The organism is Pseudocolwellia antarctica (genome assembly GCF_049933045.1).
Lineage (GTDB): Bacteria > Pseudomonadota > Gammaproteobacteria > Enterobacterales > Alteromonadaceae > Pseudocolwellia.
The window spans coordinates 230,686-288,356 of record NZ_CP187926.1 but is presented as its reverse complement, the minus strand read 5'-3'; the positions used below and the strand labels follow the sequence as shown (position 1 = coordinate 288,356).

Genomic DNA, 57,671 nt, shown 5'->3' with positions numbered 1-57,671 from the left:
TCAAACGTGTTGGTACGCCAGCACCAAAGTTGTTAACCACTACATCTGACTTTTTAACTAAATCATAAAACACTTCAAGTCCTTCAGGAGACTTAAGATCGATACATATACTCTGTTTATTACGGTTAAGGGTTATAAAATAAGCGCCCATACCGTTAACCGAGTTATTAGGATCGTTCGCTAACAATTTACGTGTACCTTCACCTTGTAAAGGCTCAACTTTAATTGTTTCAGCCCCTAAATCAGCTAGGATCATTCCACAGTATGGACCTGACAACATATGCGTTAAATCGATAATACGCAGTCCAGCTAAGGGTTTGTTTTTCATCTTGTGTACTCCAAATCATTAAAAGCCAAGTGGCTTTGAAAATTAAAAACGGTAAGAAAAGTCAACACCGTATGATCTAAGTGCTGATGGATGTAGGAACGATCCACCAAACTCAGGAGTCGGTATAACTTCTTGTAAATATTTTTCGTCTGTAAGGTTTTTAGACCAAAGAGCAACAGTCCAGTTTTCACTGTCCAAGCTAATACGAAGGTTCAATGTATCGTAGGCATCACGAGTTGCGTTTGTGAAATCAACAGGATGAGGTCCAGCAGGTACGCCGCCACCTAATGTGCCAAAGAAATCCCAGATCGTTGGTGTTTGCTCGCCTTGTAACGAATGGAAGTAAGTTTCTCCTATGTATTGCCAATCAAGACGAGTAGTTAGAACTAAATCTTGGTTGATTGAGTAATCCCAATTGATCCCTAAAGTAAAAGTTTCGTCTGGTGATTGTGGTGCCGTATTACCTTCTGAAAGCGGACGGTTTTTGTTCTCAATAATTTCACTATCAAGAAGACCAACACCTGCAAATACACTAATATCTTCAGTTAATTGCGCATTAACATCCATTTCAAAACCTCTAATTTGAAGTTCATCAATGGTGGTTACCGCACGGATCAAACCGAATGGTCCGGCAAAGAATTCGAAGAATTGATTGTCTTCAACTGTGGTATCGAAAATAGCAGCATTCAATTTAACTTTGTTATCAAGAAAACTTGCTTTAAAGCCTAGCTCAATATTGGTTGTTACTTCTTTTTCGTACTCATCGCTAACCAGTAATTGTGCATTAACTGAATCACCTGGATTACCTTCGCCTGTAGCGTTAAACCAAAAATCAAGTGTTGCTTCAGTACCTATAGGATTAAAACCACCGCTTCTGAAACCTACGCCATAACTTGCGTACCAGTTCCATGTTTCACTAGCTGCATAAGCTAAAGTAACTTTAGGCTGCCAGTGGCTGAATGAACGACTACGATCAGGTATTCCATCAGGATTTTTAATAAATGCTGGGTTTATTGGTCCTACTTCACCATTAACAATCGTATTAACATTTAACCCTGAAGCACTTACATTAGGTACGTTGTTACTTACATCTCGTGCTTCATGATCGTAACGTAAGGCAACTGACAGCTCCCATTGATCATTTAAGTCATATTCTATTTGACCAAACACAGACATAACTGAGGTGTCGTAAGTATCATCAAAGAGTAAATCGGTAGGATTTGGACCTGTTGGTGGAATGTAAGCTTGATTAAGGAAACCTTGACCTGTATCAGCGCCGTAAGCCACTACAACATCACGCTCAATTTCAGCGAAATAAAGACCTGCGATCCAACGTAAAGCATCGGTATCAGAATCTGACGTGAAGCGTAATTCACCACTAAAGTCTGATTGGCTTCGCTCTTGGTATTGATAACCATCACAAGATGTTGGTGTAAATGGTCCATATACACCAGTAAATTCAACACCGGGAGCAAACACACCAAAAGGAGCAAAAAACTCACCAAATAAATCTGTTCTATCGGCACCACCAATTGCTGCTGGTGCATTATTTAAAGTCGCACGGTCTGTTTGACACTGTTCAGTCAGCTCATAACCATAGAAAGATGCACTTGTGCCATCAGCTAATAGTGTTTCTTCTAAGTCGTTATATGCAAGTACAGCGGTAACATCAAAACCCTCTAAATCAAGCTCAGCTTTAATCGAGGTTTCAACTGTTTTTTGTTCGTTAATGCTTGGAATATTAGATACAAAATTAAATTCATGATCATTTACATCAGGGTTGTAAGCCGGTTCATTAAAAGCATCAACAAACGATGGTAAGGCAAAGGTTGCATTGTAGTTAATTGCTCCACCTTTAACATCACTCACACTTGCTCTAAAATCAAGCTTAAGAATATCGCTTGCATCCCACACTAAACGAACACGAATATTGCTATCTTCTAAATAATCAATTGAGTCATCAGCACCTGTGAAGGTATTACTATAATGTCCGTCGGTGCTGCTGTGACTAGCAGATAAACGAGCACGAACTGTTTCAGATAATGGTCCGCTTATAACACCACTTATTTTATTGGTATTGTTATTAGCTAAGCCTGCTTTGAAAGTTCCTTCAAACTCATCAGAAGGTTCTTTTGTGGTTACAATAATAGCTCCAGCAACCGCATTGCGACCATATAAGGCACCTTGAGGACCTTTTAACACTTCAATTTGGGCGACATCAAATAACTCTTCATTGAAGCTATTCGGGTTTGTCATCAATACGCCATCAACAACATAAGCGAATGTTGATTCGGCATCACGAGTAGAAACAATACCTCGAATCGTTACTTGCGTATCGCCTACATTTGACGCATCAACCATTGTAATATTCGGGATCAGACCAATAGCATCACCTGTTCGCTCAATACCTGCGCTTTCAATCACTTTTTCAGATAACGCGGTAATAGCGATTGGTACTTCTTGTAAGGTTTCAGGACGTTTACGAGAGATACTGATAATTTCAATCTTTTCATCAGTAGATGCAGCTTCTTCTGCATAAGCCGGGGCAGCTGAATATAATCCGCCACTAAGAGCTAACACGATACTTGTTGTGATTGTGTTCTTACGTAGATTTACCATGGTCTATTCTCCGTTTATTGTATTTTTTAGTTCACTGTTTGTTTAAAGCTTGATGCTTTTATTGTTTTAATTATTATTTATATTTTTAAGTCGTCGCCACAAAGTGGTTTGGCTTAATCCGAGATAACTTGCTACTCGACGTTTATCTCCATTGAAGCGAGTCATTGCTTCAACAACTAGTTCAAGCTCTTTGGCTTTTACTAATCCGTTATTTGCATCAAAACTTTCGTGCTCTACCATTTCAGGGGCAATTCGTTTTAATACTTGTTTAATATCGGTGCCTTTGTCTGCCATTTGTAAATAAGCGACTAAACGTTCCAATACATTTTCTAATTCTCGAACATTTCCAGGCCATGAATAATTGCAAAGATCATTAAGTATGGGAGGTAAAATATCTTCCACTAAAAAAGATAAACGGTAGCTTGATATAAATGCTGTAAGCTTTTGCTCTGCTATTCGATGAATATCTTCAGGACGTTCACTAAGTGTTGGAATGTGTATATTGAAAACATTAAGTCTGAAGAATAGATCCTCTCTAAATAAACCTTCTTCAACTAATTCACGCAAGGGCTTATTTGATGCCGCAACTAACTTAAGGTTAACGGGTTTTTCTTCATTAGAGCCTAACGGGCGGTAATGCCTTTCTTGCATAAAACGTAATAACTTTGATTGCTGATCTAAAGCTAGTTCACTTATTTCATCTAAAAAAAGCACTCCATTTTGCGCTTCTTCAATAAGACCTTTTCGACCACCACGTTTTGAACCTGTAAATGCGCCATCACGATATCCGAACAACTCCCCTTCAAATAACTCTGTAGGTATTGCAGAACAGTTTAATGCAACAAAGCGACCATTAGCGTAAGGGCTATGTTGATGAACAGCTCTGGCTATAAGCTCTTTACCCGTACCTGATTCACCATAAATTAAGACGTTACTGGGTGAAGTTGAAAATGACTTAACTTGCTGAACAACGTCAGCTAACGCAGGAGATGAATAAACTAAATCATGCCTATTTGATATGATCTGCTTTTCATTTTTGGGTTGCTTACGATAAAGCTGATATACATAAGAAGCAGTTCCTTTGGTTACAACACGATCTTGATGAAACCACCACTCGGTCCCGTGAATTTCACATTCACCATCGGTTTGGCGTTGCTGTTCACTAGGATGTATAAGGTTTTCAAGTTCCTCGTAATTATTGTTATTTATACCAAGGTCTTTATGTGCTGCATGGTTAATAATAACTGAATCGCCTTGCTCATCAGTCATAAATATAGGAGTTTTAGACTGATGAATAAGCCAATCGGTTAATGCCGTTTTTTGTAAAGTATTAACATGATTACGCCCAGCATCTATTGCTTTAGTTAAGGTTTTTCTACATGAATCTGATGTATAAAGTAAAAAAGCCGGAAAACCATACTTAGTTGCTAAACCACACACCAAACTAGCACCGACATAAACAATATGTTTTCGTTGACGCGTTAACTGAAGGATCTCCCTCGCTTCTTCTGAGGTTGTATATATCTCTTCTTGGATAGAAACGTTTAACGCTGTTTCAAGTAAAGGTACAACAGGAGAAGGTTGACCAAAATTTATTAAAACAATTTCTTTTGAAACTTGAGCTGCTCTTCTAACAGCTAAAATAATATCGTCTGTTGAGCTATTAAGAGAAATAACTGGGATTTCTAAATATGTTTTAAGATAGGCTGCATTGGCGCCAGCACTAACTATTGCATCAGGTCTGAATTCTTTAATGTGCTGTTCAACTTCACTTATGCTATCAACAATAGTGTCGAGTATATTAAAATGTGCTTTCTCGCTAAATTCAGACATGACACTGCTCATAAGCTGGCTGAATTCTTTATGTCCAAAAACTAAAATACGAACATGCTCAGAAGGTGAATGCGTTGTTTTCATTTCGCCCCCTCCTTTGCCGTTTCAATTAATGAAACGGTATTAGCTGCATTGTTAGTAAATAATGTATTTAGTTTCATCAAGCTAATTATCTGATTATTCATTTTTATCTCATATTGATTTAGTTACTGCATCAGTCGTGCCACATAGATATAACTTTATAACAAAGCTTTATTTTAAAAGGTACATAAGTTAATAATGGTTAAACTTTATTAAAAAGCTATTACCTGATTTAAGTAGATTCTTATTTCAATATGAACTAAACATTTCAAGTTGAAATTGATATAAGTCATAAATGATAAAATTTAATTTAAGCGTTTTGGCACAATTGCAATACAGAAGCTAATCCAAGCGGGCAATCTAAATCTTGAATTAACCAAGTATCTAAACCTTTCCGAGGCCCCTTTGAGTCAGGTTGAACACCCTGCTGTGCTAATTTACTTAACGAGCTATCTAAGTTATCAACACCTAAAGACAGTAAAAATAGCCCTTCCCCGCGCTCAGCAAGAATACGAGCAACTTCCCCTTCTTCACTTAAAGGTTGCACAAGAACAATCCAGGCATCACCAATAGGGAAGCGTGCCGTTTTAACATTTCGCCCTTCAAGTCCTTCTGTTATGGGCTTACACCCTAGTACTTTTTCTAAATATGTTATGTGTGGTGATAAGTCTTTAACGACATAATTGATATGGTGAATTGAATTAATGTGACTCATATTCTTTCGACACCTTGATAGTTAACTTAAATGTTCATGCTTAATGCTTAATGCTTAAAAGCATAGAGTGTGCCAGAGTCATGGATACCTAAAATGGTGTATTACTTAAATCTCTGCATTTCAAAATGAGTATTAAATAAACTCTTTGAATAAAGTTTTCTCAATATTTAACCGACCGACTGGTTTGTTACATTGATTTTAGGTTATAATCGATCCTATTAGTGTTGAACTTTAATTATTAGTGAGGTTGTTTTATGAGAGATGCAGAGCAAACAAGACAAAAAATATTAGACATCAGCGCTGACGAAATTCATAAACATGGTTATACAGCAACCAGCTTATCCGTCATTCTTAAAAGGTGTGAGATTTCTAAAGGTGCTTTATATCACCATTTCACCAACAAAATTGAACTGGGTTATGCCGTATTTGAAGAAATATACACACCTATGTTTTTGTCTACATGGCTTGCAGCAATAGAACATGACGATCCTATTGAAGGTTTATGTGACTATTTCAGCCAGATGAGTGTGAATATGACATGTGATGAATTGATATGTGGTTGCCCATTAAACAATTTATGCCAAGAAATGGCGAGTGTTGATGAAGGCTTTAGATTACGTATTTTAGATTTACAACTGCAACTGAATAAACTGATATCTGATGGCTTAGAAAAAATACAACATCAACTTAGAAATGATATTAACTTTAGCCAGGTCTCTTATTTTATCGTATCTACTTTTCATGGTTCTACAACATTAAGTAAAAGCTCGAAGAACGTAGAATTATTTGAACAAGTAATGAATGAGTTATGTAAATACCTGAGAAACCTAAAACAGGCTTAACATTTCTTAAACTAAAAAAAAAACCAATAATTGATAACATTATGTATATATTAATTACAATTTATTATACTTAATGACTAGCAAACCGAGCGGTCGGTATGGTAGCATTCACCTATTGCAAACACACTGAATTTTTAAGGTACACACATGAAGAACATTTTTTCTCTTTTCTCTTTTATCACAGCGCTATTTATGAGTGTTTCTGCTTATTCAGTAGAAGTAGTAGAAGTTTCTCCTTATAAAGTTATTGAAACTGTGGGCCATAACTTGTTCGAACGTATTGCTAATAATCAGCAAGAAATTGAGAAGTTTCCTGATTTAATGAGAAATATTGTTGATGAAGAATTAATGCCATACATTGATTACAGATATGCTGCATATAAAATTTTAGGTAAGAATTTACAAACAAGCACTAAAGAACAAAGAGAAAATTTCGTTCTTTCTATGCGTCAATACTTAATACGTACTTACGCTAATGCATTAACGCAATATAAAGATCAAAAAGTGACTTATGAACCTGAAAAAGACACGAATGGAAAAAATATTGTTTCTGTAACAACCCAAATCATTGACGGACAGCGTCCAACAATTGACATTGATTTTAAATTGCGTAAAAACAGAAAAACGCTTGAATGGAAAGCATTCGATATGGTGGTAGAAGGTATTTCTCTTCTTTCTAGTAAGCAAGCTGAATTAAGTACGCGTATAGCTAAAGAAGGTATTGAAACGGTAACACTAGAGTTAGCGTCTATTACTAAGTAATGAATTGCGCTAATACTTAATTAGCGTAAATGATGTAAAAAATCCCTTGTTAAGAATTCATGTTCGCTGTAATTCTTGTTCCCCATTAAAGCTTTTTAATGGGGATTTTTTTTGCCAGAAATTTCACTTACCCAAACTAAAGGCTAACTATACTGCGGAACATGTGGAGAGGTAGTTACCTGGGTTGAAAGTTTTAGACAAAGTTAATGATTTGAGAAATCATCCCCTTTTGCCATTCTATCGTACAAAATAACATTCACTGTAGCTGCCAAATTCATACATCCGTTCGTTGGAATATAAATAGTTTCTCGACAAAAATCAGTTATATGTTTTTTTAAAGTGCCATCTTCTGGGCCAAAAATATAAAAGGCTCTAGGCGGATGTTTATAGTCAACTAATGATTTAGCTCCATCTACCAATTCAACAGCTACCGGCACACAACCTAAAGGCACTGTATTTTTAAGATCTTCAACACCAATTAAAGGGATATCTAAATGCACTTTGTTTTTATCTGTGTAAAAAGCTTTAGCTAAATCATATCTTTTACCTGTGTAATATACAGAATGCACACCATAACAACCTGATGCTCGCATAACTGAACCTACATTTTCTGGTGATTTAGGATTAAATAATCCTATACATGCATATCCCTTTTTACTCATTTTATACAACTCGTTTATTGATTATTCATACTAACTGGTCTTGCTAGCAACGTTATAAGGCCGAGATTATACCTATTTTTAGTCTTGATAACAGTTAGGTATTTTGTAAATTACACTTAAGTTTATTAGAAAGTATTAGTGATAAAACATATAATAAACTCAGTTTATTTTTATTTATCGATACTATGAGTTCATCTTTAAAATACCTATCTGCTTACTCAACTGAGATCACTGATAAAATTCAGTTGATGCTTAACGCAGACACGCTTAAAACCTTTCTTATTAATAAATACCCTACTCCGCATAATATCTATAATGATAAAGCCTTACGTGAATATACAATGGGTATTAAAAATCAATACCTAAAAAAGTCTAATCCACTAAGCCAAATTAAATACGATGATAAAATTCACGTTATTAATAATGCACTAGGATTACACACTTACGTGTCTAGAGTTCAAGGTAGTAAACTGAAAAGTAAAAATGAGCTACGTGTGGGTAGTATGTTTAAAGTGGCTCCTGAGCCATTTTTGAATATGATTGTGGTACATGAGTTGGCTCATCTAAAAGAAAAAGAATCATAATAAAGTTTTTTATAAGTTGTGCGAACACATGCTGCCAAACTATCATCAATTAGAGTTTGAATTAAGAGTTTACCTCACTCAACTTGAACTGAAAGGTCCTATTTACTCAAATTAATATATGACTTTAGACGGAACTGAAAGTTTGATACCACTAAAGTTAACTAAATAACCTGAACTCTGGATAAGCAGTTATGCCTAATATTGTTATTTAAACAAATGGTGTTGCAATAACTTACTTATAAAGCATTTAAAATCAATGTATTACAAAACCCATCATCCAGAGTTCAGGTTAAATATATTTTCTACTTCATCAGCAGTTAACTCACGGCTTTCACCAGCTTTTAAGTTTATGTCTAAATCTAAGCTGCCAATTTTACTTCGATGTAATTGCATCACTTGGTTGCTAAAGCGACCAAACATGCGCTTAATTTGATGATATTTACCTTCCATTAATATCACTTTAGCTACGTAGTCTGACATTATTTCAAGTATTGCTGGCGCTGTAGTTATATCTTCATATTCGAAATACATCCCCTGCTTAAAAGCTGCGATGTAATCTTGGGTAAGTTGTTCTTTTAAGGTTACTTGATAGACTTTAGGGACTTTACTTTGAGGTAAGGTTAATCGTTCAGACCATCGACTATCATTAGTTAATAACATTAAGCCGGAAGTATTTAAGTCTAAACGCCCGACAATATGTAAGGTTTCTTTATTAGGAAAATGCAGTAAATCAATAACAGTTTTATGTATTTCATCTTTAGTAGCACTTACGACTCCAACAGGTTTATGCAACATAATATATATAGGCTGTTCTTTCTGTAATATTTTATTGTTAACTGCAATAACCGAAAACTTATTAATTTGAAACGCAGCATCTGTAATAACAATCTCATCAACCATTACTTTCTTACGCGCTAACAATAACTTAACTTCTCGTTTATTAACCGAAAGTGCAGTGCTTATAAATTTATCAATTCTACTTTTCTGCATTATTTGGAGTGTTCTCGTTACTACTATTAAGGTGTATTCTACAGAATATTTACATTACCTCTAAATCACATCGTATTATATTTTACTTCTAGATAATTGAGCCTTGACAAATTTTAGTAACTGTAAGATTATATAGACGTCTAAACGTCCATTAAAGAATTTAACTTGTGAAAAATGAATCTGAATTAAAAGCTCGATATAACGATATACACCGTGGTGTTTATTTTATTGGTACCACACCACCTAAAAGTGATACCCCGCTTGATCAAGTAGATAGCATTGCAAGTAAGTTATTAGAGCGTGTAAGCGATATAGACTTTGATGGTTTAATTGTTTACGACATTCAGGATGAAAATTCTCGCACCAGTAAACCTAGACCATTTCCGTTTAAATCGACTCACGATACTCGCTTATATTCGTCACTTTTAAATAAAAAATCTAAGCGTCCAGTTATCACTTATAAAAGTGTTATTCAATCAGATGCTGAAGCGTTTGACGATTGGGCAAATGAAGCTTGGGAAACTTATGGCGTTAAAGATGTTGTATTAGTAGGTAGCCCTTCTAAAAAAAATAACATATCTCTTTCTTTAGAAAACGCATATAAAACCTTAGTTGATAATAAGCATGACTTTTTTATTGGTGGTGTAACAATTGCTGAACGTCATGCAAGCAAAGGTAATGAACACGAAAGGCTGATTGAAAAGCATAAACAAGGCTGTAATTTCTTTATCTCTCAAGCTATCTATAACCCACAAGCAACCATTGATATGCTGACTCGTTATGCTATTGAATGTAAGCAACAAGGTTTAAAACCACAACGCTTAATTCTTACATTTTCTCCTTGTGGCAGTAAGAAAACCTTAGAATTTATAGACTGGTTAGGTGTTAGTGTTCCTGAAGCGACAAGCTTGCGTATACTTAATGCAAATAACTCGTTATATGAATCTATCCGCATTTGTGTGAACAGCTTACAACAGATTTTAGATGCAGTTTTACCTTACGATTTACCATTAGGTTTGAACATAGAAAGCTTAACAAACCGTAAAGAAGAGATAGATGGCTCTATTCTTTTGTATAAGCTATTACGTTCAAAGATGGAAAACTATTTAGCTAAAAAAGAATTAGACTTATTAATCAGTAAACATTAATCGTATTTACAGACATAGGATCTACTATGAATAAAACCCTTATTTATGTTCACGACCCTATGTGTAGTTGGTGTTGGGGATTTGAACCCGTTAGAAGCAAACTATTCAATAGTATTGATAGTTCCGTTAGTATTAAACGCTTTGTAGGTGGTTTAGCGCCAGATTCAAATGAGCCTATGCCACAAGACCTACAAAACATGTTGAAAGATACTTGGCGAAGAATAGAGCAAAATATTCCAGGTACTGTATTTAATTTTGATTTTTGGACTAAGTGCCAACCAAGACGTTCAACCTACCCGTCTAATCGCGCCATTATTGCAGCTCGTCAGCAAGGAGTTGAATATGATGAGCAAATGACTCACCTCATACAAAGCGCTTATTACAGTCAAGCTAAAAACCCGTCTGACGAAAGCTTACTTATCGAGCTAGCCTCTGAATTATCTAAAACATCTAACTTCAATTGCGAACAATTCATCAACGATTTAGGTTCTAAAGAGATTCAAGCGTTGTTTGAACAAGAGTTAGATTATACTCGCAGCTTAGGTGTTAATGGTTTTCCTAGCTTAGTTTATCAGTCAGGAAATAAGCTTTACTCGATAGGTCTCGACTATAACAACGCTGACAATATGTTAGCTCAAATTAAACAAGTTGATGGGCTGAGCTAGAGGAGTTAACTTTGAAGCTAATAATGAAAACTGAATTTGATAATTTGAGATTAAATTCGGCTCACCAATATGAAGTTGATAACAATGGCGATAAGCAGGTAGTGAAAATATACTGTAATAATCAGCTTATCGCTAAAAAGCTTAAGCAGAAAAAGTCTATCCGTTTTTTTGGTGCTGACGGCTATGAAAAACATCTTACGGCTGAATGAGTGCTAAATAAGTTAAGCTCGTTTCAAAGTTACTTTTTATAAAATAAAGACTTATCTGATCACTCCTAAATAAGTCTATTTATTCAAAAATCACATTAAAAATTTTCCATTCAAAAAGTTCATTTTCCAACTAACGCGACTACCTAAAGTATCATTACACTACTATTAGAATATTACTTTATTACTCTATTACTCTATTACTTTTTCAGAAGCGACTTTAAATCAGCAAACGGATTGTAGGTTGCTTGCTCTTGATTAGTATCGCCCGCCTTTACTTCAGTGCTGTAGTTAGCATGATCTGTGTATTTCGCATGTTCGTTGTCGTGGCAGTAGATGCACAATAGCTCCCAATTAGAACCGTCATTAGGGTTGTTAGTGTGATCATGGTCGATATGATGAACCGTTAACTCTCTAATATTAGAATATTCAAATTCTCGAGCACATCGTCCACAAACCCAAGGGTATAATTTTAATGCTCTATCTCTGTAGCCTTTTTCTTGGCTTTTATAATTGGCACTAGTGCCATATCTATCTGAAGACATTATCTACTCTCTTATTTCTATTCATACCTATTAATCCAAGGTAATCATTTTTATAAATCTTTAAAAGGATTATATAACGACCTAGTGAAAAACAAACAATTAATTTAGTGTTAATCAACCTAATAAATATAGAGAACCTTCAAGTTATACAGATAAAAAAGCCCGCTTAACGTTAATTAAGCAGGCTGTTATTCATAAAGCTAGCAGTTTAAAATAGCTACACCACAATGATATTACACATTGATGAAATTACATATTTGGATAATTTGGTCCACCTGTACCTTCAGGTGTTACCCATGTAATGTTTTGACTCGGGTCTTTAATATCACAGGTTTTACAGTGAATACAGTTTTGCGAATTAATAACAAACTTATCACCTTCTGGTGTTGCTTCAACTTCGTATACACCTGCAGGACAATAAAGTTGAGCGGGTTCAGCATACTTAGGTAAGTTAACACTAATAGGAATACTCGCATCTGCTAGTTTTAAGTGACAAGGCTGCTCTTCTGCGTGATTAGTATTTGATATAAATACAGAAGATAACTTATCAAAACTTAACACGTTGTCTGGCTTAGCGTAATTTATTTTAGGTGCATTAGCCGCAAGCTTAAGCTGAGCATGATCTAAAGAGTCATCTTTAAAGTTAAATGGTAATTTACCACCAAAAACATTCTGATCGAGCGTGTTATAAGCTCCACCAATAAAAGTACCAAACTTATGCATGGCTGGACCAAAATTACGCGTACTGTAAAGTTCGTCGTATAACCATGAGTTTTTATATTTTTCAGTAAAAGACGTTAGATCTTTCCCGCCTTCATTACCAGCAACTACCGCTTCAAAAATAGCTTCGGCTGCAAGCATGCCTGATTTCATCGCCGTATGATTACCTTTAATTTTAGCGTAGTTAATTGTGCCTGCATCACAGCCAACCAATATCCCACCAGGCATGGTCATTTTAGGTAATGAATTAAATCCTCCTTTTGCCATAGCACGAGCGCCATAAGAAACACGTTTGCCTCCTGCTAAATATTGGCTAATGGTTGGATGATGTTTATAACGTTGAAATTCATCAAATGGGCTTAAATGTGGGTTGCTGTAATTTAAGTCGATAATAAGTCCAACGAATACTTGGTTATTCTCAGCATGATATAAGTAACCGCCGCCATTAGTGTCCGACTCTAAAGGCCAACCCGCACTATGTACAACTAAGCCTTCTTGGTGTTTCTCAGGATCTATGTCCCAAATTTCTTTAAAGCCAATACCATAATGTTGCGGTGATGAAGCTGAATCTAAGCCGAACTTAGCAATAAGTTCTTTACCTAAATGACCTCGGCAACCTTCTGCAAAAACAGTATATTTAGCACGTAATTCCATACCTGGCTCAAACGAGTCTTTAGGTTTACCTTCCGCGTCTAATCCCATGTCACCTGTTATAATACCGCCTACGCTATTATCTTCATTGTAGATAACTTCTTGTGCGGGAAAACCAGGAAAAATCTCAACGCCAAGCTGCTCTGCTTGTTCAGCTAACCAACGGCACACATTGCCCATACTAACAATATAGTTACCTTCGTTATGCATGGTCTTAGGTACTGAAAAGTGAGGTAACTTAGTGGCTTTTTCTTCACTATTAAAATAGAAAATATCATCGCCTGTTACGGCAGTATTTAATGGTGCACCTTTTTCTTTCCAATCAGGAAATAATTCATTCATGGCTGTGGGTTCAAATACAGCACCAGATAAAATATGCGCACCAACCTCTGAGCCTTTTTCTACAACACACACCATTAATTCTTTTTCATTTTTTTGTGCGAGTTGCATTAATTGACATGCAGTAGCTAAGCCTGAAGGCCCTGCACCAACGATTACAACATCAAACTCCATCGATTCACGTTCCATAATATCTCCCACTGACAATCTACTTACAAATAAATTCAAACACTCGTTTGATTTTCAAACACCTGTTTGATAATATCAACAAATAAAGATAATTGGTATGTAAATACTAGCTTGAAATAAATATTTTACTCAGAAAGTTATTAATGTTTATTTTTAATGGTGAGATTTAAACAATATAACTAAGCTAAATTTACTCTACAGTTACTTTTACAACACTCTTTGCATTAACAGCTAAGATTAAAGTGAAGGTTTATCATAAATTAACTTGTACCATCAGAGGCTACGATGAAAATATTAGTACCTATAAAGCGTGTAATTGATTACAACGTAAAAGTTCGTGTTAAAGCAGACAATACCGATGTAGATCTTGCTAACGTAAAAATGTCGATCAATCCATTTTGTGAAATAGCAGTAGAAGAAGCTGTACGTCTTAAAGAATCAGGCGTAGCAACTGAAATAGTAGTTGTATCTATTGGTAATAAATCTTGCCAAGAACAACTAAGAACAGCCCTAGCTTTGGGTGCTGACCGTGCTATTCAAATTGATACTGAAGAAAAGCTTGAATCAATTAACATTGCTAAATTACTTCAAAAAGTTGTTGAAGAAGAACAACCACAACTAGTGATTTTAGGTAAACAATCTATCGATAGCGATAATAATCAAACAGGTCAAATGCTTGCTGCATTAACAGGTATGCCTCAAGGTACTTTTGCTTCAAAAGTAAGTGTTGATGGCGATAAAGTCAATGTAACTCGTGAAGTTGATAGCGGTTTACAAACAGTATCACTTACCTTGCCAGCAATAGTAACTACTGACTTACGTTTGAACGAGCCACGTTATGCTAAATTGCCAGACATTATGAAAGCTAAACGTAAGCCTTTAGATGTTAAACCAGCTGCAGACTTTGGTATAGATTTGTCACCACGTAGTAACGTTATTAAAGTAACGGCTCCAGCACAACGCCAAGCAGGTATTATTGTTAGTAATGTTGATGAATTAGTTGAAAAATTGAAAAATGAAGCGAAGGTGATCTCATGAGTATTTTAGTATTTGCTGAACATGATAACAAAAGCTTAAAAGCTGATACGTTAAAAACAGTTGCAGCGGCTCAAGCAATTGGTGGTGATATACATATCCTTGTAGCAGGTTCGAACTGTAGTGATGTTGTAAATGAAGCAGCTAAAGTTAATGGTGTAAGTAAAGTTTTAGTGGCAGACAATGCGGCTTATGAGCATCAATTGGCTGAAAATATTAGTTTATTAGTAACAGAGCTTGCGGCTGATTATGACCATATTTTAGCAACGGCACTAACAACAGGTAAAAACTTTATGCCTCGCGTTGCTGCATTATTAGATGTTGCTCAAATATCTGACATTATTGGTGTTGAAAGTGCCGACACTTTTGTTCGCCCTATCTATGCAGGTAATGCAATTGCGACAGTACAAAGCTTAGATAGTAAAAAAGTTATCACGGTTAGATCAACAGGTTTTGATGCTATTGCAACTGACGGTAGTGCTGAAGTTGTAGCTTTAGATTCAGTACAAGATGCTGGTACTTCTGCCCATGTTAATGATGAAGTTTCTGAATCAGAACGTCCTGACTTAGGTGCTGCTGGTGTTGTAATATCCGGTGGTAGAGGTATGCAAAATGGTGAGAACTTTGCGTTATTAGATGGTATTGCCGATAAACTTGGTGCTGCTATTGGTGCTTCTCGTGCTGCAGTAGATGCTGGCTTTGTACCTAACGACATGCAAGTAGGTCAAACAGGTAAAATTGTTGCTCCTGATTTGTATATCGCCGTAGGTATTTCTGGTGCTATTCAACATTTAGCAGGTATGAAAGATTCAAAAGTGATTGTAGCGATCAATAAAGATCCTGATGCTCCTATATTCCAAGTCGCTGATTATGGTTTAGTTGCTGACTTATTTGATGCTTTACCTGAATTAGAAAGTAAACTATAAAACTTTCTTTACTCACAGTATAATAAAGCCACTTTTGAGTGGCTTTTTTTATAACTAAAATTCGATAATTAGGTATTTATGAACGACAATAACTCAACACTTGTTTATTCAACGGGTACAGGAAGAATAAAAGAACAAGATAAAAGCGAAGCAATTACTCCTTCTGATGGTTTCGCAAGAGTAAGACGCGAAACAAAAGGTCGTAAAGGAAAAGGCGTTATTACTATTTCTGGTCTAGGCTTAGATAGTGCAGGCTTAAAGGAATTAGCTAAAAAACTAAAGAAAACCTGTGGTAGTGGTGGAAGTGTTGTAGGTGAAGTCATTGAAGTACAAGGCGACAAAAGAGATACTATAAAACAAGTACTTGAGAAGAATGGCTTTAAAGTGAAGTTTGTTGGGGGATAAAACCAATAGACTGACTATATTCAAAGGAAAAAAATGATAACAATAAATCCTAGTGATATCTCTATCTTAGTTGTAGAGCCTTCGGATACCCAAAGAAAAATAATCACCCAAGAATTGAAAAAACAGGGTGTTACACAATTATCTGAAGCAAAAAGTGTAAATGAAGCATTACAAATTGTAGAACGTAATCCTTATGACTTAATTACCAGTGCTATGTATTTTGAAGATGGTACAGCTTTAGATTTACTCAAGAAAATTCGTTCAAACGATAAAATTTCAGATACCGCTTTCATGCTTGTAAGCAGTGAACATAAAAGAGAAAACCTAGAAGAGTTTAAACAATCAGGTGTTATTGCCCTACTTCCTAAACCTTTCACACACGATCATCTAGCTGCAGCAATTAACACAACTATTGATTTGTTATCGGTTGACGAATTAGAGCTAGAACATTTTGATGTTCATGAAATAAGAGTATTGCTCGTAGATGATAGCCGTTTAGCACGTAATCATATTAAACGAGTGTTAAATAATTTAGGTTTAATGAAAGTAACTGAAGCTATAGATGGGCAACAAGCTATCAATTTACTGCAAGACAATATGTTTGACCTTATAGTAACTGACTATAATATGCCTGAAGTAGATGGTAGAGAACTGACACGCTACGTTAGAGAGCAAAGCCAACAATCACACTTACCTATTCTTATGGTGACCAGTGAAAGTAACGATACTCATCTCGCTAATATAGAACAAGATGGCGTAAATGCCCTTTGTGATAAGCCTTTCGAGCCTCAAGTTGTTAAACAAATTCTATTCAAATTGCTTGAGCATTAACTTAGTAGAATGTCGCTAAATAAAGAAACTGAATTAGGTGTTCTATTCAGTTTCTTAAATTAACTTTCCATCGAAATAAAAATTTAAACCTCAATCTTGTGAACCCGAGATTCCTAGTTTTACAGCCTTACTAACAAACTTCATAAACATACTAACTAATCATAACCTAGCATTCACGAGAGTATAAAGAGCCATGGTATCAAATACCTACAAGTAGACTAACTTGTTACTTTATCAAGCGCTGCTTTTACATCAGATATTATTTTATCTAAATGCTTATGATCGTAAGGGATTGCAGGAAATTCTCCCCATACAGGCTTTGGCCATGCAATATCGTTTTTGAATCTAACAATATGATGAACATGTAACTGTGGACACATGTTTCCTAATGCCGCTACGTTGAGCTTAGTGCCTTTAAATAACTCTATGAGTATTTCACTGAGTAAACTCGATTCATTTAAAAACTGTACCTGTTGTTCCCAATCAAGCTGATACAAATCTAAAACATCGTTCACTTTAGGTACTAAAATAAACCACGGATATTGACTGTCGTTCATTAAAAGAACTTTACATAATGGAAGTTCAAAGACTTCAATACAATCCTTTACCAACATATCATGCAGTTGAAATTCATTACTCATAAGAATAGTCCTATCTTTTATTTTTACGTCCACGACCACGTGCTAATTTCTTAGCTTCACGCGCAGCCACTTTATCTGACTCTACTTTATCAAAATGGATAATTTCTTTTTCAACCATTTCAGGTGTTTCAAAAGTTATGGCACCGAGTGTTTTATCACGTATTTCATTAATTAAAATTGCAGATGCTTTATGAAGATCTACACGTCCACCGCTTTTAACACAACCTCTAACACGGCCAATATCTTCTAAGACTTCAATCTCGGTTGTTGGTAAAGTATCAAGCTTATAACGGTCTTTTAATCGTTCAGGGTATTCGAGAAGTAAATAGTCTGCGGCAAAACAAGCAATATCATCATGATCAAATGCCGTATCTTTTACTGCACTAGTAATCGCTAAACGGTAACCGCTATTTTCGTTTACAATTTTAGGCCACAACATACCTGGCGTATCATAAAGATATAAACCTTCTTCAAGTTTAATTCTTTGCTGACCTTTTGTTACAGCAGGTTCATTCCCTACTTTAGCCTTAGCTTTACCCACTAAGGTATTTAATAATGTAGATTTACCTACATTAGGGATACCCATAATAACAGCGTTAATTTGCTTACCCGTTTCATCTTTATTTGGCGCTAATTTACGGATCAAAGCAGGTAATGTTTTAGCAATACTTGGGTTATCCGTAGTTAACGCAATAGCTTTTACATTCTGTTGGTCTTCTAAATAATCTAACCACATTTGAGTTTTAACAGGATCAGCAAGATCTGATTTATTTAATATTTTGATTAATGGCTTATCACCTCTTATTTCAGTGATCATAGGATTTTCACTACTGAAAGGTAAACGTGCATCACATACCTCAATCACTACATCAATCTGAGGAAGGATGTCTTTTATTTCTCTTTGAGCTTTATGCATATGCCCAGGAAACCAATTAATAGCCATTTTTATTAAATTTTCGTGAAGTATAATTATTTATATTTTAACAAAATTCACGCAATACAGCATTACTTTTAGAGTTATCACATCACAAAATCAGTTGGCTATAAATCAAACTATAGACTTACGACATCCTTCGTACTATATTTATAGTACAAATATAAGAAGGGATCTATTATGAGTAAAAGAAATAATAAACATCAAATAGAAGAAAGCGAAGTAGATATGACTCCTATGCTAGATATTGTGTTCATAATGCTTATATTTTTTATCGTCACAACCTCATTTGTTAAAGAAGAAGGCATATTAGTCAATAGACCTGAAGCAAGTAAGTCCCCCCAAAATAATGACCCTATAATATTAGTTAAAATAAGTGAAACAGGACTCATCACATTTAACGGAAAACTTGTCGACATAGAAAGGTTACCTGCACGTATAGAAAGTTTTCTAGCCAAAAGCCAAACACAAAGTGCTGTGGTAATACCTAGTTATGAAACTTCCCATAACGATGTTGTTAAAGTACTTGATCAAATAAAAACCTTCGACCATTTAACAATATCTATAGGTAAATAATAACGTCCAAAGAAGTACTAATACCATAAGAGCATAGATGAGCGGGAGTAGTGTCCCACCGATGCGCTAGAATATATTTACTTATAAACGAAGAACAACAATCAGTGATAACTAACCACGTCATTGGCTGCACTTTATTTGAAATAGAAGCCTAGCAATGGCGTGTAGTTCCTATATGGATGTATCTAGTTAGGGTAATGAAGGAGAAATTACCTAGATGCACTAATACAGTCGGTGCTGGATTTACATGGATGTAAAGAATGAGAATAACGCAGGAGCAGTTATCGAGATGTGCAAGAGCGGCGACCTGTTAACGCGCACGAATATGCTTATGTATACATGAAGAACAATAATCACTTATGACCAACCAAGTCATTGGCTGCACTTTATTTTACCCACAAAAAAGGCTATCCGTTAGGATAGCCTTTTCTTTGAATTAGAAGCCTAGCAATGACGTGTAGTCCCTACATGGATGTAGCTAGTTAGGCTAATGCAGGAGTAATTACCGAGATGCACTAATGCCGTGAGCACAGGATTTACATGGATATAAAGGATGAGAATAACGCAGGAGCAGTTGTCGAGATGTGCAGGAGCGGCGACCTGTTAACGCACACGAATATGCTTATGTATACATGAAGAACAATAATCACTTATGACCAACCAAGTCATTAGGTCCACTTTATTTTACCCACAAAAAAAGGCTATCCGTTAGGATAGCCTTTTCTTTGAAATAGAAGCCTAGCAATGTCCTACTCTCACATGGGAACTCCCACACTACCATCGGCGCTAACACGTTTCACTTCTGAGTTCGGAATGGGATCAGGTGGGGCCATGTCGCTATTGTCGCTAGACAAAAATTGTACTTGTTAAATGCCATACTGACTTCATTGCTGCAATCTCTGCGATGCTCATTGAGTAAACTCAACTCCACTTCTCGCTCTATTGCTGCTTTGTCATTATGTTATTTACCTACGTAAATAATTAACAAGATTTAAAATCTTAGAAAGCTGACGTACAGGATGTACTAATATCGCAATGCCATGGATGGCAAGGAGCGATGGACGTCCTATACAATGTTCAATATAAATACATTTTAATCTCTTATTCGCACATTTTATATACGCGATGGTGTATTCCTACACCTACCTCTCGGTAATTTTGTCAAACTTCATACAATTCACTTCATAGCCAAAACTATTTAGGTGTTGTATGGTTAAGCCTCACGGGCAATTAGTATCAGTTAGCTCAAGACCTCGCAGTCCTTACACACCTGACCTATCAACGTTGTAGTCTCCAACGACCCTTTAGGGAGCTTAAAGCTCCAGTGAGAACTCATCTCAAAGCCTGTTTCCCGCTTAGATGCTTTCAGCGGTTATCAGTTCCGAACGTAGCTACCGGGCAATGCTATTGGCATAACAACCCGAACACCAGCGGTTCGTCCACTCCGGTCCTCTCGTACTAGGAGCAGCCCTCTTCAATTCTCAAACGCCCACGGCAGATAGGGACCGAACTGTCTCACGACGTTCTAAACCCAGCTCGCGTACCACTTTAAATGGCGAACAGCCATACCCTTGGGACCGACTTCAGCCCCAGGATGTGATGAGCCGACATCGAGGTGCCAAACACCGCCGTCGATATGAACTCTTGGGCGGTATCAGCCTGTTATCCCCGGAGTACCTTTTATCCGTTGAGCGATGGCCCTTCCATACAGAACCACCGGATCACTATGACCTACTTTCGTACCTGCTCGACGTGTCTGTCTCGCAGTTAAGCTGGCTTATGCCATTGCACTAACCGTATGATGTCCGACCATACTTAGCCAACCTTCGTGCTCCTCCGTTACTCTTTGGGAGGAGACCGCCCCAGTCAAACTACCCACCAGACAGTGTCCCCAAGCCCGATTAGGGCCCTAGGTTAGAACATCACGCATACAAGGGTGGTATTTCAAGGTTGGCTCCAATGTATCTGGCGACACATCTTCAAAGCCTCCCACCTATCCTACACATGTAGGAGCAATGTTCACTGTCAAGCTATAGTAAAGGTTCACGGGGTCTTTCCGTCTAGCCGCGGGTATACGGCATCTTAACCGCAATTTCAATTTCACTGAGTCTCGGGTGGAGACAGTGTGGCCATGATTACGCCATTCGTGCAGGTCGGAACTTACCCGACAAGGAATTTCGCTACCTTAGGACCGTTATAGTTACGGCCGCCGTTTACCGGGGCTTCGATCATCAGCTTCGTCCGAGGACTAACCGAATCAATTAACCTTCCGGCACCGGGCAGGCGTCACACCGTATACGTCATCTTTCGATTTTGCACAGTGCTGTGTTTTTAATAAACAGTTCCAGCCACCTGGTTACTTCGACTCTCCTGTGCTTACACCGCAAGGGTTTCACACGAGAGAGCGTACCTTCTCCCGAAGTTACGGTACTATTTTGCCTAGTTCCTTCACCCGAGTTCTCTCAAGCGCCTTAGTATTCTCTACCTAACCACCTGTGTCGGTTTGGGGTACGGTTCCTATATATCTGAAGCTTAGAAGCTTTTCCTGGAAGCATGGCATCAACAACTTCAACTCCGTAGAGTCTCGTCTCGTATCTCAGTGTTTAAATGAAGTCCCGGATTTACCTAAGACAACCACCTACTTACTTTCACACGGACTACCAACGCCGTGCTTGTTTAGCCTACTCCGTCCCTCCTTCGCAATATATAGAAGTACAGAAATATTAATCTGTTTCCCATCGACTACGCGTTTCCGCCTCGCCTTAGGGGCCGACTTACCCTGCCCTGATTAACATGGGACAGGAAACCTTGGTCTTTCGGCGGGGGAGTTTTTCACTCCCCTTATCGTTACTCATGTCAGCATTCGCACTTCTGATACCTCCAGCATGCTTTACAACACACCTTCAACGGCTTACAGAACGCTCCCCTACCACTTGAACCTAAGTTCAAATCCGCAGCTTCGGTGACTAGTTTAGCCCCGTTACATCTTCCGCGCAGACCGACTCGACTAGTGAGCTATTACGCTTTCTTTAAAGGATGGCTGCTTCTAAGCCAACCTCCTAGCTGTCTATGCCTTTCCACATCGTTTCCCACTTAACTAGTACTTTGGGACCTTAGCTGGCGGTCTGGGTTGTTTCCCTCTTCACAACGGACGTTAGCACCCGTAGTGTGTCTCCCGCATATCACTCATTGGTATTCGGAGTTTGCAAAGGGTTGGTAAGTCGGGATGACCCCCTAGCCTTAACAGTGCTCTACCCCCAATGGTGTTCGTGCGAGGCTCTACCTAAATAGATTTCGGGGAGAACCAGCTATCTCCCGGCTTGATTAGCCTTTCACTCCGACCCACAAGTCATCACCGCATTTTTCAACATACGTGTGTTCGGTCCTCCAGTTGATGTTACTCAACCTTCAACCTGCCCATGGGTAGATCGCCTGGTTTCGGGTCTATACCTTGCAACTAAACGCGCAGTTAACACTCGCTTTCGCTACGGCTCCCCTATTCGGTTAACCTTGCTACAAAATATAAGTCGCTGACCCATTATACAAAAGGTACGCAATCACTAGACTAAATCTAGCTCTCACTGCTTGTACGTATGCGGTTTCAGGTTCTATTTCACTCCCCTCACAGGGGTTCTTTTCGCCTTTCCCTCACGGTACTGGTTCACTATCGGTCAGTTAGGAGTATTTAGCCTTGGAGGATGGTCCCCCCATGTTCAGTCAACGTTTCACGTGTGCCGACCTACTCGATTTCATGGTAAGTTTATTTTCGTGTACGGGGCTATCACCCTGTATCGCTCTACTTTCCAGTAGATTCCACTAACTTACAAACCACTTAAGGGCTAATTCGCGTTCGCTCGCCGCTACTAACGAAATCTCGGTTGATTTCTTTTCCTCGGGGTACTTAGATGTTTCAGTTCTCCCGGTTCGCCTCGTTAAGCTATGTATTCACTTAACGATACCCGCCTTACGACGGGTGGGTTTCCCCATTCGGACATCTCAGACTATAACGGTTTTTATCACCTTATCTGAGCTTTTCGCAGATTAACACGTCCTTCATCGCCTCTAACTGCCAAGGCATCCACCACATACGCTTAGTCACTTAACCATACAACCCTAAATAGTCTCGAAAGATATTCAGTACAAGAAGGTGACAAAACCTTCCCAATTGTAAAGTCTGACATTTTCACGCACACAAAGTGTGTCTTGAATAAGAGTTGATAAAACCTTACGGTTTTATCGGGTTGATTACATTTCCGAGGAGGAAACATAATCACCATTATTACTTCCCGATAAAAGAAGTAACAACAGCTTGGTATTTATAACGTACAAACAACAGCGCGACACCGTTGAGTGCTATATAAATACCGGTATTTATATCAGCTTTCCAGATTGTTAAAGAATCAATTTCCAGTACGCATTCGACTGAAAAATTTGGTTTAAAAAACCAAATTTAAACCATCTCATTTTACACGTTGAGATACGTTAAATTTGGTCTCTTTCTTTAAAGAAGAAGTGGTGGAGCTAAGCAGGATCGAACTGCTGACCTCCTGCGTGCAAGGCAGGCGCTCTCCCAGCTGAGCTATAGCCCCTTATATTGCTATAAGAGCTGTGCACTTCTTCAATTTCGTTATCAGGCAATTTGTGTGAACACTCAGAAAGTACATTTGCATGTAAATTCCATTAAAACGTTTTACTTCAAGATAAGGAGGTGATCCAACCCCAGGTTCCCCTAGGGTTACCTTGTTACGACTTCACCCCAGTCATGAATCACAAAGTGGTGACCGTCCTCCCCGAAGGGTTAAACTAGCCACTTCTTTTGCAACCCACTCCCATGGTGTGACGGGCGGTGTGTACAAGGCCCGGGAACGTATTCACCGTAGCATTCTGATCTACGATTACTAGCGATTCCGACTTCATGGAGTCGAGTTGCAGACTCCAATCCGGACTACGACAAGCTTTGTGGGATTCGCTCCACCTCGCGGTATTGCTGCCCTCTGTACTTGCCATTGTAGCACGTGTGTAGCCCATCCCGTAAGGGCCATGATGACTTGACGTCGTCCCCACCTTCCTCCGGTTTATCACCGGCAGTCTCCTTAGAGTTCTCGCCATTACGCGCTAGCAAATAAGGATAGGGGTTGCGCTCGTTGCGGGACTTAACCCAACATTTCACAACACGAGCTGACGACAGCCATGCAGCACCTGTCACTACTTTCCCGAAGGCACGAAACTATCTCTAGTAACTTAGTAGGATGTCAAGGGATGGTAAGGTTCTTCGCGTTGCATCGAATTAAACCACATGCTCCACCGCTTGTGCGGGCCCCCGTCAATTCATTTGAGTTTTAACCTTGCGGCCGTACTCCCCAGGCGGTCAACTTAGCGCGTTAGCTACGCCACCCACAGATCAAGTCTACAGACGGCTAGTTGACATCGTTTACGGCGTGGACTACCAGGGTATCTAATCCTGTTTGCTCCCCACGCTTTCGTGCCTCAGTGTCAGTCTCTGTCCAGGTAGCCGCCTTCGCCACTGATGTTCCTTCCAATCTCTACGCATTTCACCGCTACACTGGAAATTCCACTACCCTCTACAAAACTCTAGTTTGCCAGTTCAAAATGCAGTTCCCAGGTTGAGCCCGGGGCTTTCACATCTTGCTTAACAAACCACCTACGCACGCTTTACGCCCAGTAATTCCGATTAACGCTTGCACCCCTCGTATTACCGCGGCTGCTGGCACGAAGTTAGCCGGTGCTTCTTCTGCGAGTAACGTCACAGATATAAGTTATTAGCTTATACCCTTTCCTCCTCGCTGAAAGTGCTTTACAACCCGAAGGCCTTCTTCACACACGCGGCATGGCTGCATCAGGCTTTCGCCCATTGTGCAATATTCCCCACTGCTGCCTCCCGTAGGAGTCTGGGCCGTGTCTCAGTCCCAGTGTGGCTGATCATCCTCTCAAACCAGCTAGAGATCGTCGCCTTGGTAAGCCTTTACCTTACCAACTAGCTAATCTCACTTGGGCTAATCAAATGGCGAAAGGTTCCGAAGAATCCCCTCCTTTGGTCCGTAGACGTTATGCGGTATTAGCAGTCGTTTCCAACTGTTGTCCCCCACCATAAGGCATATTCCCAAGCATTACTCACCCGTCCGCCGCTCGTCAGCAGAATAGCAAGCTATTCTCTGTTACCGCTCGACTTGCATGTGTTAAGCCTGCCGCCAGCGTTCAATCTGAGCCATGATCAAACTCTTCAATTATAAATCGTTTGTGTAACCTCATCGCAAGCGATGTGTTACTGCTCAATGAATTCTGTCGTGTTACCTACATAAGTAAGTAACTACATAAAACGTATGATTCAAATCCGAAGATTCAAATTATACTTTTTTGTGTGACATCATATTAAGCTGTTTTAACGTCTTCTTAATTTACGGTATAAATACCGTGAAGTTAAGCCGACTATGTAAAATCAATCTTAATGTGAGTGTTCACACAAATTGCATGATAACTAATTGTTAAAGAAATATTCTCATTGAGAATAAAGAGGTTAATCGCATTCGTTAAGCTCTTGTTGCTGCAGGCCTTGCCTGAAGCGAGATGCGCATTCTACGCAACTCAGTTTTGATGTCAACAACTTTTTGAATTCTTTTTGATTTAATTTCAAATCAAATTCTAAGTTATCTCATGTCTAATTAATCAGTTAAGCTTAACTAAACAGTTCAAAACTCTCACTTGGCTTTCCATATTAAGTGAACTAAGTATTTCCTATACTTACCTTCTCTTGGTTCCCCTTAAGAAGTGGAGCGCATTCTAACGATCTTTTGATTCCAAGCAAGCTTTATTTTCACTTATTTTGTTTTTTCTGTCTGTTTGTTTTTTTTATAATCAATCTGTTACTTTTTTCCACTCATACGTTATAAAAAGTCAACCATATGGTCAATTTTATCATTGCGCATTGTTTATTTATGACTATGATTAATTCCGAAGTAAACATGATGTATTCGAATATAACGATCTGAATACATTAACTTATAAAAAAACTAATCAATAAAGGGAATTAAATGCAATTTAAACGCAAAATTGTTGGCAGTCTTGTCACCTTAGCTTTGGCATCTACCTATAATATTCATGCAGCTGAAGTAAAAGCTGATAAATCATTATTTAAAGAAGCCAAGTCAAGCCATGTTAAAAAAAATTCGTCTTCACTCTATATAGTACAAATGAAACAAAAGCCGGGTATCTCTCAAGCAGAAGATATTGGCGAATTGTTACCCTCTAATCAAGTTGTCGGCATTGCAGGTAATAACTATAACGCTAATACACCTGCTCTAATCGCCTATACTAAAGCTATAGAAGAACATCAGCAGGAACTTGCTAATCAAATGGGTTCTATTACTATTATCCATTCGTTTAAACATACATTTAATGGTTTCTCCGCTAAGTTAACTCAAAAACAAGTCTCAATGCTTGAATCTAATCCTGATGTTGCAGGTGTGTGGAAAGAAGAAATACAAAAGGTTACTACTTCTAATACGCCTGAGTTTTTAGGCTTAACGGGTAGTACCGGACAACACACACTAAATATTAAAGGTGAAGGTGTTGTTATTGGTGTTTTGGATACAGGTATTGCACCTGAGCATCCAAGTTTTGCTGATGATGGTTCATATTCTGATCCTCAATCTATTGGTTGGAATGGTATTTGTGATGCTGGTGAAGAAGCTGAAGCTGATACTTTTCAATGTAATAATAAATTAATTGGCGCTCGGTATTTTAACGAGTCATTTAAATCAGTTTACGATATACAGACTTCTTTAGGGGAGTTTATATCTCCTCGTGATGCTGACGGTCATGGTTCTCATACTGCGAGTACATCTGGCGGAAATGCTAATGTAGAAGCTATATTAGAAGGACAAGAAATTGGCTTAGTTAGTGGTATAGCGCCTAGAGCTCGTGTTGCTATGTACAAAGTTTGTTGGAATAGTGATTATACAAACCCTACAGGTGGCGATGAAGCGGGTTGTTTCCCTAGTGATAGTATGGCAGCAATTGATCAAGCAGTAGTTGATGGCGTAGATGTTATTAACTTTTCAATTGGTGGAAGCCTAACAGATTTAACTCAACCTGCAGCAGCTGCGATGTTACGTGCTACTCAGGCGGGTGTGTTTGTTTCAGTATCTGCTGGTAATAGTGGCCCTGATGCAGAAACGGTTGGAACTCCAGCTCCTTGGGTTACATCAGTAGCAGCTTCAACCTACGATGGTATATCTAAAGTTATTGGTAAGGCATTAGTTGTTAATTCTGGTGAGTTTGCAGGTTCTTCAATTGTTTCTGTACCTGCAGGTTTTGCTCCTGCAGCGAATGAATTGTCGGGCAATATCGTTGTCTCTGACTCTATTGAAGCATGTGATGCTGATGATGGTTCGAACCCAATTGCTGGCCAAACAAGCTTGGCAGGAAACGTAGCTTTAATCGCTCGTGGATCATGTGATTTCACTCAGAAGTTTATCAATGCACAAGAAGCCGGTGCAATTGCCGCTGTTATATATACTTATGAAGCTACATCACCTTTCGCTATGGGAGGAACAGATGATGCAGTTGCTATTCCTGGTTCGATGATTTCATTCGATGACGGTCAGGCATTAATAGCAAGCTCTCAAATTGAAATAGCTAATGTAACCTTTTCAAATATGAATGCTGCTATAGATAATGTTGAAATAGGTAATGTTATGGCCGATTTTTCATCAAGAGGTCCTAACCAAGCTAGTTACGATATTATTAAACCAGATATTACAGCCCCTGGTGTAAAAATATTAGCTGCAACAACTAATACCCCAATGTTTGGAGAAAGTGGATCTACTTTTGCTTACTTGCAAGGTACATCAATGTCTAGCCCTCATATTGCAGGTTTAGCTGCTCTTTTCAAGGAATCAAACCCTGAATGGACACCAGCTCAAATAAAGTCTTCATTAATGACGACTGCGAGACAAAACTTAACCAAAGAAGATGGCGTAACACAAGCAGACCCATTTGATTTTGGTGCTGGTCATGCAGCTCCTGTTAGCGCTCTAGATCCTGGTTTGGTATATAGTGCAAACTATAATGACTATCTTGCATTTTTATGTGGCATAGGTAATGAAACTTATGTGGCTAACCTAGGAACAAGCTGTGATGTGTTGAGTGACTCTGGATTTAGTACTGAACCAAGCCAGTTAAACATTGCCTCTATTGGTATTGCTGAGCTATCTGGATCAGAGTCAATTACTCGTACTGTTACTAACGTTACTGAATCGGATAGTGTTTACAACGCAACGATTGTTGCGCCAGAAGGTGTAGATGTAACAATAACAACGTTTGATGAGAACGGTAACGCAACTCAAGATGGTTTATTAAATGTTACAGCAGGAGGCAGTGCTAGTTATGTTTTAAACTTTACTAGTAATGACGCTGCTGCATTTAATGAATGGGCATTCGGCTCTATAACCTTAACTGATAACAATGGACATAACGTACGTAGTCCAATTGCAATAAAGGTAGTTCCGGAAGTTTCTATTGAAGTTCCTGAGACCATTTCAGGCGAATTGAATAGAGGACGTTTAACCTTCCCTGTGAAAATGCTGTATTCAGGTGCAACGTCTACTGACTTTGCTGGTTTTGTAGCACCGTTCGGTTCAACTGAAACTGTTTCACAAGATCCAGATAGTGAATTCTCTTTTAATGAAGCTGGTCTTGCTACTCATTTATTCCATATACCTGAAGGAACTCAAGTTGCTCGTTTCTCATTGGTTGACGGTTTAGTTGGCGATGGTGCTGGTAATGTAGATTTAGATCTTTATGTTTATCGTTGTGATGAATGGAGTTGTACACAAGTAGGACAATCTTTAAATGCAGCTTCTAATGAAGATGTAATATTAGTGAATCCTGAGCCAAGAGCAAATGTTGATATAGGTGATGTATACCTTATTTGGGTACACGGATATAACCTAGCTGGTGCTGAATCTCTTGAATATACAATGCCTGTTTGGATTGCTGATTCTAAAGAAAGTACATCAAGAGTTATCTCTAGTAGCCGTGCTATACAAGGTCGCTTTAATAATGTAACGATTATGACAAGAGGCCTTACTGAAGGTACTTTTATGGGTGGCATTACATTCTACGATGACGCAGGTGTTTCTCAAGGAACAACCGTTGTAGAAATTAACAATTAATTTAAGCATTCATTTAATTAACAGCCCTTTAAACCTTTAAACCTTTAAAGGGCTTTTTAACTCAATAAATTCTTACAGTAAGTAAGATAAAATAACAGGTCTATTATGTTAAACACATATTTAAAAAACGCACTATTAGCTATATCTCTATCTTTATTCACAATTGGCTCAGCTAATGCAAACTTAATTACACAAGACATATTGTTTGATGATTTATCAAGCACAGACGTATTATTTGAAACTATTGGTTCAATCACAGTCGATACTCAAGATGGCGATGGCGATGGCTACATTAATACTTGGGTTAACTTTGAATTATTCGGATTTGATATGATCACTGAAACTGATGCTGCTGGTAACTTTTCATTATTTGGATTATTTGAAGCATTTGTCGATTTAACTAATGTAAGTGCAGGTATTGAATTTTTGACATTTGACGTAACCGAAGACAGCTCATCGTTCTTTAATTTTCAAGGTTTAGCTGATACAGCTTTTACTGGTGGCAACTTTATTGATGTATTTGACTCTAGCGGTAATGTTTTTATTTTTGGTGAGTTAGCATTAGGTCAAGCTAGCGTAGTTCCTGAACCATCAATGTTTCTATTATTTTTTACAGGCTTATTCTTTTTAGTTGCTAAGCGCCGTAAAAATTAATAAATAACTTATTTCGTTTATAAAAACAAAAAGTCACTAATTATAGTGACTTTTTTATTTCTCAGCTTTATTAATAAATAAGTGTATTAATATCACATACGTCTTTTATTCTTTTAACTGACTCTAGTAAAAGTTGAAAATCTGATTGCTCTGTAATGAAGCTCTACACATTGGTTTATAAAGGATTATAATCTGCACCTTTACTCATATTTGAGTTATATTTAGACCAGTCCTCATTAATGCTTTTACTACAATTAAGATAAAGTTTACTTCCATGAATATTTGACTTATCAGATGAAATTATAATCATCTTTCTTCATCAAACATATCATAAGTACAACGACCGACATTTCAAAATAAAACTTAACCAGTTCAAACAATGATTAAATATTAGCTATGCAAACAATGATATATTGTTTAGAAATGCCCTAACGTTAATATACTTTCTACCACTTTAGCAACAACATCAAGCATGACTTCACCTGCTGTAGTTCCTGTCGATTTGATCGAATCCAAAGTCCACCTTTGTAATACATCACCCGCACTAGATTTCATTTTATCAGGATCAAGTAAACATCCCCGGGGCAAGCCCTTCTGCTACGCAGAACTCACTTCGTGAGCGGGGTATTTTATTTAGAATATCGCTAACTGATGATCACTGTGTAACTGTTCGTAGTTATTACCTTGGCTTTTCACATATTTTCTGATCATTGTTTCATCTCCATGCTTACCAACCGTACTGGCAAAATACCCATCAGACCAAAATTCACCACCCCATAATTGCTTTTTAACATGTGGGCATTTTTTGAAGACTTCTCTTGCTGTTAAACTTTTGATTATCGTTACAAGTTTAGTGATGCTATACATTGGTACAGACTGAACTAGAAAGTGTATGTGGTTTTCATCTGAACCTATTTCTAAAAACTTTATCTCGTAACGTTTCTCTATTTCTCTACAAGTCAAAGTAATAACTCGATCAACACCAGCATCGACAACCGCCCTTCTATACTTCGCAGGGAGGACAAGATGGTAAATCAACACTGTCACATTGTGACTTTTATGAATAAATTCGCTCATGCATCTATTTTACGCCGCAAGCGGCGGGGAATAAAACCCTAAGAGATTTAAATTCTCATTAGCGATAGCCCTCAATTGAGCTAATTTGTTTCGCGCTTCCAATGACACATCATCACGCGTCATTAATTTAGTAATATCTTTAATCACGAAAACGGACGGGTTTTCTACAATCATTGCAGTTCCGTGAGCAACAATTGGTAGCCACTCTACTCCCCTTCTTTCAGCCACACTTTGAAAAAGCAACTCTGCAGATTTTCCATCCCCATTTTTGACTGCATTAAGCCCTAAAATAGTAGATAGAATAACTTTATTTTTATTATATTTATGATCTATTAAATTATCGTCTTCAAGCAACTTAGCCTTTAAAGAATAATCATCACCGAGCTGCATCAAGCCTTTATTATGTAAAGCCATAGATAGAACAGAATAGCTAACATACTTACTTTCTGGTTCATCTGCTGAATCAATAGCTAAATTTTCTTCAGCTAGTGCCCATCTAGAGTTACCCACAAGAGCAAAGCTAATAGAAGCTAAAGCATGTACATATGCAGGATTGATTTCAGGATCATCGTCAGATTTAACTTTGTTATATAAGGATAAACTGGGATTTATGGTGTTTTTTGACAATGTTTTAAGACTTTTATGAGCAAACGAGTCTGCTATTTCTTTGTATTTATCTTGCTCTGTTTTAGGTGTACTACTACAACCTAATAAAAGCATACTCAATATAAAAGCGATAGAAATTGAATGACCTAATTTAGGCATATTAATCCTTTAATTCTTGTACAAAAAAACCAGCCGAAGCTGGTTTTATAATACCGAAAATAATCAGTTATTATTTTTTCTTTTTAACTGCTTTAGCATTTGGTAAGTCAGTGATTGAACCTTCAAAAATTTCTGCAGCTAAACCAATTGATTCATTTAACGTTGGGTGAGCATGAATAGTTAAACCAATATCTTCAGCATCAGCGCCCATTTCAACCGCTAAACAAACTTCACCAAGCATTTCGCCAGCATTGATACCAACAATAGCACCACCAAGAACACGACCAGTTTCTTTCTCAAAGATCATCTTAGTTTTACCTTCAGTACGTGCAGAAGCAATAGCACGTCCAGAAGCAGCCCAAGGGAAGTTAGCAACTTCAATGTTTAAGCCTTGTTCTTTAGCTTCACGTTCTGTAACGCCAACCCAAGCCATTTCTGGATCAGTATAAGCGATTGAAGGAATACAACGAGGTTCGAATGTATGTTTCTTACCTGAGATAACTTCAGCAGCACAATGAGCTTCATGAACAGCTTTATGAGCAAGCATAGGTTGACCAACTACGTCGCCAATAGCGAAGATGTGATTTACGTTTGTACGTAATTCGTTAGTCACGTTAATGAAACCACGTTCATCAACATTAACGCCTGCTTTATCTGCGTCTACTAAGTTACCATTTGGCTTACGCCCAACAGCAACTAAAATTTTGTCGTAACGAACCTGACCTTCAGGAGCGTTCTTACCTTCAAATGTTACGTATAAACCATCGTCTTTCGCATCAACTGCAACAACTTTAGTAGACAACATAATGTTGAATTTTTCTTTGTTATAGTTAGTGTAAACTTTAACAATGTCTTTATCAGCAGCAGGTACAAGTTGGTCAGCAAATTCAACTACTGAAACGTTAGAACCTAACGCTTTATATACTGTACCCATTTCTAAACCGATAATACCACCACCAAGAACTAACATTTCTTCTGGTACGTCTTGAAGTTCTAGAGCGCCAGTTGAATCGATAACACGTGGATCTTCTGTTGGTATAAATGGTAAATCAACTACTGAAGAACCTGCAGCAATAATTGCATTATCAAAGGTAATAGTTGTTGTGCCGTCTTTACCTTCAACAGCGATTGTTTTATCGCTAGTGAATTTACCGTAACCGTAAACAGTTGTAACTTTACGTGCTTTAGCCATTCCGCCTAAACCACCAGTTAATTGACCGATTACACTTTCTTTCCAGCCACGGATCTTATCTAAATCAATTTCAGGCTTACCGAATGTAACACCGTGAGATGCCATTGCAGCAGCATCATCAATTACTTTAGCTACGTGTAATAATGCTTTTGATGGAATACAACCAACATTTAAACAAACACCGCCAAGTGTTTCACGACTTTCAACTAATACTACATCTAAACCTAAATCTGCAGCGCGGAATGCTGCTGAATAACCACCAGGGCCTGCGCCTAAAACTACTACTTGAGTTTTAATTTCGTTGCTCATGCTAACCTCAAATTTTGTATGAATATTTATTGCGTTGTTTAAATAAGTTTAATAAACACAACAAAGAATTTATTTTTATAATTCTGACAGGAAGTCTACTTAAACTCTGCCAAAATCTCTATCTTTTCTGAAAGATAATGTCGGTAAAGATAAAAACTTTCAGTATATGATACTGAACCATTAACTTACCGACTTATTCATTAAGATACTTGCTACCTATAAAATATTTATTTTATAAAACAAGCTTTCTAATGTCTGACATCACACCAGCTAAATGCACAGTAAAACGTGCTGCAAGTGCGCCATCAATTACACGATGATCGTAAGACATTGATAGTGGCAACATTAAGCGAGCATCAAAGTCTTTACCATTCCACTTAGGTTTCATTTCAGATTTAGATACACCTAAAATAGCAACCTCAGGTGCGTTAACGATTGGTGTAAATGCTGTACCACCAATGCCGCCTAAACTAGAAATAGTAAAACAACCGCCCTGCATATCTGCAGCTTTAAGTTTACCATCACGTGCTTTAATGCTGATTTCTAAAAGCTCACGAGATAATTCGTAAATACCTTTTTTGTCTACATCACGTACAACAGGAACAACAAGTCCGTTTGGTGTATCTACTGCAACACCAATATGGATATATTTCTTAAGGATCAAGCTTTCGCCATCTTCACTTAAGCTAGAGTTGAATGTTGGATATGCACGTAAAGCGTCTGCTGCTGCCTTTAAAACAAATACTAGTGGTGTAATTTTAAAACCAAGTTTTTGCTTTTCACATACAACATTTTGTTCCTTACGAAATGCTTCAACGTTTGTAATATCAGCTTCATCAAATTGAGTAACGTGTGGAATTGTTACCCAGTTGCGATGTAAAAATGGACCAGATATTTTTTGTATACGTGTTAAAGCTTTTGTTTCAATCTCACCAAATTTAGAGAAATCGATAGCTTTAGCACTTACAACTTGTAATCCGCCTTCACCTTTTGAAACTGAACTACCCGCATTAGCTTTCGGACGTGACAATTCATATTTAACATATGATTGAACATCTTCTTTCAAAATACGACCTTTACGACCAGTACCTTTAACTAAGGTTAAATCAACACCAAACTCACGTGCAACTCTACGGATAGAAGGAGAAGTGTAAATAACGCCTACCGCTTTATGAGTACCCGCTTGAGGGTGATGTGGAACTGGAGCAGCTTTAGCTTTAGTTGCTGGTGCTGTAACAGGTGCAGAAATAACTGCAGGTGTTTCAACAGGTACTGGAGCAATAGGAGCACCACTACTTGTTTCAAGCTTAATAACTAAAGTACCTTGCTTAACTTTACCACCAGTTGACACTAAAACTTCTTTAACTGTACCAGCATGAGTTGATGGTACGTCCATAGTAGCTTTATCTGTTTCTAGCGTAATTAAGCCGTCTTCTTCATTAATTTCGTCACCAACAGCAACAAGTACGTCAATAATATCAACTTCGCCGTCTTCACCAATATCAGGAACAAGAATATCAATAATTGCACTTTCAGTGGCAACAGGAGCAGCAGCTTGAGCTACTGGAGCCTGTGCAACAGGAGTTGCTTCTGCAGCCGGTGCTGTTTCAGTAACAACAGCTCCGCCAGCAGTTTCTAATTTAATAACAAGCGTACCTTCTTTAACTTTATCGCCATTTGAGATAAAAACCTCTTTGACGGTTCCAGCATGAGTAGACGGTACATCCATTGTTGCTTTATCTGTTTCTAATGTAATTAAGCCATCTTCAGCTTCAATTACATCGCCAACAGCAACAAGTACGTCAATAACGTCAACTTCGCCATCTTCACCTATATCAGGTACGGCAATGTCAATTATCTCACTTGCGCCACTCTCTACAGCGTTATTAACAGGAGCTGTAGGAGCCGACGGTGCAACAGCAGCAGGCGTTTCTGCTACAGGTGCCGCTGGTGCTTCAGCTACAGGAGCTTCAGCCGAAGCCTCTGCACCTGACGCTTTTAATTCACCGATTACGTCGCCTTCTTTAATTTTGTCGCCAACAGATACTGAAAGACTCGATAGTATTCCAGCAAAAGGTGCTGGAATATCCATTGAAGCTTTATCAGTTTCAACAGTCACAATACCTTCATCAGCTTCTAGTGTATCGCCAACAGCAACACAAATTTCAATAATCTCAACTTCTTCGCCGCCAACATCAGGGACTAGAATTTTTTGAATATCAGACATTTATTTGATTCCTTCTCTAGTCACTATTACGCGTAAAGTGGGTTAAGTTTATCTGTGTCAATGTTAAAGCGTTTAATCGCTTCAGTTACAACACTTCTTTCTACTTCGCCACGGCTTGCTAATTCGAATAATGAAGCAACAACAATGTAGCTAGCATTAACTTCGAAATGCGTACGTAAGTTAGCACGGCTATCACTACGACCGAAACCATCAGTACCTAAACAACGGTAGTCAGTGTCAATAAATGCACGAACTTGATCTGAGTATGATTTAACATAATCAGTTGCAGCAATTGCTGGACCCGCTTCTTTAGTGATTACACTAGCGATATGAGCAGACTTTTGTGCCGCTTCAGGGTTAAGCATATTCCAACGTGTAACTTCTTGACCTTCACGAGCTAACTCGTTGAATGAAGTTACTGAGTAAACGTCACTTGAAACGTTGTAATCTTTCGAAAGAATTTGAGCCGCTTTACGTACTTCATTTAAGATAGTACCTGAACCCATTAATTGAACATTTGCTTTAGCTTTTTTAGCTTCAACACGTTCAAGCTTATAAATACCTTTAATGATATCTTTAGCAACTTGATCACCCTCAGCGCCTTCAGGCATTGCTGGATGCTTATAGTTTTCATTCATTAATGTCATGTAGTAGAAAACATTCTCGTTCTCACCGTACATGCGACGTAAACCGTCTTGAACAATAACAGCAACTTCGTAACCGTACGTTGGATCGTAAGTTACACAGTTCGGGATCAAGTTAGCTTGAACATGTGAATGTCCATCTTGATGTTGTAAACCTTCACCGTTAAGGGTTGTACGACCAGCAGTAGCACCTAATAAGAAACCACGTGCTTGGCTATCGCCAGCTGCCCATGCTAAATCACCAACACGTTGGAAACCAAACATTGAGTAGTAGATGTAAAACGGGATAGTTGTCGCGTTACAAGTAGAGTAAGACGTACCAGAAGCAACCCAAGATGCCATTGCACCTAATTCGTTGATACCTTCTTGTAATACTTGACCTTTCTTGTCTTCACGGTAGTAAGCAACTTGGTCAGCATCTTGAGGAACGTATTTTTGTCCTTCACTTGCGTAAATACCTACTTGACGGAATAAGCCTTCCATACCAAATGTACGAGCTTCATCAGGTATAATTGGCACAACGCGCTTACCAATTTTCTTATCTTTTAAAACTGCATTTAATACACGAACAAACGTCATGGTTGATGAAACTTCACGTTCACCAGAACCTTTCAAAATAGCATCGAATATTTTCAATGCAGGCATTTCTAATTGTTCTTCAGCTTGTTCACGACGTGCAGGTAATGAACCACCTAAGGCTTCACGACGAGCTTTCATGTATAAGTATTCAGGGCTATCTTCTGGGAATTTGTAGAAAGGTAAATCTTCAATTTGATCATCAGCGATAGGCATATTGAAACGATCACGATACTTCTTGATAGATTCAACGTCCATTTTCTTCACGTTATGTGCAACGTTTTGCGCTTCGCCTGATGCACCTAAACCAAAACCTTTAACTGTTTTAGCAAGGATAACGGTAGGACGACCTTTAGTTTCCATTGCCTTTTTGTAAGCAGCGTAAACTTTAACCGGATCATGTCCACCACGGTTTAAGCGGTAAATGTCTTCATCAGACATATTAGCCACTAATGCAGCTGTTTCAGGATATTTATTGAAGAAGTTTTCGCGCGTGTATTTACCACCTTTCGCTTTACAGTTTTGGTATTCACCATCAACCGTTTCTTCCATAAGTTGTAAAAGTTTACCTGACGTATCACGGGCGATTAATGCATCCCAGTATGAACCCCAAATAACTTTAACAACTTCCCAACCTGCGCCACGGAATGTACCTTCAAGTTCTTGAATGATTTTTCCGTTACCACGTACTGGTCCATCTAAACGCTGTAAGTTACAGTTAACAACAAAACATAAGTTGTCTAAACCTTCACGTGAAGCTAAACCAATAGCACCTAATGATTCAGGCTCATCAGTTTCACCGTCACCTAAGTAACAATATACGCGTTGACCTGAACAATCTTTAATTCCACGGTCTGTAAGATATTTTAAGAAACGAGCAGTATAGATAGCTTGTAATGGACCTAAGCCCATAGAAACTGTAGGAAACTGCCAGAAATCTTTCATCAAATGAGGATGCGGGTATGACGATAAACCTTCGCCATCACACTCTTGACGGAAGTTATTCATTTGCTTCTCAGTTAAACGACCTTCTAAAAATGCGCGACCGTAAATACCTGGAGAAATATGACCTTGTGCGAAAATGAAATCGCCGCCGTCTTTCTCTGAAGCTGCTTTGAAAAAGTGGTTAAAACCTACATCGTAAAGTGTCGCTGAAGAAGCGAAACTACCAATGTGACCACCTAAGTCTAAATCTTTCTTTGAAGCACGTAATACAAGTACTAAAGCATTCCAACGAATTGCAGCACGAATGCGCGATTCAAGAGTTTGGTCTGCAGGCATATGTGGTTCTTGCCCAGGAGGAATAGTGTTTACGTATGCTGTTTTAGCATCAAACGGTAAATGTGTACCGCTACGACGTGCACTATCGATTAATTTTTCCAATAGATAATGAGCGCGCTCAGGCCCTTCATTTTCTAATACAGACTCCATTGATTCTAACCATTCTTGCGTTTCTAAAGAATCAATATCAATTTTCGGGAGCTCAGACATAATTACTTAGTCTCCAAATGTTATTAAAGCCACTTTATAATGTGGCTTTGGGATTAAAGTTAAATAGTTAAATTTACTTAAAAATTACTTAAACAATTAAAGGAAGTTAACCTTTAATAATAATGTATAGACTATAAGCCTATGTTTTACGTTGCATCCGTCTCATTGAACGCTCTACACGACTATTTTCCTGTGTAAGCTTCAACAAAACTTCTTCAATAAAGGCTAAATGACTATGGCTAGCACCCCAAGCTCTCTGAGGTTTACCGCTAACTATAGCTTCTAATAAATTCTTTCGGTAATCAGTATTTTGAGAGAAAATATCAGGCCGTTTAGCCATCATTGTTAAATTCTTTTCTATATTATCTACTAACAAAGCTTTCATACTGCGCGATAAATGTAAAATAATCGCATTATGCGAAGCTGCACATATTGCCAAATAAAAATCATAAACCGCGTTAGCTTCTAACTTATAGTCGTTCTCTAGCTGTGCGTTACCAATGTTATCGTGTTTATTTTGAATCTCATTAAAATCAGCTGCTGTACCACGCATTGCAGCATAGTATGAAGCCATACCTTCTATGCCATGCCTAAATTCTAATAAATCAAATTGCGACTCATTACTTTGCGCCATTAACTCAAAAAGTGGATCTGACAACCCACTTAGTATACTTTGGCTAACAAAGGTTCCGCCACCTTGCTTACGTACTACTAGTTTTTTTGCTTCTAGCTTTTGTATCGCTTCTCTTAATGATGGACGCGATACTTCAAATTGTTTAGCAAGTTCACGCTCAGGTAATAATTTTTCACCTGCCTGTAAGCTACCTTCAAGTATCATTGTTTCCAACTGCTCTTGAATTACATCAGACAACTTAGGTTGCTTTACTGTTTTTATTAAACCGCTATACGACATTTTGCTTACTACCTCTACGACCTAACAGACTTTAAAAAACCTTGGTAAATTGGTCTTACCATTGATATTTTGGTGTAAAAATAACAAAACTTAGTGGTTTTGTATACGTAACATAGTTTAATTTACAACATTTTCCAAGGAAAACTTTAGAGTCAAAGCTTAAAACAAGTGTTTAAATTCATCGTTAACGACCGTTAAAAACAAAATAAAAACCTTTAATTATAATCATTTGAAACACATTTACTAAAAGAACATTAGATAATCTATTAAAAAAATCATCTAATGTTTATTGGCTAAATAATCCTCATGCATGTAATAAAACTACAAAAGCTCTATTCATATTAAGCTAGCAAAATTTAATTAGGCTTAAAGAACCCCGGTAAGAATTAAAATAGAAATAAACGCTAAACATAATAATAACGTTCTTTTAGCTAATCTAACTAAAGAGCAAGGTTCTGCAGAACAATCTTCAGTTTCAATCATAATATCTTCAGATTTTTGCGCTACAGAAATTAACACTTCATAAGATGGCATATTTAAATCAAATACGTTAGCTAGCCACACAGGAACAGCTTTTGAGAAATGACCAACAAGCATATAACCTAAAGCGATAACTCTTACTGGTATCCAATCAGCTACAAAGAGTATTTTGCTAGAAATACATACATTAGACTCTTCATCTACGTGCGTGTTTTCTGATTTAGTATCAGCCTCTAGAGTAATGTCTGGTTCATTATCCTGTGTAACTTCGCTATTAATATCTTGTGTAGTTTGTTGGGTGTTATTTTGTGTTTTGCTTTGCGTTACGCAACGTTCATTTAGACTGGTTAGCAAACGATAAAATACAGCACCTGGCGCACCAAAAATCACAAAGAACAACATAACAGCAATAAAATAACGGTAGTTTAACCACACTAAAGCTTGACCAAATCCCATTTGTGGTAATTGTTTGTTTTGTAAAAATTCTTTATGAATTAAATCACACGTTGTTGTTTCGCCTTTAAAAGCGGCAACTAAATATCGTTTATAGGTATCGCGTGTTTGTGAACAGCCAAAACAGATAATCAAAATAACAGTTGAAGCAACTAAATATAAAAAACTATTACCTAATTGCTCAAGCAGTAAATAACAAACTAAAGTGGGTAGTAATAAGACAAGCACCATCATAATGGTAGATTTGATGTTTGAACCCGTAGCATCGTCTTTTAAAACTAACTGACTATATTTTTTATAATAAGTATTAAAATGCCATAATTTATTTGTTAAATAACGTTCCGACAACAACGCAATTAGTAAACTGATCAAACTCATATAACTTAGCCTTACTATAATAAATGAAGAATTAGTGAAAAATTAATACTTAGCTAACTATATATGCACAGCAACATATATATACCAGCATGTTGATTTACGATTTTTACACTTGCTGTAAACAAGTATAAAAGTATTCCCAGTCAAATGCCTCACCAGGATCAGTTTTTCTGCCGGGTGCTATTTGGTTATGCCCTGCAATATTATTTTTAATCTGTGGGTATTCTTGTTGAATTGAAAAACATGCTACTGCTAATGTTTGATATTGTTGCTCAGTATAAAGAATATCATCTGCCCCTTCTAGTTCAATTCCAATAGAAAAGTCATTACATTTATCTCTACCTTTATACTTAGATACTCCAGCATGCCAAGCTTTATCTAAAAATGATACATACTGCACTAAACTACCATCTCTTTTAATAAGACAATGGGCAGACACCTTCATCTCATGAATAGTTTCAAAATATGGGTGCACATCTTTATCTAAGTTACCCAGAAAAAAGTCGGTTATGTAATCACCACCAAACTTATTGGGGGGTAAAGAGATATTATGCACAACTAATAAAGTCACATCAGCACCGTCTTCTTTAGGACTGAAATGTGGAGATGGGCATCGCGTCATAAAATTAGCTTGAGGATCTAATTTGTTTTCCTCAAAGTTAGATGCACTTGTTTTAGATTTTGATTTTGATTTTGATTTTGATTTATGAGTTAAACCACAAAACCAACCGTCAACAATTTCAAACTTATTATCTGTTCCTTTTTGATTTTTTTTATTCAAAGCATCTGCATTTAATTGGCTAACCGAAGAATTAGTCATACAATATCAATCTATATTTAAACAATACGGGCTATTATGACTGAAGAAGATACAACAAACAAAATAGGAAAGTATTTTGTTTGGGTTGCATGGATAATAGCTATAGGTATGCTGGTTTTCTTTTTTCAAGGATTATTAGATACTCAACAAAACCCTAACAGTTCACCTACCAGCTATTTATCAGACAATGGTTTGAATGAAGTTCATCTCAAAAGAAACAAACAAGGCCATTACGTTACTACAGGTAAAATTAACCAACAATCGGTTATCTTTTTATTAGATACTGGCGCAACGGATGTTTCGATACCTGAACATATAGCAGAAAATTTAAATCTACCACGTTATAATAAATATCAAGTATCTACAGCCAACGGTAATACCTATGTATATCGTTCTGTTATTAACGAACTAAAGATCGGTGATATCACTCTATATAATGTAGAAGCTAATATTAACCCTTCATTTAAAAGCGACGAAATACTATTAGGTATGAGCGCATTAAAGCAGCTAGAACTTCATCAAAGCGGCAATACATTAAAATTACGAGAACAAAACTAAATGCAAACACCTCAAGTTACAGCCCAAATCACAACACAATTAAAAGAAGATATTATCAACACCATTACTTTTGCACTTAAAGAAGACTTAAATAATGGCACCGATATTACCGCTGAACTCATTCCTGAAATGGAAACAGCTCAAGCTACAGTAATAACTCGCGAAGAATGTATATTTTGTGGTGTTGCTTGGGTTAATGAAGTGTTTAAACAGCTTGATGAACTTGTTGCTAAAAAGCTAAAACAAGAAAACCCTAATGAAACCTTTATTCCTACAAGCATCAAGTGGTTTGTAAAAGACGGAGATCACGTAAGTGCTAACAACACTTTATTTGAATTGTCTGGTTATGCTCGCACATTATTAACAGGTGAACGTACCGCATTAAACTTTGTTCAAACACTTTCAGGCACAGCCACTACTACCAACGAATATGTAAAAGCGTTAGCCAGTACAACAACCAAGCTACTTGATACCCGTAAAACAATCCCAGGATTACGTAATGCACAAAAATATGCAGTAACTTGCGGTGGTGGCTACAACCACAGAATAGGTTTATTCGACGCTTTCTTAATAAAAGAAAACCACGTAGCTGCTTGTGGCGGAATTACGCAAGCCATTACTCGCGCACAACTTAATCATCCAGATAAAAAAGTTGAAGTAGAAGTAGAATCTATTAACGAGTTAAACCAAGCATTAAGTGCAAGTGCTGACATCATCATGTTAGACAATTTCAGCCATGCGATGATTGAACAAGCCGTTATTCTGAGAAATACCTCAGCTGAAACTTCATCTAAAAGAACGCAATTAGAAGTATCAGGCAATATGACCTTATCTACACTTACTGATTACGCAAAATCAGGTATCGACTTCATTTCAGTTGGCGCACTAACTAAGCAAGTTAATGCCATAGATCTATCAATGCGCTTTTCCTAGAAAGAATCTAAAAGTAAAAATAAATCGTAAATACACAATAAATAAAAGGTGATATTGGATGAATGATACTTGTATTAAACATTCTATTTTTCATTCGAATACACCTTTATAAAAACAACTATAAAACACTTTCTTCGTACATTTAACGCACGATACGGTCGTTTTTTTGTATACAATCCTAAAAACAAGCGCTTAAGTTAAAGAGATAAGTTGTTAAAATAGAGTGATATTTTTAATAAAATGTAAATATTATGCTAATTATCAAAAAAAATGTAAAAAAATGTACAAGAATGTTTTACATATCAAAAAAAGTGTCGCAGTATAGCTACAACCCTCGTATTAAAATTAATGGAAAATTTAATTATGAAAACTTTAAATAAAATAAATAAAAGCGCACAAAAAGGTTTTACTCTTATTGAATTGATGATCGTTGTTGCGATTATCGGTATTTTAGCAGCGGTTGCATTGCCTGCTTACCAGACGTATACAGCTAAAGCAGCATATACAGAAGTTAGTACCGCTGCAACAGGTGTAAAATCAGCAGTAGAAGTTTGTGCTCAAATAACTTCAGATTTAACTACATGTAATACAACCAACAATAATGAAATTGCGGCTTTAGCTGGTGGTGCTACTGGTGCAGCAAGTGTAAATACAGTAACTGTTGTTGGTAGTGGTGTAATTACAGTCACTCCATTAGCAATAAATGGTATAGAAGTTGCCGATACATATATCATCACACCAGGTATGAGTAATGGACAAGTTCTTTGGGTTCAATCTGGTGGTTGTGATTCTAGAGGTTTCTGTTAATAATTATTTAATTTAAGTAATTTAAAAATAAAAAACTCCTATTAAGGAGTTTTTTTATTTTAAGTAACAAACGGAACTAGTTATGTGGTCAGGTCGTTTATCACTATTTATTTTAATTTTCATTGTTTCAATTAGTACCTGGCTTTTAGAAGAGCTACTTATACAACAACGTACAGAATTCTCTAGATTAGACTCTTTAACTTTCACACTATTTACTATTTCGCTCTTGTACTTATCATTTAATATATTTAATCAATGGAGCACACTATTTTTATTAGGCATAATCACATCATTATCATTTACAATTATAAGTATTCAATTTTATCAATATTTTGGTGGTTACATTGGTTATGAACAGCTTTTTATGTTTAATGATTTATTGGGCGCAATAAAATATGTTGATCATACAACTTTAATAACATTATTAATGTTATCTATATGTCTATTACTCATAGGCAGGAAGATCTTCATAAAAAACATAAACATTACTCAACAATTATCTCTAAGGCAAAAGTGGCGAGCACCTTTAATTTATTTTGCAGCTGCTGTTTTTACTTTCCAAGCGCACAACCAATATTATGTGATTGAGCAAATAACAAACATACACTCAAGTGAAGATATAACATACAATTTTAATATAGAAACCCCTACCATGTATTTTATACGTTCATTACCAATCTTTGTGCGCTTTATGAATAAAGAAAGCTATAATAAAATAGCTAAACTAAAAGTTTTGGTTAGTTCGTTAAAAAACCAAACTAACGTAAAGCTACCTAAAGAATATCATTTCGATAATTTTAATAAATTGCTCACTCCTTACACTGGTTATCATCATCAAAAGAACATTTTAGAACCTTTACTTTTCTCTCCAAAAGAAATCAGACAAAGTAAAAAAGAAAAGAGAAATATTATACTTATTGTTCTAGAAAGCTTTCGTGCTTATGAAACAGGATTATTTAATAACAAATATAGCTTAACACCTAATCTAGATGAAATATCATTAAAGGCGATTATTGCTTCTAATTTTTATAGTAACAGTAGGACAACAGTGCAAGCTGAGCAGGCAATACTATGTTCATCGCTCGATTTTGCGAGTAAATCACCTTATTCTGTAAAAAAAGGAGGCTTTAACGGAAGATGTCTCCCTAAACTACTATCAGAAGAAGGATATGAAACTTATTGGTACCATGGTTACACAAAAGAATTTTTTAATCGGCAGGTATTCCACCCCAGCCTAGGGTTTCAGCATCTGATATCTAAGGAGTCCTTTTTAGATAACGGTTATGATGACAAGTTAGATATTGGGTGGGGTGTGCCTGACCCCATTGTCTTCCAAAAACTATTTGATGATATGGTTGCACACAACAAAAATTCAAACACCCCTTTTTTTTCACAAATATTAACATTAACTAACCATCAACCATTTAATTGGAAATATTCACATATTAATTTTCCTAATAACATTAATAAAAAATCTGATGTTGTATATGATAACTATCAAAAAGGAATTTATTATACAGACAACGCTTTAGGTGAGTTTTGGAGGAAATTTGAAAATTCACCTCTAGCTAAAAATACAACAGTTATCATAACAGCAGATCACGGTGTTCCTTTCTACCCTGAAGGATTAGTCAATGAAGCAAAAAAACACGAAATATTATATAGAGTACCTTTACTAATAGTAACTCCTGAACGTAATAATAAAATAATAACAACACCATTAAGCCATTTAGACATTGCTCCAACAATATTATCATTCCTTCAAATACACAAACCAGTAGCATTTATAGGAAGACCATTTTTAGGAGATAATGCGACCTCAGTACCAAGACCTTTATTTCAAATGAATACTGCTTACATAGGTTTCCAATATAATAAGATGCAATGTTTACCTTATAAAAGTATATGCAATGAAAAAAAAAAATAATTGCTCTAAATTTTCTAATATGTACTGTAATTCAATAAACAAAGAAGATTTAAAGGTTTATCAACAAAGTAAAGCGTTTATTAACTATCTCGAATTAGCTGTTGAGGCAGGCTATCCAAGTCAATAGTGGAAAAACTTATTACCTCCTTTATTCATTCTAGAGCTGTCGATAGGTTAATTAAGTTTTATAAATTAATACTGTAGTAAGAGTATTTCAAATACTCTTACTAAATTAACCTATATAAATGTCTGCTAACCTTTGTTTTTTCATAAAAAATAAGTACACTCAAGTTATATGTTCATTAAAGTACACAAAGGTATATGAAAGGTAATCATAAACAATCCAGTTTACTTTCTGCATTATCGAAATATGATATTGTGCCAGCCAGCTTGGTAGAAAGTATTAATTCTGATTTTCAAAAACAAAGAAAGCCTTTTATACGTTTTCTTGTGGAAGATAAAGAATACAATGCAAATAGTATTGCTAATACTTTATCTCGAACTTTTGGTTACCCGTTAATTGACTTATCAACCTTTGATACGAGCTTAGTACCTGATGGTGTTCGCAATGAATCATTGATTAGAAAACACCATGCTTTACCTTTGTTTTTACGCGGTAAAGTGTTATTTATTGCTTTATCAGACCCTACCAATCTTGAGGCACTTGAAGAAATTCAATTCAATACTGGCTATAGTACTGAACTCGTATTAACAGATGAAACCAATTTAAATAAATATATTGAGAAAGTTCTCGATGAGGAGAATGATGGTTTAGATATATCTGATATTGACGCTGATGAACTAGCTGGAATTGATGTACAAGATGAACCACAAGATGATGGTGGACATGTAGGTAACGATAAAGAAGACGCGCCTATTGTTGTTTACATTAATAAAATATTATTAGATGCCATTAAAAAAGGTGCCTCTGATTTACATTTTGAACCTTATGAAAAATCTTACCGAATACGATTTCGGGTTGATGGAATATTAACAGAAGTTGCGCGTCCTCCTGTAAATTTAGCATCACGCATGGCAGCTCGTTTAAAAGTTATGTCGAAACTCGATATTGCTGAACGTCGAGTGCCTCAAGATGGTCGTATTAAACTTGCTTTATCTAAAAAGAAATCGATAGATTTTCGTGTCAGTAGTTTACCGACTATGTGGGGCGAGAAAATAGTTATGCGTATTCTCGACTCTTCAAGTGCTATGTTAGGCATTGAAATGCTAGGCTACGAAGAAGAACAAAAGAAAATATATACCGAAGCACTCGATCAACCACAAGGTATGATATTAGTAACTGGTCCTACAGGCTCAGGTAAAACGGTTTCTTTATATACCGGTTTAAATATATTAAATACGCCTGAACGTAATATTTCTACGGCAGAAGATCCTGTTGAGATTAATTTAGAAGGTATTAACCAAGTTCAAATAAATGTTCGAGCAGGCTTAACCTTCCCGAATGCTTTACGTTCATTCTTACGTCAAGATCCCGATATCGTAATGGTTGGTGAAATACGTGATTTAGAAACCGCCGAAATATCAATTAAAGCGGCACAAACAGGTCATTTAGTATTATCAACATTACATACAAATTCAGCTGCAGAGACTTTAAGCCGTTTATTAAATATGGGTGTACCTGCTTATAACGTTGCCAGTTCAGTTAGTATTATTATAGCTCAACGTTTAGCGCGTAGATTGTGTATGCAATGTAAAGAAGAAGAGCATATTCCTGAACATGAGCTAGCCAATCAAGGTTTTACAGCAGAACAAATACCTAAAGTTAAAATATTTAAAGCAGTAGGTTGCGAGCATTGTACCGGTGGCTATAAAGGACGCGTCGGTATTTATGAAGTTATCAAGATCACCCCAAAAATAGCAACAATCATAATGGAAGGAGGTAATTCTTTAGATGTTGCAGCACAATGTCAAGAAGAAGGCTTTAATAACTTACGTCAATCTGGCTTAATAAAAGCCATGAACGGCATTACTAGTTTGGAAGAGATTAATCGGGTAACAAGTTCTTAAATATTAGCTCTACACTTATATATTATTTGCATCTAATACTTAATAATACAGAGCAATGGCACCTAATAAACAATACTTAAAAAAATAATACTTAAATATAATAATACCTAAACAAGATGAGTAATTTACATGGCAGTATCAAACACTAAATCAGCTAAAATGGCTAAAGTTAAAGCGTTAGATGTGTTTATTTGGCAAGGCGTTAATCGTAAAGGGAAAAAAATATCGGGTGAATTACCGGCTCCTAGTTTGATGGCGTTAAAAGCACAACTGCGTAAACAAGGTATAACACCAGGTAAAGTAAAGAAAAAAGCAAAACCTTTATTTGGCATGAATGGTGAAAAAGCTATTACCCAAGGTGATATTGCGGCGATTACTCGTCAAATTGCAACTATGTTGGGTGCTGGAGTGCCTTTAGTACAAACTATTGAGATGATAGGGTCTGGCCACAGTAACCCTAAAATGCAAAGGCTATTAGGTGACATTGGTAACAAGTTACAGTCGGGTATACCTTTATCAGACTGTTTACGTGAGCACCCTATACAATTTGATGATCTTTATTGCGACTTAGTTAATTCTGGCGAGCAGTCAGGTGCCCTCGAAACAATTTATGATCGAATAGCTACTTATAAAGAAAAAGCTGAAATACTAAAGTCTAAAATTAAAAAAGCCATGACTTATCCTATTGCAGTTTTGGTTATTGCATTAATTGTTACTTCAATATTATTAATATTCGTAGTACCTGTATTCCAAGAAATATTTGCAAGTTTTGGTGCTGAACTACCAGCATTTACATTATTTGTGGTTGGTATATCCGAATTCATGCAAGCTTATTGGTATATGGGGCTAGCTGGAATATTCCTAGCAGGATATTTATTTAGACGAGCTCATAGAAACAGCGCAAAATTAAGGGATAATGTTGATAAGAATATTCTTAAATTACCTGTTATTGGCGACTTACTGAAAAAAGCTGCTGTAGCACGTTTTGCTCGTACATTATCTACCACTTTTGCCGCTGGTGTTCCCTTACCTGATGCATTGCAATCAGCGGCAGGCGCTTCAGGTAATGCAGTATTTAGAGATGCGATATTAGATATACGTTCTGAGGTAACTTCAGGTATGCAAATGAACTTAGCCATGCGAAATTCAAGTATTTTCCCTGATTTAGTTATTCAAATGGTAGCTATTGGTGAAGAGTCTGGTGCTGTAGATGATATGTTATCTAAAGTTGCAACAGTATATGAAAGGGAAGTTGATGATGCCGTAGATAACTTAACGGCACTACTAGAACCTATGATCATGGCAGTTTTAGGTGTTGTTATTGGTGGACTAATTATTGCCATGTACTTACCTATTTTCCAAATAGGTATGGTTGTATAAGCTGGTATTCAACTTTATAGAAATATAACGATATAATATCCTCATTAAGCCATTCTTTTGAATGGCTTAATATTTTCAAGAATAATTTAAATACTCCCTAATAATTTTCTTTTAGGGTTTTTAACCTGAGGCTTTAGATGTTTACTGACCTAATTACTGCTTTTGAGCAAAACTTAACTATTTTTTATGGTGTTGTTGCTTTATTTTCTTTATTAATTGGCAGTTTTTTAAATGTTGTTATTTATCGTTTACCTAAAATGATGGAGCAAGGCTGGTATAAAGAATGTCGTGAGTTTTTAGCCGATGAATTAGCAGATAATAAACAAAAGCCGAACCAAAAAATCGAACAAGAAGCTGAACCTGAGATTACGCTTTCTAAACCTGCATCTACTTGCCCTAAATGTGGTCATCTTATTCGCTTCTATGAAAATATCCCTGTGGTTAGCTGGGTATTTTTAGGTGGTAAATGTAGTCAATGTAAAAACAAGATATCTGCACGCTATCCCTTTATTGAACTTGCTACAGCGATATTAAGTACAGTAATCGCCGTTAATTTTGGCGTAACAAGTACAACCATTTTCATTGTTTTATTAACCTATGCGTTAATTACCTTAACTATGATTGACTATGATCATATGCTGCTACCTGATCAAATTACCCTGCCCTTTCTATGGCTTGGTTTACTCGTAAACATCAATGGCACAATAGTGCCATTACAAGATGCTGTAATTGGTGCTGCTGTCGGTTACATGAGCTTATATAGTATCTTTTGGGGCTTTAAGTTATTAACGGGTAAAGAAGGTATGGGATTTGGCGACTTTAAACTGGTTGCCTTATTTGGTGCTTGGATAGGTTGGCAACTATTACCTATACTTATTTTAATGGCATCGGCGGTTGGTGCTATTATTGGTATTAGTTTAATGGTATTTAAAAATCATCAACGTGAACAAGCTATTCCTTTTGGACCCTATTTAGCAATTGCTGGTTGGATAACGATGCTTTGGGGTAACAACATTTGGAGTTGGTATTTAAGCACTCTTGTATAAACTGGAAATATTCGCCTTTAATACCTTGAATGATTGTTAAACAGTTAGTTAGGAAAAATCACATCATGAAGAAACTTGTTGTCGGTTTAACAGGCGGGATAGGCAGTGGTAAAACTACAGTAGCGAATATGTTTAACGCCTTAGGTGTTGAATTAATAGATGCTGACATAATTGCGCGTGAAGTAGTTGAACCTGAATCTTTTGCTTTAGACAAAATTAAACAGCATTTTGGTGATGACTTTATACAAGTTGATGGCTATCTAGATCGTACTAAACTACGACATAAAGTATTTAGCTCAGAAGTGGATAAGCAATGGCTTAATAATTTATTACATCCACTTATTCGAGAATCCATACTATCAAAAATATCAAACAGTTCTGGGCAATACTGTATTTTAGTCGCGCCACTACTTTTTGAAAACAATTTAACTCAATACGTAAACCGTACTTTGGTTATTGATGTTGCCGAGTCAATTCAAATAGAAAGAACCGTTAAACGAGATAACAGTAATGCAAAGGTTATTGAAAGCATAATCGCAAGTCAGATATCGAGAACTGAAAGGCTTAAGTTAGCTGATGATATTATTGATAACTCGACTACAGATTTAAGTTTAATCGCTAAAAAAGTTAACGACCTTAATCGTTTGTATCTAAGCTATACCTAAGTTATACCTGTTTCACTTTGAAATACATTAAGCTTAAACACAATGAGACATGGTTATATCTTGTATCTCGCCTTAAACAATACATAGCTCCCATCATGTAAGCCCTAACCTCATTTACAACTCATTCAGAATCAAACACCTGAAAATCGAACGATATTTTTAATCAAAAGCTCAATAGACTCTAATAACCCCATAAAGTGTAAGATTTTATGAAATACAATAGCCATTTCACCTTTGCGGCGCTAAGATAGGGCAATTCTAAGGAGCTAGATAACTGTTATGTCGCCTGTACTATTTGAACATCCATTAAACGAACGTATTCGTAACTATTTAAAACTTGAACAATTATTTAAGTGTTTAGATATAAGTTCGTCTGGCGATATCCATTCCTCTCATATAACATTTTTTAATAGCTTGTTTTCAATTGTAGATGCACTTGAAAGAAACGATATCCGTGGCGATTTAATTAAAGAGTTGGAAAAGTTAGAACAGCATCTTGTGGTTTGGTCACAAGCACCTGACATTGATACTTCCCTTTTAGAAGAAAACCTAAAACAAACGGTTTATTTGTTATGTGAATTAAAGAAAACCAAGCAGCAATGGTTAGACTATAGAGATATTAAGTTTCTGACAGGTCTTAAGCAAAGGTTTGCTATGCAAGGTGGTACATGTGCTTTTGATTTACCTCAGTTACATTTTTGGTTAAGCCAAAATAATAATATTTTACAAACTGAGATGAAGACGTGGATAAATTTATTTTCTTCTATTTCTAACAGCTTATTTATAAGCCTTAAATTTATTCGCTTACGTGGTGAGTTTATAAAAATAAGTACCGATAATGGTTTTTATCAAGACAACGGCGAAAGCTTATCATTACTGCGTATTAGAACCCCTGAAAATGCTAACTTCTACCCAACGGTAAGTGGTAATAAATTCCGATATTCAATCCGTTTTGTTATACCATGTACTGAAATGGGCAGACGTTATTTAAACCAACCAACAGACTTTGAATTAGCAAGGTGTTAACCTTTTTACTTGCTTAAGTTATTTGAACTATTTAAATTTATAATCCTTAAATTGTAATATTTCAGTTTATAATGCTCTCGTTTATACTGTACAAAGTAATTTTATCTTAAAGAGTTTTATCATGACCTTGAAAGTCCCATGCCCAAATTGTAATACTAGCGTTGTTTGGCAACCTGAAAGTACTTACAGACCTTTTTGTAGTAAACGTTGTCAGCTTATTGATTTAGGTGAATGGGCTGATGAAGGCCATAAAATAGCGCAAAATATTGATCCGAACCAAGTAATCACAGAAGAAATGTTAGATGCGTTAGAAGGTGAGTTTTTACAAAACAATAAGTTCTTTGTTGAGCCTGAATAATAATTAAGACTTGAACAATATAGATCCTGGTCATTGAAAAACAAATCTGTTGATTATCGTAATCAGAAGAAAATATGACAGTGATCAGCATTCGAGTTAAAAATAATGGATTGCTAATAAATTAGCACTCTAAAATTTATAATTTAAGCGTTTTCTACTCTAAACACTTATGCGACAAACATTTATAAGCTAACTGTACAGAAGCATATCTATTCACATCCAATTAAAGTGAAATTACCTTAATTGCTGTAATTAATTTTTAATCCAATTTAGACAAAGCAGCTAAAATATCTTTATTCGCTGCAGGCAAATCCAGTGTTAAAAGTTCATCAAAGGTAAACCATCCTTCTTTTTGCCCTTCTAGGGCCTTAGGCTCATTTTTAAAGCCTTCAACTAGAAATACAACTAGAGATACTAGTTTATCGCCATAATCATGATTTATAGTGATTAAGGAGCTGCTACCGATTACATCTAAGTTAACTTCTTCTTTTAATTCACGCTTTAGTGCTTGCTCGGGTAGTTCTGCTTTTTCAACTTTACCGCCAGGAAATTCCCACTTGCCACCTTGATGAACATGATCGGCACGTTTAGTCATAAAATATAAACCGTCACGTTTTATAACACCTACTGCAACCTCAATAACTTTCTTCATAATAATACTTCTTTAAATAGGCTAAAAAAACTCGATAAAAAAGCCAGTCGATTGACTGGCTTTCATTTTTAAACCGCTATTGGTTTATTTGTCTAACAGTAAACTTTAGCAATAAGCTTAAGTTAATTTACCATGACACTGTTTGTATTTTTTACCTGAGCCACAAGGACATGCTTCATTTCTGCCAACACGTCTATTTTCCTCACCTGCAGCTAAAGCTTGCTCTGATGATTCATGTGTAAATGCTTTTGGTGTTTCTTCAGCTTTACGATGTTGCTCTTCTACTGCTTCAACATCTGATTCAGCTTGAATCTTCACTTTACTTAAAATACCAATAACATCATATTTTAAGTTATCTAAAAGCTCAGAGAATAATTCAAAAGATTCACGCTTGTATTCTTGCTTAGGATTCTTTTGTGCATAACCACGTAAGTGAATACCTTGGCGAAGATGATCCATAGCCGCAAGATGCTCTTTCCAATGTGAATCTAAGCTTTGTAACATAACAGCTTTTTCAAATTGACGGATAACATCACTACCCACAGACGCTTCTTTTTCAGCATAAACATTATTTGAAGACTCTAAAATTTTTTCACGTAAGGTTTCTTCGTGTAATTTAGTATCTTCTTCTAACCATTTAGCGATAGGTAAATCTAAAGCAAGTTCACCTTTTAAGCGTTCTTCAAGACCTTCAATGTCCCACATTTCGTCTAAAGACTGTGGTGGAATATGTTGGTCGATTAAACCTGTAACAACATCGGCACGAATAGCAGTAATAACTTCAGCTATTTCTGGCTCGTCCATTAATTCATTACGTTGTTCGTAAATAACTTTACGTTGATCGTTAGCAACATCATCAAATTCTAATAATTGCTTACGCATATCGAAGTTTCTGCCTTCAACTTTACGTTGAGCATTTTCAATACTTTTAGTAACCCAAGGATGTTCGATAGCTTCGCCATGTTCCATACCTAGTTTACGCATCATATTACCAATACGTTCTGATGCGAAAATACGCATTAGAGCATCTTCCATCGATAGGTAGAAACGTGTTGAACCTGAATCACCTTGACGACCTGAACGACCACGTAGTTGATTATCTATACGACGAGACTCATGACGCTCTGTCGCTATGATATGTAAACCACCAATAGCAAGAACTTTTTCATGTTGCTCTTGCCATTCAGCTTTAACTTTAGCAATTTCAGCTTCCGATGGATTATTAAGCTTGGCAATATTAGCGCCTAAGTTACCACCTAATACAATATCAGTACCACGACCAGCCATGTTAGTTGCGATAGTTACCGCACCAACTTTACCTGCATCAGCTACAATTTCAGCTTCTTGTTCATGGAATTTAGCATTAAGTACTTTATGTTTAATCTTAGATTTCTTAAGGAAGTTAGATAAGAATTCAGATGTTTCGATACTAATAGTACCAACCAGTACAGGTTGTCCGCGCTCTACACAATCTTGAATATCTTCTAAAATCGCTTCAAATTTCTCATCTGCTGTTAAGTAGATTAAATCTGAACGATCATCACGGATCATAGGTTGGTTAGTTGGAATAACAACAGTTTCTAAACCGTAAATATGGTTGAATTCGAAAGCTTCAGTATCAGCTGTACCTGTCATTCCTGAAAGTTTTTCATATAATCTAAAAAAGTTTTGGAAAGTGATTGAAGCTAATGTTTGGTTTTCGTTCTGAATATCTACACCTTCTTTAGCTTCTACAGCTTGATGTAAACCCTCTGACCAACGACGCCCTTCCATTGTACGACCTGTATGTTCGTCGACAATAACAATTTCGCCTTCTTTAACAATATAATCTACATCTTTTAGGAAGAGTTTATGTGCTCGAAGTGCCGCCATAACGTGATGTAATAACGTGATGTTACTTGCAGAGAATAAAGAGTCACCTTCTTGAATAAGGCCTTTCTCTTGCATAATTTCTTCAATACGAATTTGACCACGTTCTGTTAGATAAATTTGCTTAGCTTTTTCATCAACAGTGTAGTCACCCGTACTTTCTTCGTTTTCTTTATCTTCTTCAGCTTGTTGTTCTAATGTTGGAACAACAGTATTAATTACTTTATATAAATCAGCATTATCTTCAGCTTGACCTGAAATAATTAGCGGTGTTCTCGCTTCATCAATTAAGATTGAATCGACTTCATCGATAATAGCAAAGTGTAATGGTTTTTGAGCACGGTCTTCTGGAGAGAAAGCCATGTTATCTCTTAGGTAATCGAAACCGAATTCGTTGTTTGTACCGTAAGTAATATCTGCTTGGTAGGCTGCTTGTTTCTCATGAGGCATTAACCCTGGAATATTACATCCAACCGTCATTCCCAAAAATTCAAATAATGGGCGACTCCAATCAGCATCACGACTCGCAAGGTAGTCGTTTACAGTAATAACGTGCACACCTTTGTCGGTAAGCGCATTTAAGTAAGCAGGTAATGTTGCTGTTAACGTTTTACCTTCACCAGTTCTCATCTCAGCAATTTTGCCTTGATTCAGAACCATACCACCAATCATTTGCACGTCGAAATGGCGCATACCAAATACACGTTTACTGGCTTCACGCACAACAGCAAAGGCTTCTGGTAGAAGGCTATCTAAGGTATCTTCTTTGGTAAGACGTTCTTTGAACTCAGCTGTTTTATTTTTTAACTCGTCATCGGTTAATGCTTCAATTGCGGGTTCTAGTGCATTTATTTTAGCTACTTCTTTTTTCATTTGTTTTAATAATCGATCGTTACGACTACCAAACAGCTTTGTTATTAACTTTACAAACATCTTGTTAAACCATTTCTGGAAGAAACTCTTCCGCCTTAAATTTATATCACTAACCTAGGTTAGTTATATACTCAATAATATGTAGAACTTATAAGTTTTACTTTGCTTTTCTGTAAATATACTTGATTGGATTTATTTGCTTGTTATCACGTAAAATTTCGTAATGAACATGTGGTCCTGTTGATCGACCTGTACTTCCCATTCGAGCTATAATCTGACCTTTAGTTACTACGTCTCCAACTGACACTAATAGCACTTTATTATGACCATAACGTGTTTTCATGCCATTGCCATGATCTAACTCGATCAAATAGCCATATCCACTGCGATCTTCAGCCCAACTAACCACGCCTGAAGCCGTAGCAATAATTCCAGTGTCTTCTTTGCCAGCAAAGTCTACACCTTTATGCATAGCAGGTCGCCCATTAAATGGATCTTTTCTTGTTCCAAAATAAGACGATAGCCAACCTTTAGTAATTGGCCTGCCAGATAAATAACTGTTAACTTCGATATGGTGACCCAACATCAAAGATTCAAGCATATTGAGCTGTTTTTCTTCATAAATAATTCGATTTTCTAATGATAAGCTATCTTTTGATAGCTCTTTCATCGTTTTAGCAGGTACATCTTCATGATCAAGTGATGGACCACCACTTGCTGGTAATTCTTTAAAGTTAAATTCATCTTTGGGGATATTAGAGGCTTCAGCTAGTCTTTCACCTAACGCATTAAGTCGTAATATTTGGCTTTGTAATTCAGCCATTTTCATTGTTAAAGCGGTTAACTGCTGAGGATTAGCGTTTTCAGTATTGATATCGAAGTGTGGTTGTAATTCACTTGCCATTGAATATAGCGGCTTTTCAGGTACTGCATTACCCGACACTAATAAATGGATCATGCCACCTGATATTAAGAAAAAAACCACAAGTAAAGATATCCAATGGAGCTTTTTTAGCTTCATAAGAAAACTTACATTTTTTCCGCGGTATAGTAGTGTTAAACTCATCAGTATTCGTGTTATCTCTGTTCTAGGTTTTTTATCATGGCTCGAAAATCAAAAAGTCCTTCAGACATGTCATTATTGATAAATTCAAACAAAGGCACTCTGGCATATATCACTGAAAAAACCAACTCTTTAAACATTCTAAATGACATTGTACGACAAACCTGCCCTGATCTACCACAAGAGGTATGGCATATTGCTAACTTTAATAATAATAGTGTCGTTATTGAAGTAAATTCGTCTGTTTGGAGTCAAAGACTGCAATTCGAACGCATGAAAATAAATCAGCAACTTGTTGAAGCTACTCAAGGTAAATATTCGCAAATCGAAATTAAAGTATCGCCTTATCGAAATAAAGCACGTGTAATGCCAGCTCAAGCAAATGTTATGTCTGTTCCACCAACCTCTTATATCTCAGAGAAAACAGCTAATGAGTTAAGGAGTATTGCTAAAAATGCACCAAAAGGGCTTAAAGAAAAATTAGAAAAACTGGCTCAACATGCAAATAAACCAAACAGTGATCAATAATATAATTTAGAAAAATTTAATTTAGAAAAATTTAATTTAGAAACTAGTACAATATCAGAAACAAAAAAACCAGCTAAATGCTGGTTTTATCAGAAAATACTTTTTTAGAAAGTAGAAGTATTTAATTCTTGATATTCAATAGGTGCTTTCTCGTCATCTTCAAAAGTAACCCATTCCCAAGACTCGGTTTGTTTGAACACTTCTCTTAGTAACATGTTATTTAAGGCATGACCTGATTTATATGCATTCAGCTCACCTAAAATACTGGTACCGCCCATGTATAAGTCACCAATAGCGTCTAGTATTTTATGTTTTACAAATTCGTCATCATAACGAAGATCGCCTTTGTTCAACATACGAAATTCATCAAGTACAACTGCGTTCTCTAAACTACCGCCAAGGGCAAGATCATGTGAACGTAAGAAATCAATATCTTGCATAAAACCAAAGGTTCTTGCGCGACTAATTTCTTTAATAAAAGCACTGCTTGATAATTCCATGCTGATTGTTTGGCATGTATTGGCAATAACAGGGTGATCAAAATCTATCGAGAAATTAA

Annotated in this window: 46 protein-coding genes, 1 tRNA gene, 3 rRNA genes and 1 pseudogene (2 of these 51 only partly in view); 24 read left to right on the top strand and 27 right to left on the bottom strand. The window is 36.7% G+C overall.

Going from position 1 to position 57,671, the window contains the following annotated elements:
* The 4 genes from ACPUVN_RS01285 to ACPUVN_RS01270 all read right to left on the bottom strand — a co-directional run.
* A protein-coding gene (locus ACPUVN_RS01285; RefSeq protein ID WP_426358383.1) for a CaiB/BaiF CoA transferase family protein crosses the window boundary here: on the bottom strand, positions 1–328 show its start. The gene continues 875 nt to the left of window position 1, outside the view; the window shows 328 of its 1,203 coding nt (coding positions 1–328); its start codon is at positions 326–328; its stop codon lies off the left edge, out of view.
* Between the two features lie 42 nt (positions 329–370).
* Positions 371–2,947, bottom strand: coding sequence for a TonB-dependent receptor (locus ACPUVN_RS01280; protein WP_426369808.1), 2,577 nt, complete (start codon positions 2,945–2,947; stop codon positions 371–373).
* 66 nt (positions 2,948–3,013) lie between these two features.
* Positions 3,014–4,864 carry a sigma 54-interacting transcriptional regulator gene (locus tag ACPUVN_RS01275; RefSeq protein ID WP_426369807.1) on the bottom strand — a complete coding sequence of 617 codons (1,851 nt, stop codon included), beginning with the start codon at positions 4,862–4,864 and terminating at the stop codon, positions 3,014–3,016.
* 307 nt (positions 4,865–5,171) lie between these two features.
* Positions 5,172–5,576: a VOC family protein gene (locus tag ACPUVN_RS01270; RefSeq protein ID WP_426358386.1), complete on the bottom strand. Its 405-nt coding sequence runs from the start codon at positions 5,574–5,576 to the stop codon at positions 5,172–5,174.
* Between the two features lie 254 nt (positions 5,577–5,830).
* Here ACPUVN_RS01270 and ACPUVN_RS01265 point away from each other — a divergent pair, with 254 nt between their 5' ends.
* On the top strand, positions 5,831–6,418 hold the full coding sequence (locus ACPUVN_RS01265; RefSeq protein ID WP_426358387.1) for a TetR/AcrR family transcriptional regulator: 588 nt from the start codon (positions 5,831–5,833) through the stop codon (positions 6,416–6,418).
* A gap of 147 nt (positions 6,419–6,565) precedes the next feature.
* Positions 6,566–7,180, top strand: a complete 615-nt coding sequence (locus ACPUVN_RS01260) for an MlaC/ttg2D family ABC transporter substrate-binding protein (RefSeq protein ID WP_426358388.1) — start codon at positions 6,566–6,568, stop codon at positions 7,178–7,180.
* 203 nt (positions 7,181–7,383) lie between these two features.
* On the opposite strand, the gene ACPUVN_RS01255 is transcribed toward ACPUVN_RS01260, so the two are convergent.
* Complete coding sequence (locus ACPUVN_RS01255; protein WP_426358389.1) at positions 7,384–7,842, bottom strand: RNA methyltransferase; 459 nt, start codon at positions 7,840–7,842, stop codon at positions 7,384–7,386.
* 185 nt (positions 7,843–8,027) lie between these two features.
* On the opposite strand from ACPUVN_RS01255, the pseudogene ACPUVN_RS01250 reads away from it, so the two are divergent.
* Positions 8,028–8,541: pseudogene (locus tag ACPUVN_RS01250) on the top strand (YgjP-like metallopeptidase domain-containing protein).
* A gap of 158 nt (positions 8,542–8,699) precedes the next feature.
* Here ACPUVN_RS01250 and ACPUVN_RS01245 read toward each other — a convergent pair.
* A complete protein-coding gene (locus tag ACPUVN_RS01245; RefSeq protein ID WP_426369806.1) occupies positions 8,700–9,416 on the bottom strand; it encodes a pseudouridine synthase in 717 nt (238 codons plus the stop codon).
* Positions 9,417–9,583: 167 nt separating this feature from the next.
* Here ACPUVN_RS01245 and ACPUVN_RS01240 point away from each other — a divergent pair, with 167 nt between their 5' ends.
* Genes ACPUVN_RS01240 through ACPUVN_RS01230 form a run of 3 tightly spaced genes read left to right on the top strand, consistent with a single transcriptional unit; the run spans position 9,584 to position 11,438 of the window.
* Complete coding sequence (locus tag ACPUVN_RS01240; protein ID WP_426358392.1) at positions 9,584–10,564, top strand: methylenetetrahydrofolate reductase; 981 nt, start codon at positions 9,584–9,586, stop codon at positions 10,562–10,564.
* A 26-nt stretch (positions 10,565–10,590) separates the two neighbouring features.
* On the top strand, positions 10,591–11,229 hold the full coding sequence (locus tag ACPUVN_RS01235; RefSeq protein WP_426369805.1) for a DsbA family protein: 639 nt from the start codon (positions 10,591–10,593) through the stop codon (positions 11,227–11,229).
* Positions 11,230–11,252: 23 nt separating this feature from the next.
* Entirely contained in the window at positions 11,253–11,438 is a 186-nt protein-coding gene (locus tag ACPUVN_RS01230) for a hypothetical protein (protein ID WP_426369804.1), read from the top strand.
* A gap of 197 nt (positions 11,439–11,635) precedes the next feature.
* Here ACPUVN_RS01230 and ACPUVN_RS01225 read toward each other — a convergent pair whose 3' ends face one another.
* The gene (locus ACPUVN_RS01225) at positions 11,636–11,980 is read right to left on the bottom strand and encodes a YajD family HNH nuclease (protein WP_426358394.1); all 345 of its coding nucleotides are present in this window, start codon (positions 11,978–11,980) and stop codon (positions 11,636–11,638) included.
* A 249-nt stretch (positions 11,981–12,229) separates the two neighbouring features.
* The gene (locus tag ACPUVN_RS01220; protein WP_426358395.1) at positions 12,230–13,879 is read right to left on the bottom strand and encodes an electron transfer flavoprotein-ubiquinone oxidoreductase; all 1,650 of its coding nucleotides are present in this window, start codon (positions 13,877–13,879) and stop codon (positions 12,230–12,232) included.
* 285 nt (positions 13,880–14,164) lie between these two features.
* Between ACPUVN_RS01220 and ACPUVN_RS01215 the strand changes: the two genes are divergently transcribed.
* The 4 genes from ACPUVN_RS01215 (at position 14,165) to ACPUVN_RS01200 (ending at position 17,076) form a co-directional block, all read left to right on the top strand.
* The gene (locus tag ACPUVN_RS01215) at positions 14,165–14,917 is read left to right on the top strand and encodes an electron transfer flavoprotein subunit beta/FixA family protein (protein ID WP_426358396.1); all 753 of its coding nucleotides are present in this window, start codon (positions 14,165–14,167) and stop codon (positions 14,915–14,917) included.
* A complete protein-coding gene (locus tag ACPUVN_RS01210) occupies positions 14,914–15,840 on the top strand; it encodes an electron transfer flavoprotein subunit alpha/FixB family protein (protein ID WP_426358397.1) in 927 nt (308 codons plus the stop codon). The genes ACPUVN_RS01215 and ACPUVN_RS01210 overlap by 4 nt, the downstream gene beginning before the upstream one ends.
* Positions 15,841–15,918: 78 nt before the next feature.
* The gene (locus ACPUVN_RS01205; RefSeq protein ID WP_426358398.1) at positions 15,919–16,245 is read left to right on the top strand and encodes a stress response translation initiation inhibitor YciH; all 327 of its coding nucleotides are present in this window, start codon (positions 15,919–15,921) and stop codon (positions 16,243–16,245) included.
* 33 nt (positions 16,246–16,278) lie between these two features.
* Positions 16,279–17,076 carry a response regulator gene (locus ACPUVN_RS01200; protein ID WP_426358399.1) on the top strand — a complete coding sequence of 266 codons (798 nt, stop codon included), beginning with the start codon at positions 16,279–16,281 and terminating at the stop codon, positions 17,074–17,076.
* A gap of 218 nt (positions 17,077–17,294) precedes the next feature.
* Here ACPUVN_RS01200 and ACPUVN_RS01195 read toward each other — a convergent pair whose 3' ends face one another.
* Together ACPUVN_RS01195 and ylqF are read right to left on the bottom strand one after the other, a co-directional pair.
* The gene (locus tag ACPUVN_RS01195; protein ID WP_426358400.1) at positions 17,295–17,717 is read right to left on the bottom strand and encodes an HIT domain-containing protein; all 423 of its coding nucleotides are present in this window, start codon (positions 17,715–17,717) and stop codon (positions 17,295–17,297) included.
* 10 nt (positions 17,718–17,727) lie between these two features.
* The gene (gene ylqF / locus ACPUVN_RS01190; protein ID WP_426369803.1) at positions 17,728–18,660 is read right to left on the bottom strand and encodes a ribosome biogenesis GTPase YlqF; all 933 of its coding nucleotides are present in this window, start codon (positions 18,658–18,660) and stop codon (positions 17,728–17,730) included.
* Between the two features lie 171 nt (positions 18,661–18,831).
* On the opposite strand from ylqF, the gene ACPUVN_RS01185 reads away from it, so the two are divergent.
* Entirely contained in the window at positions 18,832–19,227 is a 396-nt protein-coding gene (locus ACPUVN_RS01185; RefSeq protein WP_426358402.1) for an ExbD/TolR family protein, read from the top strand.
* 736 nt (positions 19,228–19,963) lie between these two features.
* Here the strand turns inward: ACPUVN_RS01185 and rrf are convergent.
* The 4 genes from rrf to ACPUVN_RS01165 all read right to left on the bottom strand — a co-directional run bounded on the left by rrf (position 19,964) and on the right by ACPUVN_RS01165 (position 25,475).
* A 5S ribosomal RNA gene (rrf, locus tag ACPUVN_RS01180) occupies positions 19,964–20,078 on the bottom strand.
* A 358-nt stretch (positions 20,079–20,436) separates the two neighbouring features.
* A 23S ribosomal RNA gene (locus tag ACPUVN_RS01175) occupies positions 20,437–23,332 on the bottom strand.
* 408 nt (positions 23,333–23,740) lie between these two features.
* A tRNA-Ala gene (locus ACPUVN_RS01170) sits at positions 23,741–23,816 on the bottom strand.
* 112 nt (positions 23,817–23,928) lie between these two features.
* Positions 23,929–25,475 (bottom strand): 16S ribosomal RNA (locus ACPUVN_RS01165).
* The 16S, 23S and 5S rRNA genes sit together here with 1 tRNA gene alongside, the layout of an rRNA operon.
* Positions 25,476–26,276: 801 nt before the next feature.
* Here ACPUVN_RS01165 and ACPUVN_RS01160 point away from each other — a divergent pair.
* Positions 26,277–29,420, top strand: a complete 3,144-nt coding sequence (locus ACPUVN_RS01160) for a S8 family serine peptidase (protein WP_426369802.1) — start codon at positions 26,277–26,279, stop codon at positions 29,418–29,420.
* Positions 29,421–29,525: 105 nt separating this feature from the next.
* Positions 29,526–30,074, top strand: coding sequence for a PEP-CTERM sorting domain-containing protein (locus tag ACPUVN_RS01155; protein WP_426358404.1), 549 nt, complete (start codon positions 29,526–29,528; stop codon positions 30,072–30,074).
* Positions 30,075–30,491: 417 nt separating this feature from the next.
* On the opposite strand, the gene ACPUVN_RS01150 is transcribed toward ACPUVN_RS01155, so the two are convergent.
* From ACPUVN_RS01150 to ampD, 9 genes are all read right to left on the bottom strand, one after another.
* A complete protein-coding gene (locus ACPUVN_RS01150; protein ID WP_426369801.1) occupies positions 30,492–30,662 on the bottom strand; it encodes a hypothetical protein in 171 nt (56 codons plus the stop codon).
* A 45-nt stretch (positions 30,663–30,707) separates the two neighbouring features.
* Complete coding sequence (tnpA, locus tag ACPUVN_RS01145) at positions 30,708–31,151, bottom strand: IS200/IS605 family transposase (protein ID WP_426358294.1); 444 nt, start codon at positions 31,149–31,151, stop codon at positions 30,708–30,710.
* Between the two features lie 9 nt (positions 31,152–31,160).
* A complete protein-coding gene (locus ACPUVN_RS01140; protein WP_426369800.1) occupies positions 31,161–31,916 on the bottom strand; it encodes a hypothetical protein in 756 nt (251 codons plus the stop codon).
* A gap of 70 nt (positions 31,917–31,986) precedes the next feature.
* Positions 31,987–33,417 (bottom strand): dihydrolipoyl dehydrogenase, encoded by a 1,431-nt coding sequence (gene lpdA, locus ACPUVN_RS01135; protein ID WP_426358407.1) that lies wholly within the window; start codon positions 33,415–33,417, stop codon positions 31,987–31,989.
* Positions 33,418–33,649: 232 nt separating this feature from the next.
* Positions 33,650–35,644, bottom strand: a complete 1,995-nt coding sequence (aceF, locus tag ACPUVN_RS01130) for a pyruvate dehydrogenase complex dihydrolipoyllysine-residue acetyltransferase (RefSeq protein ID WP_426369799.1) — start codon at positions 35,642–35,644, stop codon at positions 33,650–33,652.
* Between the two features lie 26 nt (positions 35,645–35,670).
* Complete coding sequence (gene aceE, locus ACPUVN_RS01125; RefSeq protein ID WP_426369798.1) at positions 35,671–38,355, bottom strand: pyruvate dehydrogenase (acetyl-transferring), homodimeric type; 2,685 nt, start codon at positions 38,353–38,355, stop codon at positions 35,671–35,673.
* Positions 38,356–38,494: 139 nt separating this feature from the next.
* Positions 38,495–39,268, bottom strand: coding sequence for a pyruvate dehydrogenase complex transcriptional repressor PdhR (gene pdhR, locus ACPUVN_RS01120; RefSeq protein ID WP_426369797.1), 774 nt, complete (start codon positions 39,266–39,268; stop codon positions 38,495–38,497).
* 366 nt (positions 39,269–39,634) lie between these two features.
* Positions 39,635–40,579 (bottom strand): beta-lactamase regulator AmpE, encoded by a 945-nt coding sequence (gene ampE, locus ACPUVN_RS01115; protein ID WP_426369796.1) that lies wholly within the window; start codon positions 40,577–40,579, stop codon positions 39,635–39,637.
* A gap of 106 nt (positions 40,580–40,685) precedes the next feature.
* Positions 40,686–41,399, bottom strand: coding sequence for a 1,6-anhydro-N-acetylmuramyl-L-alanine amidase AmpD (gene ampD / locus ACPUVN_RS01110; protein ID WP_426369795.1), 714 nt, complete (start codon positions 41,397–41,399; stop codon positions 40,686–40,688).
* Between the two features lie 36 nt (positions 41,400–41,435).
* Here ampD and ACPUVN_RS01105 point away from each other — a divergent pair, with 36 nt between their 5' ends.
* The 10 genes from ACPUVN_RS01105 to yacG all read left to right on the top strand — a co-directional run bounded on the left by ACPUVN_RS01105 (position 41,436) and on the right by yacG (position 52,127).
* Positions 41,436–41,957 (top strand): retropepsin-like aspartic protease family protein, encoded by a 522-nt coding sequence (locus tag ACPUVN_RS01105; RefSeq protein ID WP_426369794.1) that lies wholly within the window; start codon positions 41,436–41,438, stop codon positions 41,955–41,957.
* Entirely contained in the window at positions 41,958–42,890 is a 933-nt protein-coding gene (gene nadC / locus ACPUVN_RS01100) for a carboxylating nicotinate-nucleotide diphosphorylase (RefSeq protein ID WP_426369793.1), read from the top strand.
* 363 nt (positions 42,891–43,253) lie between these two features.
* Positions 43,254–43,697 (top strand): pilin, encoded by a 444-nt coding sequence (locus ACPUVN_RS01095; protein WP_426369792.1) that lies wholly within the window; start codon positions 43,254–43,256, stop codon positions 43,695–43,697.
* An 82-nt stretch (positions 43,698–43,779) separates the two neighbouring features.
* Positions 43,780–45,624 (top strand): LTA synthase family protein, encoded by a 1,845-nt coding sequence (locus tag ACPUVN_RS01090; protein WP_426369791.1) that lies wholly within the window; start codon positions 43,780–43,782, stop codon positions 45,622–45,624.
* Positions 45,625–45,945: 321 nt separating this feature from the next.
* Positions 45,946–47,652, top strand: a complete 1,707-nt coding sequence (gene pilB / locus ACPUVN_RS01085) for a type IV-A pilus assembly ATPase PilB (protein WP_426369790.1) — start codon at positions 45,946–45,948, stop codon at positions 47,650–47,652.
* A gap of 129 nt (positions 47,653–47,781) precedes the next feature.
* Complete coding sequence (locus ACPUVN_RS01080; RefSeq protein ID WP_426369789.1) at positions 47,782–49,032, top strand: type II secretion system F family protein; 1,251 nt, start codon at positions 47,782–47,784, stop codon at positions 49,030–49,032.
* 137 nt (positions 49,033–49,169) lie between these two features.
* Complete coding sequence (locus tag ACPUVN_RS01075) at positions 49,170–50,078, top strand: prepilin peptidase (RefSeq protein ID WP_426369788.1); 909 nt, start codon at positions 49,170–49,172, stop codon at positions 50,076–50,078.
* Between the two features lie 65 nt (positions 50,079–50,143).
* A complete protein-coding gene (coaE, locus tag ACPUVN_RS01070; RefSeq protein ID WP_426369787.1) occupies positions 50,144–50,743 on the top strand; it encodes a dephospho-CoA kinase in 600 nt (199 codons plus the stop codon).
* 279 nt (positions 50,744–51,022) lie between these two features.
* Positions 51,023–51,769, top strand: a complete 747-nt coding sequence (zapD, locus tag ACPUVN_RS01065) for a cell division protein ZapD (protein ID WP_426369786.1) — start codon at positions 51,023–51,025, stop codon at positions 51,767–51,769.
* 121 nt (positions 51,770–51,890) lie between these two features.
* Positions 51,891–52,127: a DNA gyrase inhibitor YacG gene (yacG, locus tag ACPUVN_RS01060; RefSeq protein ID WP_426358420.1), complete on the top strand. Its 237-nt coding sequence runs from the start codon at positions 51,891–51,893 to the stop codon at positions 52,125–52,127.
* Between the two features lie 259 nt (positions 52,128–52,386).
* Here the strand turns inward: yacG and mutT are convergent, their stop codons facing one another.
* From mutT to ACPUVN_RS01045, 3 genes are all read right to left on the bottom strand, one after another.
* Positions 52,387–52,779 carry an 8-oxo-dGTP diphosphatase MutT gene (gene mutT, locus ACPUVN_RS01055; protein WP_426358421.1) on the bottom strand — a complete coding sequence of 131 codons (393 nt, stop codon included), beginning with the start codon at positions 52,777–52,779 and terminating at the stop codon, positions 52,387–52,389.
* Between the two features lie 117 nt (positions 52,780–52,896).
* Positions 52,897–55,581 (bottom strand): preprotein translocase subunit SecA, encoded by a 2,685-nt coding sequence (gene secA, locus ACPUVN_RS01050; RefSeq protein ID WP_426369785.1) that lies wholly within the window; start codon positions 55,579–55,581, stop codon positions 52,897–52,899.
* A 97-nt stretch (positions 55,582–55,678) separates the two neighbouring features.
* Positions 55,679–56,542 carry a M23 family metallopeptidase gene (locus ACPUVN_RS01045; RefSeq protein ID WP_426369784.1) on the bottom strand — a complete coding sequence of 288 codons (864 nt, stop codon included), beginning with the start codon at positions 56,540–56,542 and terminating at the stop codon, positions 55,679–55,681.
* Positions 56,543–56,623: 81 nt separating this feature from the next.
* On the opposite strand from ACPUVN_RS01045, the gene ACPUVN_RS01040 reads away from it, so the two are divergent.
* On the top strand, positions 56,624–57,112 hold the full coding sequence (locus ACPUVN_RS01040; RefSeq protein WP_426369783.1) for a DUF721 domain-containing protein: 489 nt from the start codon (positions 56,624–56,626) through the stop codon (positions 57,110–57,112).
* Between the two features lie 104 nt (positions 57,113–57,216).
* Here ACPUVN_RS01040 and lpxC read toward each other — a convergent pair whose 3' ends face one another.
* Positions 57,217–57,671: the 3' end of a UDP-3-O-acyl-N-acetylglucosamine deacetylase gene (lpxC, locus tag ACPUVN_RS01035; RefSeq protein WP_426369782.1), read on the bottom strand. It continues 463 nt past the right edge of the window; only the last 455 of its 918 coding nucleotides appear in the window; the start codon falls outside the window, past its right edge; the stop codon is at positions 57,217–57,219.

What these genes read in the sequence shown, in the direction of transcription:
- ACPUVN_RS01215 (WP_426358396.1), top strand. Translation starts at nt 14,165, where the DNA reads ATGAAAATATTAGTACCTATAAAGCGTGTAATTGATTACAACGTAAAA.
- ampE (WP_426369796.1), bottom strand. Translation starts at nt 40,579, where the DNA reads ATGAGTTTGATCAGTTTACTAATTGCGTTGTTGTCGGAACGTTATTTA.
- ACPUVN_RS01255 (WP_426358389.1), bottom strand. Translation starts at nt 7,842, where the DNA reads ATGAGTAAAAAGGGATATGCATGTATAGGATTATTTAATCCTAAATCA.
- ACPUVN_RS01230 (WP_426369804.1), top strand. Translation starts at nt 11,253, where the DNA reads ATGAAAACTGAATTTGATAATTTGAGATTAAATTCGGCTCACCAATAT.
- ACPUVN_RS01155 (WP_426358404.1), top strand. Translation starts at nt 29,526, where the DNA reads ATGTTAAACACATATTTAAAAAACGCACTATTAGCTATATCTCTATCT.
- ACPUVN_RS01235 (WP_426369805.1), top strand. Translation starts at nt 10,591, where the DNA reads ATGAATAAAACCCTTATTTATGTTCACGACCCTATGTGTAGTTGGTGT.
- ACPUVN_RS01275 (WP_426369807.1), bottom strand. Translation starts at nt 4,864, where the DNA reads ATGAAAACAACGCATTCACCTTCTGAGCATGTTCGTATTTTAGTTTTT.
- nadC (WP_426369793.1), top strand. Translation starts at nt 41,958, where the DNA reads ATGCAAACACCTCAAGTTACAGCCCAAATCACAACACAATTAAAAGAA.
- ACPUVN_RS01040 (WP_426369783.1), top strand. Translation starts at nt 56,624, where the DNA reads ATGGCTCGAAAATCAAAAAGTCCTTCAGACATGTCATTATTGATAAAT.
- coaE (WP_426369787.1), top strand. Translation starts at nt 50,144, where the DNA reads ATGAAGAAACTTGTTGTCGGTTTAACAGGCGGGATAGGCAGTGGTAAA.
- pdhR (WP_426369797.1), bottom strand. Translation starts at nt 39,268, where the DNA reads ATGTCGTATAGCGGTTTAATAAAAACAGTAAAGCAACCTAAGTTGTCT.
- ACPUVN_RS01090 (WP_426369791.1), top strand. Translation starts at nt 43,780, where the DNA reads ATGTGGTCAGGTCGTTTATCACTATTTATTTTAATTTTCATTGTTTCA.
- mutT (WP_426358421.1), bottom strand. Translation starts at nt 52,779, where the DNA reads ATGAAGAAAGTTATTGAGGTTGCAGTAGGTGTTATAAAACGTGACGGT.
- yacG (WP_426358420.1), top strand. Translation starts at nt 51,891, where the DNA reads ATGACCTTGAAAGTCCCATGCCCAAATTGTAATACTAGCGTTGTTTGG.
- aceE (WP_426369798.1), bottom strand. Translation starts at nt 38,355, where the DNA reads ATGTCTGAGCTCCCGAAAATTGATATTGATTCTTTAGAAACGCAAGAA.
- ACPUVN_RS01270 (WP_426358386.1), bottom strand. Translation starts at nt 5,576, where the DNA reads ATGAGTCACATTAATTCAATTCACCATATCAATTATGTCGTTAAAGAC.
- lpdA (WP_426358407.1), bottom strand. Translation starts at nt 33,417, where the DNA reads ATGAGCAACGAAATTAAAACTCAAGTAGTAGTTTTAGGCGCAGGCCCT.
- zapD (WP_426369786.1), top strand. Translation starts at nt 51,023, where the DNA reads ATGTCGCCTGTACTATTTGAACATCCATTAAACGAACGTATTCGTAAC.
- ACPUVN_RS01140 (WP_426369800.1), bottom strand. Translation starts at nt 31,916, where the DNA reads ATGCCTAAATTAGGTCATTCAATTTCTATCGCTTTTATATTGAGTATG.
- pilB (WP_426369790.1), top strand. Translation starts at nt 45,946, where the DNA reads ATGAAAGGTAATCATAAACAATCCAGTTTACTTTCTGCATTATCGAAA.
- ACPUVN_RS01210 (WP_426358397.1), top strand. Translation starts at nt 14,914, where the DNA reads ATGAGTATTTTAGTATTTGCTGAACATGATAACAAAAGCTTAAAAGCT.
- ampD (WP_426369795.1), bottom strand. Translation starts at nt 41,399, where the DNA reads ATGACTAATTCTTCGGTTAGCCAATTAAATGCAGATGCTTTGAATAAA.
- ACPUVN_RS01205 (WP_426358398.1), top strand. Translation starts at nt 15,919, where the DNA reads ATGAACGACAATAACTCAACACTTGTTTATTCAACGGGTACAGGAAGA.
- ACPUVN_RS01080 (WP_426369789.1), top strand. Translation starts at nt 47,782, where the DNA reads ATGGCAGTATCAAACACTAAATCAGCTAAAATGGCTAAAGTTAAAGCG.
- ACPUVN_RS01265 (WP_426358387.1), top strand. Translation starts at nt 5,831, where the DNA reads ATGAGAGATGCAGAGCAAACAAGACAAAAAATATTAGACATCAGCGCT.
- secA (WP_426369785.1), bottom strand. Translation starts at nt 55,581, where the DNA reads ATGTTTGTAAAGTTAATAACAAAGCTGTTTGGTAGTCGTAACGATCGA.
- tnpA (WP_426358294.1), bottom strand. Translation starts at nt 31,151, where the DNA reads ATGAGCGAATTTATTCATAAAAGTCACAATGTGACAGTGTTGATTTAC.
- aceF (WP_426369799.1), bottom strand. Translation starts at nt 35,644, where the DNA reads ATGTCTGATATTCAAAAAATTCTAGTCCCTGATGTTGGCGGCGAAGAA.
- ACPUVN_RS01045 (WP_426369784.1), bottom strand. Translation starts at nt 56,542, where the DNA reads ATGAAGCTAAAAAAGCTCCATTGGATATCTTTACTTGTGGTTTTTTTC.
- ACPUVN_RS01105 (WP_426369794.1), top strand. Translation starts at nt 41,436, where the DNA reads ATGACTGAAGAAGATACAACAAACAAAATAGGAAAGTATTTTGTTTGG.
- ACPUVN_RS01075 (WP_426369788.1), top strand. Translation starts at nt 49,170, where the DNA reads ATGTTTACTGACCTAATTACTGCTTTTGAGCAAAACTTAACTATTTTT.
- ACPUVN_RS01280 (WP_426369808.1), bottom strand. Translation starts at nt 2,947, where the DNA reads ATGGTAAATCTACGTAAGAACACAATCACAACAAGTATCGTGTTAGCT.
- ACPUVN_RS01195 (WP_426358400.1), bottom strand. Translation starts at nt 17,717, where the DNA reads ATGAGTAATGAATTTCAACTGCATGATATGTTGGTAAAGGATTGTATT.
- ACPUVN_RS01185 (WP_426358402.1), top strand. Translation starts at nt 18,832, where the DNA reads ATGAGTAAAAGAAATAATAAACATCAAATAGAAGAAAGCGAAGTAGAT.
- ACPUVN_RS01225 (WP_426358394.1), bottom strand. Translation starts at nt 11,980, where the DNA reads ATGTCTTCAGATAGATATGGCACTAGTGCCAATTATAAAAGCCAAGAA.
- ACPUVN_RS01200 (WP_426358399.1), top strand. Translation starts at nt 16,279, where the DNA reads ATGATAACAATAAATCCTAGTGATATCTCTATCTTAGTTGTAGAGCCT.
- ACPUVN_RS01160 (WP_426369802.1), top strand. Translation starts at nt 26,277, where the DNA reads ATGCAATTTAAACGCAAAATTGTTGGCAGTCTTGTCACCTTAGCTTTG.
- ACPUVN_RS01245 (WP_426369806.1), bottom strand. Translation starts at nt 9,416, where the DNA reads ATGCAGAAAAGTAGAATTGATAAATTTATAAGCACTGCACTTTCGGTT.
- ylqF (WP_426369803.1), bottom strand. Translation starts at nt 18,660, where the DNA reads ATGGCTATTAATTGGTTTCCTGGGCATATGCATAAAGCTCAAAGAGAA.
- ACPUVN_RS01095 (WP_426369792.1), top strand. Translation starts at nt 43,254, where the DNA reads ATGAAAACTTTAAATAAAATAAATAAAAGCGCACAAAAAGGTTTTACT.
- ACPUVN_RS01260 (WP_426358388.1), top strand. Translation starts at nt 6,566, where the DNA reads ATGAAGAACATTTTTTCTCTTTTCTCTTTTATCACAGCGCTATTTATG.
- ACPUVN_RS01220 (WP_426358395.1), bottom strand. Translation starts at nt 13,879, where the DNA reads ATGGAACGTGAATCGATGGAGTTTGATGTTGTAATCGTTGGTGCAGGG.